Source organism: Kouleothrix sp. 19917 (assembly GCF_057073505.1).
Genome location: NZ_CP097099.1, coordinates 4,093,433 through 4,151,103 on the forward strand (window position 1 = coordinate 4,093,433; position 57,671 = coordinate 4,151,103).

Annotated in this window: 49 protein-coding genes and 1 riboswitch (2 of these 50 running past the window's edge); of the genes, 32 read left to right on the forward strand and 17 right to left on the reverse strand. The window is 64.5% G+C overall.

All coding sequences use genetic code 11. The annotated features are described in order from the left end of the window. On the reverse strand, positions 1–354 hold the start of the coding sequence (locus M1P90_RS16740) for an AAA family ATPase (RefSeq protein ID WP_483704227.1). 2,955 nt of this gene lie to the left of the window's left edge; the window shows 354 of its 3,309 coding nt (coding positions 1–354); the start codon lies at positions 352–354; its stop codon lies off the left edge, out of view. Between the two features lie 299 nt (positions 355–653). On the opposite strand from M1P90_RS16740, the gene M1P90_RS16745 reads away from it, so the two are divergent. The 5 genes from M1P90_RS16745 (at position 654) to M1P90_RS16765 (ending at position 6,734) form a co-directional block, all read left to right on the forward strand. Next, entirely contained in the window at positions 654–2,609 is a 1,956-nt protein-coding gene (locus M1P90_RS16745; protein ID WP_483704229.1) for an alpha-amylase family glycosyl hydrolase, read from the forward strand. Between the two features lie 21 nt (positions 2,610–2,630). After that, the gene (locus M1P90_RS16750) at positions 2,631–3,149 is read left to right on the forward strand and encodes a thiamine pyrophosphate-binding protein (protein ID WP_483704231.1); all 519 of its coding nucleotides are present in this window, start codon (positions 2,631–2,633) and stop codon (positions 3,147–3,149) included. Between the two features lie 304 nt (positions 3,150–3,453). Beyond that, positions 3,454–4,017, forward strand: coding sequence for a thiamine pyrophosphate-dependent enzyme (locus M1P90_RS16755; RefSeq protein WP_483704233.1), 564 nt, complete (start codon positions 3,454–3,456; stop codon positions 4,015–4,017). 211 nt (positions 4,018–4,228) lie between these two features. Next, the gene (locus M1P90_RS16760) at positions 4,229–5,008 is read left to right on the forward strand and encodes a cyclase family protein (RefSeq protein WP_483704235.1); all 780 of its coding nucleotides are present in this window, start codon (positions 4,229–4,231) and stop codon (positions 5,006–5,008) included. A 208-nt stretch (positions 5,009–5,216) separates the two neighbouring features. Next, a complete protein-coding gene (locus tag M1P90_RS16765; protein ID WP_483704237.1) occupies positions 5,217–6,734 on the forward strand; it encodes an acyl--CoA ligase in 1,518 nt (505 codons plus the stop codon). Between the two features lie 87 nt (positions 6,735–6,821). Here M1P90_RS16765 and M1P90_RS16770 read toward each other — a convergent pair whose 3' ends face one another. From M1P90_RS16770 to mce, 3 genes are all read right to left on the reverse strand, one after another. Beyond that, positions 6,822–8,036, reverse strand: coding sequence for a flagellar hook assembly protein FlgD (locus M1P90_RS16770; protein WP_483704239.1), 1,215 nt, complete (start codon positions 8,034–8,036; stop codon positions 6,822–6,824). A 207-nt stretch (positions 8,037–8,243) separates the two neighbouring features. Continuing rightward, positions 8,244–9,242 (reverse strand): lysylphosphatidylglycerol synthase transmembrane domain-containing protein, encoded by a 999-nt coding sequence (locus tag M1P90_RS16775; RefSeq protein WP_483704241.1) that lies wholly within the window; start codon positions 9,240–9,242, stop codon positions 8,244–8,246. 58 nt (positions 9,243–9,300) lie between these two features. Continuing rightward, a complete protein-coding gene (mce, locus tag M1P90_RS16780; RefSeq protein ID WP_483704243.1) occupies positions 9,301–9,705 on the reverse strand; it encodes a methylmalonyl-CoA epimerase in 405 nt (134 codons plus the stop codon). A 298-nt stretch (positions 9,706–10,003) separates the two neighbouring features. Between mce and M1P90_RS16785 the strand changes: the two genes are divergently transcribed. The 3 genes from M1P90_RS16785 (at position 10,004) to M1P90_RS16795 (ending at position 13,692) form a co-directional block, all read left to right on the forward strand. Then, positions 10,004–10,966, forward strand: coding sequence for a carbohydrate kinase family protein (locus M1P90_RS16785; RefSeq protein WP_483704245.1), 963 nt, complete (start codon positions 10,004–10,006; stop codon positions 10,964–10,966). A gap of 129 nt (positions 10,967–11,095) precedes the next feature. Next, on the forward strand, positions 11,096–11,950 hold the full coding sequence (locus tag M1P90_RS16790; protein ID WP_483704247.1) for a BtpA/SgcQ family protein: 855 nt from the start codon (positions 11,096–11,098) through the stop codon (positions 11,948–11,950). A 698-nt stretch (positions 11,951–12,648) separates the two neighbouring features. Further along, positions 12,649–13,692: a homoserine dehydrogenase gene (locus M1P90_RS16795; RefSeq protein WP_483704249.1), complete on the forward strand. Its 1,044-nt coding sequence runs from the start codon at positions 12,649–12,651 to the stop codon at positions 13,690–13,692. A gap of 187 nt (positions 13,693–13,879) precedes the next feature. Here the strand turns inward: M1P90_RS16795 and M1P90_RS16800 are convergent, their stop codons facing one another. Continuing rightward, on the reverse strand, positions 13,880–16,399 hold the full coding sequence (locus tag M1P90_RS16800; protein ID WP_483704251.1) for a glycosyltransferase family 39 protein: 2,520 nt from the start codon (positions 16,397–16,399) through the stop codon (positions 13,880–13,882). A gap of 179 nt (positions 16,400–16,578) precedes the next feature. On the opposite strand from M1P90_RS16800, the gene M1P90_RS16805 reads away from it, so the two are divergent. Further along, positions 16,579–17,694 carry a YihY/virulence factor BrkB family protein gene (locus M1P90_RS16805; RefSeq protein WP_483704253.1) on the forward strand — a complete coding sequence of 372 codons (1,116 nt, stop codon included), beginning with the start codon at positions 16,579–16,581 and terminating at the stop codon, positions 17,692–17,694. Positions 17,695–17,964: 270 nt separating this feature from the next. Here M1P90_RS16805 and M1P90_RS16810 read toward each other — a convergent pair whose 3' ends face one another. The 4 genes from M1P90_RS16810 to gltB form a co-directional block, all read right to left on the reverse strand. Then, entirely contained in the window at positions 17,965–18,342 is a 378-nt protein-coding gene (locus M1P90_RS16810) for a helix-turn-helix domain-containing protein (protein WP_483704255.1), read from the reverse strand. Positions 18,343–18,355: 13 nt separating this feature from the next. After that, on the reverse strand, positions 18,356–18,649 hold the full coding sequence (locus M1P90_RS16815; RefSeq protein ID WP_483704257.1) for a type II toxin-antitoxin system HigB family toxin: 294 nt from the start codon (positions 18,647–18,649) through the stop codon (positions 18,356–18,358). 114 nt (positions 18,650–18,763) lie between these two features. After that, on the reverse strand, positions 18,764–19,087 hold the full coding sequence (locus M1P90_RS16820) for a hypothetical protein (protein ID WP_483704259.1): 324 nt from the start codon (positions 19,085–19,087) through the stop codon (positions 18,764–18,766). Positions 19,088–19,268: 181 nt separating this feature from the next. Then, on the reverse strand, positions 19,269–23,900 hold the full coding sequence (gene gltB, locus M1P90_RS16825) for a glutamate synthase large subunit (RefSeq protein WP_483704261.1): 4,632 nt from the start codon (positions 23,898–23,900) through the stop codon (positions 19,269–19,271). A 608-nt stretch (positions 23,901–24,508) separates the two neighbouring features. On the opposite strand from gltB, the gene M1P90_RS16830 reads away from it, so the two are divergent. Next, the gene (locus M1P90_RS16830) at positions 24,509–24,961 is read left to right on the forward strand and encodes a VOC family protein (protein WP_483704263.1); all 453 of its coding nucleotides are present in this window, start codon (positions 24,509–24,511) and stop codon (positions 24,959–24,961) included. A gap of 231 nt (positions 24,962–25,192) precedes the next feature. Here the strand turns inward: M1P90_RS16830 and mgtE are convergent, their stop codons facing one another. The 4 genes from mgtE to M1P90_RS16850 form a co-directional block, all read right to left on the reverse strand. After that, entirely contained in the window at positions 25,193–26,563 is a 1,371-nt protein-coding gene (mgtE, locus tag M1P90_RS16835; RefSeq protein WP_483704265.1) for a magnesium transporter, read from the reverse strand. Beyond that, positions 26,560–27,348 carry an alpha/beta fold hydrolase gene (locus M1P90_RS16840; RefSeq protein WP_483704267.1) on the reverse strand — a complete coding sequence of 263 codons (789 nt, stop codon included), beginning with the start codon at positions 27,346–27,348 and terminating at the stop codon, positions 26,560–26,562. The genes mgtE and M1P90_RS16840 overlap by 4 nt, the downstream gene beginning before the upstream one ends. Positions 27,349–27,677: 329 nt before the next feature. Further along, positions 27,678–27,839: riboswitch (M-box (ykoK) riboswitch) on the reverse strand. Positions 27,840–28,023: 184 nt separating this feature from the next. Continuing rightward, a complete protein-coding gene (locus M1P90_RS16845) occupies positions 28,024–29,550 on the reverse strand; it encodes an ammonium transporter (protein WP_483704269.1) in 1,527 nt (508 codons plus the stop codon). A gap of 287 nt (positions 29,551–29,837) precedes the next feature. Continuing rightward, positions 29,838–31,043: a cation:proton antiporter gene (locus tag M1P90_RS16850; RefSeq protein WP_483704271.1), complete on the reverse strand. Its 1,206-nt coding sequence runs from the start codon at positions 31,041–31,043 to the stop codon at positions 29,838–29,840. A 375-nt stretch (positions 31,044–31,418) separates the two neighbouring features. On the opposite strand from M1P90_RS16850, the gene M1P90_RS16855 reads away from it, so the two are divergent. The 15 genes from M1P90_RS16855 (at position 31,419) to M1P90_RS16925 (ending at position 45,753) form a co-directional block, all read left to right on the forward strand. Then, positions 31,419–31,943: a hypothetical protein gene (locus M1P90_RS16855; RefSeq protein WP_483704273.1), complete on the forward strand. Its 525-nt coding sequence runs from the start codon at positions 31,419–31,421 to the stop codon at positions 31,941–31,943. A 573-nt stretch (positions 31,944–32,516) separates the two neighbouring features. Continuing rightward, positions 32,517–33,791: a 3-isopropylmalate dehydratase large subunit gene (locus tag M1P90_RS16860; RefSeq protein ID WP_483704275.1), complete on the forward strand. Its 1,275-nt coding sequence runs from the start codon at positions 32,517–32,519 to the stop codon at positions 33,789–33,791. A gap of 170 nt (positions 33,792–33,961) precedes the next feature. Then, positions 33,962–34,585: a LysE family translocator gene (locus tag M1P90_RS16865; RefSeq protein WP_483704277.1), complete on the forward strand. Its 624-nt coding sequence runs from the start codon at positions 33,962–33,964 to the stop codon at positions 34,583–34,585. A 175-nt stretch (positions 34,586–34,760) separates the two neighbouring features. After that, the gene (locus M1P90_RS16870; RefSeq protein WP_483704279.1) at positions 34,761–35,879 is read left to right on the forward strand and encodes a trans-sulfuration enzyme family protein; all 1,119 of its coding nucleotides are present in this window, start codon (positions 34,761–34,763) and stop codon (positions 35,877–35,879) included. A gap of 90 nt (positions 35,880–35,969) precedes the next feature. Continuing rightward, positions 35,970–36,467: a LeuD/DmdB family oxidoreductase small subunit gene (locus M1P90_RS16875; protein WP_483704281.1), complete on the forward strand. Its 498-nt coding sequence runs from the start codon at positions 35,970–35,972 to the stop codon at positions 36,465–36,467. A 269-nt stretch (positions 36,468–36,736) separates the two neighbouring features. Then, positions 36,737–37,510 (forward strand): metallophosphoesterase family protein, encoded by a 774-nt coding sequence (locus M1P90_RS16880; RefSeq protein ID WP_483704283.1) that lies wholly within the window; start codon positions 36,737–36,739, stop codon positions 37,508–37,510. Continuing rightward, complete coding sequence (locus M1P90_RS16885; RefSeq protein ID WP_483704285.1) at positions 37,510–38,670, forward strand: isocitrate/isopropylmalate dehydrogenase family protein; 1,161 nt, start codon at positions 37,510–37,512, stop codon at positions 38,668–38,670. Before M1P90_RS16880 ends, M1P90_RS16885 begins: the two co-directional genes overlap by 1 nt. A gap of 258 nt (positions 38,671–38,928) precedes the next feature. Then, a complete protein-coding gene (gene lysW, locus M1P90_RS16890; RefSeq protein ID WP_483704287.1) occupies positions 38,929–39,096 on the forward strand; it encodes a lysine biosynthesis protein LysW in 168 nt (55 codons plus the stop codon). A gap of 86 nt (positions 39,097–39,182) precedes the next feature. After that, complete coding sequence (gene lysX, locus M1P90_RS16895; RefSeq protein WP_483704289.1) at positions 39,183–40,034, forward strand: lysine biosynthesis protein LysX; 852 nt, start codon at positions 39,183–39,185, stop codon at positions 40,032–40,034. 90 nt (positions 40,035–40,124) lie between these two features. Then, positions 40,125–41,162: an N-acetyl-gamma-glutamyl-phosphate reductase gene (argC, locus tag M1P90_RS16900; RefSeq protein WP_483704291.1), complete on the forward strand. Its 1,038-nt coding sequence runs from the start codon at positions 40,125–40,127 to the stop codon at positions 41,160–41,162. Between the two features lie 305 nt (positions 41,163–41,467). Next, positions 41,468–41,938, forward strand: a complete 471-nt coding sequence (locus M1P90_RS16905; protein ID WP_483704293.1) for a GNAT family N-acetyltransferase — start codon at positions 41,468–41,470, stop codon at positions 41,936–41,938. Positions 41,939–41,957: 19 nt separating this feature from the next. After that, positions 41,958–43,517, forward strand: a complete 1,560-nt coding sequence (locus tag M1P90_RS16910; protein WP_483704295.1) for a beta/alpha barrel domain-containing protein — start codon at positions 41,958–41,960, stop codon at positions 43,515–43,517. A 49-nt stretch (positions 43,518–43,566) separates the two neighbouring features. After that, on the forward strand, positions 43,567–44,181 hold the full coding sequence (locus M1P90_RS16915; RefSeq protein WP_483704297.1) for a chromate transporter: 615 nt from the start codon (positions 43,567–43,569) through the stop codon (positions 44,179–44,181). Next, the gene (locus tag M1P90_RS16920) at positions 44,178–44,687 is read left to right on the forward strand and encodes a chromate transporter (RefSeq protein WP_483704299.1); all 510 of its coding nucleotides are present in this window, start codon (positions 44,178–44,180) and stop codon (positions 44,685–44,687) included. The genes M1P90_RS16915 and M1P90_RS16920 overlap by 4 nt, the downstream gene beginning before the upstream one ends. Before the next feature lie 262 nt (positions 44,688–44,949). Beyond that, complete coding sequence (locus tag M1P90_RS16925; RefSeq protein ID WP_483704301.1) at positions 44,950–45,753, forward strand: [LysW]-aminoadipate kinase; 804 nt, start codon at positions 44,950–44,952, stop codon at positions 45,751–45,753. Between the two features lie 839 nt (positions 45,754–46,592). On the opposite strand, the gene M1P90_RS16930 is transcribed toward M1P90_RS16925, so the two are convergent. From M1P90_RS16930 to M1P90_RS16940, 3 genes are all read right to left on the reverse strand, one after another. Next, positions 46,593–47,810 (reverse strand): MFS transporter, encoded by a 1,218-nt coding sequence (locus M1P90_RS16930; protein ID WP_483704303.1) that lies wholly within the window; start codon positions 47,808–47,810, stop codon positions 46,593–46,595. A 37-nt stretch (positions 47,811–47,847) separates the two neighbouring features. After that, positions 47,848–48,213 carry a GxxExxY protein gene (locus M1P90_RS16935; protein WP_483704305.1) on the reverse strand — a complete coding sequence of 122 codons (366 nt, stop codon included), beginning with the start codon at positions 48,211–48,213 and terminating at the stop codon, positions 47,848–47,850. Between the two features lie 99 nt (positions 48,214–48,312). After that, on the reverse strand, positions 48,313–48,813 hold the full coding sequence (locus M1P90_RS16940) for a HugZ family protein (RefSeq protein WP_483704307.1): 501 nt from the start codon (positions 48,811–48,813) through the stop codon (positions 48,313–48,315). A gap of 78 nt (positions 48,814–48,891) precedes the next feature. Here M1P90_RS16940 and M1P90_RS16945 point away from each other — a divergent pair, with 78 nt between their 5' ends. From M1P90_RS16945 to dnaJ, 7 genes are all read left to right on the forward strand, one after another. After that, the gene (locus M1P90_RS16945) at positions 48,892–49,578 is read left to right on the forward strand and encodes a histidine phosphatase family protein (protein WP_483704309.1); all 687 of its coding nucleotides are present in this window, start codon (positions 48,892–48,894) and stop codon (positions 49,576–49,578) included. A gap of 240 nt (positions 49,579–49,818) precedes the next feature. Further along, positions 49,819–50,994 carry an aspartate aminotransferase family protein gene (locus M1P90_RS16950; protein ID WP_483704311.1) on the forward strand — a complete coding sequence of 392 codons (1,176 nt, stop codon included), beginning with the start codon at positions 49,819–49,821 and terminating at the stop codon, positions 50,992–50,994. Positions 50,995–51,194: 200 nt separating this feature from the next. After that, a complete protein-coding gene (locus tag M1P90_RS16955) occupies positions 51,195–52,271 on the forward strand; it encodes a [LysW]-lysine hydrolase (protein ID WP_483704313.1) in 1,077 nt (358 codons plus the stop codon). Between the two features lie 184 nt (positions 52,272–52,455). Then, positions 52,456–53,523 carry a heat-inducible transcriptional repressor HrcA gene (hrcA, locus tag M1P90_RS16960; RefSeq protein ID WP_483704315.1) on the forward strand — a complete coding sequence of 356 codons (1,068 nt, stop codon included), beginning with the start codon at positions 52,456–52,458 and terminating at the stop codon, positions 53,521–53,523. A gap of 169 nt (positions 53,524–53,692) precedes the next feature. After that, a complete protein-coding gene (gene grpE / locus M1P90_RS16965) occupies positions 53,693–54,238 on the forward strand; it encodes a nucleotide exchange factor GrpE (protein ID WP_483704317.1) in 546 nt (181 codons plus the stop codon). 93 nt (positions 54,239–54,331) lie between these two features. After that, a complete protein-coding gene (gene dnaK, locus M1P90_RS16970) occupies positions 54,332–56,200 on the forward strand; it encodes a molecular chaperone DnaK (protein ID WP_483704319.1) in 1,869 nt (622 codons plus the stop codon). A gap of 89 nt (positions 56,201–56,289) precedes the next feature. Continuing rightward, positions 56,290–57,414 carry a molecular chaperone DnaJ gene (gene dnaJ, locus M1P90_RS16975; RefSeq protein WP_483704321.1) on the forward strand — a complete coding sequence of 375 codons (1,125 nt, stop codon included), beginning with the start codon at positions 56,290–56,292 and terminating at the stop codon, positions 57,412–57,414. 163 nt (positions 57,415–57,577) lie between these two features. On the opposite strand, the gene M1P90_RS16980 is transcribed toward dnaJ, so the two are convergent. Beyond that, a protein-coding gene (locus M1P90_RS16980; RefSeq protein WP_483704323.1) for a deoxynucleoside kinase crosses the window boundary here: on the reverse strand, positions 57,578–57,671 show its final stretch. It continues 572 nt past the right edge of the window; the window shows 94 of its 666 coding nt (coding positions 573–666); the start codon falls outside the window, past its right edge; the stop codon is at positions 57,578–57,580.

The following is a 57,671-nucleotide window of genomic DNA, read 5'->3' on the forward strand; positions in this document are numbered from 1 at the left end:
CACCACCAGATGAAAGCCTTCCAGACGCGGCGCAGTCACCACCAGGTAGCGGGCGTTGCGCGTCACCTGCGCGTCGGTGACGAGCACATTCACCGTGACGGGGATGGCGGCGTCGCTGCCCTTGGGCGGCACATCCAGCGCGATTGGCCGCAGCTCCTGCTGCTCCTGAAAGGCATATTTGCCCCACGCGCGCCGGCCCGCATCCTTGAGATGCTCGGCAAGCTGCTGGCGAATGTCGGCAAGCGCCTCGTCGCGGGTTTCGGCGTAGCTGGAAACGGTGGGGACAGCCGGCACCAGCACCGTCCAGGCGCCGTAGCTGTGCTGCTGTACAAACAGGCGGAAACGCATCTGCATAGCGAGAGTATAGTCACAAGCGAGAAGGGCGTCAAACCAGGCGGGCTGCGCGGGGCTGCCACGTTGCGCCCGGCCGCTCAAGCGGCGGGCTACAAAAGCAAAGCCTGCCTCCGCAGGCTGCACAAGGCCGCGCAGGCGGCCTTCGCTATTCAAGCCGAGGGCTTCAGCCCCACGGCAAACCAGACGCGCCCGCGTGCCTACCAATAAGAACGCAGCACACCGCCCGATTCGCTGCTGCGCCGCGCGCGAATCACGCTATAATGGCGTCCCACAAGCATACTCATAGGGGAGGTTGCCGGATGCCTGACGCAAACTGGCTGCGCCAGCAGGCTACATTGTCGCTCGGCCGGCTGTGGCCGCGCATCGAGGCGCATTTCGCCGGGCAGCGCGCCGCCCAGCCAGCCGAATGGGACGCCTTCGAGGTGCGCGTGCGCCGCGAGTGGCCGCGGCTGTTTGGGCTGCTATACGAGCTGTACGCCGCGAATTACGATTTCTTCTACCAGATCGAGCAGCTGCTGATCGACACTGCGCAAAGCTGGTTCGACCGGCCCGCCTGGCTCAAGCAGCTCGACGCGCGGCGCGAAGCCGACCCCGAGTGGTTCCAGTCGCAGCAAATGGTCGGCGGCGTGTGTTATGTCGACCTTTTCGCCGGCAATCTGAACGGTGTGCGCGAGCGGCTGTCCTACTTCAAAGAGCTGGGGCTGACCTACCTGCACCTGATGCCGCTGTTCGCCGCGCCAGAAAATGAGAGCGACGGCGGCTACGCCGTCAGCAGCTACCGCGACATCAACCCGGCGCTTGGCACCTTTGCCGAGCTGCGCGCGCTGGCCGAAGAATTTCAGGCCCACGGCATCAGCCTGGTGGTTGATTTTGTGTTCAACCACACCTCCGACGAGCATGGCTGGGCGCGCAAGGCGCAGGCCGGCGACCCCGAGTTCGAAAATTACTACTTCATTTTTCCCGACCGCACCATGCCCAACGCCTACGAGCGCACGCTGCGCGAAATCTTCCCGACCGTGCGGCGCGGCAGCTTCACGTGGCGCGAAGATATGCAGCGCTGGGTGTGGACGACCTTTAACAACTTCCAGTGGGATTTGAACTACGCCAACCCGGCGGTGTTCCGCGCAATGGCCGGCGAAATGCTGTTTATCGCGAACGCGGGCGTGGAGTTTTTGCGCCTCGACGCGGTCGCGTTCATCTGGAAGCGCATGGGCACCAGCTGCGAAAACCAGCCCGAGGCCCACACTGTCATTCAGGCCTACAACGCCCTGGCGCGCATTGCCGCGCCGGCCATGCTCTTTAAGTCGGAAGCAATCGTGCACCCCGACGACGTGATGCGCTACATCAGCCCGCAGGAATGCCAGATTTCGTACAACCCGCTGCTCATGGCGCTGATCTGGGAAGCGCTGGCGACCCGCGAGGTCAAGCTGCTGGCGCACTCGATGATCACGCGCTTCAGGCTGCCGCCCGGCTGCGCCTGGGTGAATTACCTGCGCTCGCACGACGACATCGGCTGGACCTTCGACGACGGCGACGCCTGGCACGTTGGCATCAATCCGTCCGATCACCGCCGCTTCCTGAATAATTTCTACATCGGGCGCTTTGAAGGCTCGTTTGCGCGTGGCGTGCCCTTTCAGGAAAACCCCGACACTGGCGACGCACGGGTTTCTGGCACCCTGGCTTCGCTGGCCGGGCTGGAGCAAGCCCTGCAACGCGGCGACGAGCGCCTGATCGATCTGGCCGTGCGCCGCATTCTGATGGTCCACAGCCTGATCCTGAGTATTGGCGGCATCCCGCTGCTCTACCTGGGCGATGAAGTGGCGACGCTGAACGACTACTCTTTCGCCAACGACCCCGCCAAGGCCAGCGACAGCCGCTGGGTGCACCGCCCGGTGGCCTCGCAGGAGCGCTATGCGCGCCGCAACGAGCGGATCGCGCGCGAAGACGATGTGTTTGCCGAGCTGTCGCGCCTGATCCAGCTGCGCAAGCAGCAGCCCGCAGTCTGGGATGGCGCAATGGAAGTGATCGACAGCGGCAACCGCCATGTGTTCAGCTTTGTGCGCAACCACGGCGGCCAGCGTCTGCTGGTGGTCGCGAACTTTTCCGAGCACATGCAGCAGATGGATGCCAACCAGCTGCGCGTGTACGGCCCCGGCTACCGCTTCACCGACCTTGTTTCGGGCGAAGAATTCAGCGCCGACGAGCCATTGCCACTCGGGCCCTACCAGTTCGCCTGGCTCACTGCAAGCGGCTAATTTGCGTGGAAGGAAAGGCCCATGCCCGTCTCGATGACCAACTCGCGCGTGATCTACGACGCGCTGCGCGCCTGCGACGTGCGGATTATGTCGGCGCTGCCCGAAACCTGGCTGGTGCATCTTATTCGCATGGCCGAAGACGACCCGGCGGTGCAACTGGTGCGGCTGGCGAAGGAAGAAGAAGGCATTGGCATCTCGGCTGGCGCGCACCTGGCTGGCGTGAAATCGGCGCTGCTGATGCAGAATCACGGCTTTCTGCAAAGCGTGAACGGCATTGTGTCGCTGGCGCAGCTTTACCGCATCCCGCTGCTCATGCTGATCAGCTATCGCGGCGAGTTTGGCGAGCGCGACCCCTGGCAGACCGAGGGCGGCGGCGCGACGGAGTCGGTCTTGCAGGCGCTGCGCATTCCCTACCAGCGGCTCGACGACCCTTCGCACGTGGCGCGGCGCATCCAGAAGGCGCAAACCCTGGCCGAGGCCGCGCTGCGCCCGGTGGCGCTGCTGCTCTGCCGCGACCTGATGTGGGAAGAAGTGAGTTAGCGGGTTTGCACGTTGCAGGTGGCATGTTCGCAGGTTGCGGGCGGGGCGTATTGCATACGCCTGTTTCAGGTTCGAAAGTTTGCAGATTGCAGGTTGGAATGTTCAACCTGATAACCTGCAACTTGTAAACATGCAACTCATCCAAAAACCTTTGCGTTCTTTGCGCTCTTTGCGGTTAAATATCGCGTCGTCACTCAGCCCGACAACCTGCAACTTGTAAACATGCAACTCATCCAAAAACCTTCGCGTTCTTTGCGCTCTTTGCGGTTGAAACATCTCGTCGTCCGAGAAGCAGGGAGGCCCAATGCTCAGAATCGATGCAATGCAGGCGATCTACGACCGGCTGGAGCGCTGCGTGGTGGTAACGATCATGGGCGCGGTGTCGGCTGAGCTGCAATCGCTGGGCCACCGCCCGAACTTCTTTTACCTGCAACACGCTATGGGTCTGGCCTCCTCGATGGGCCTGGGCATCGCACTCAGCCGCCCCGACTTGCAGGTGATTGTGCTCGACGGCGACGGCTCGGTGCTAATGAACCTGGGCGGCCTGACCACCCTGGCGCGCTACCGCCCGCCGAACCTGCTGCACATTGTGTTCGACAACGAAAGCCTCCTGTCGGTCGGCGGCTTCCCAACCGCCACATCCACTGGCAGCGACCTGGCCGGGATCGCGCAGGCGGCTGGCGTGCCGCGCACCGCTACCGTGCGCGAGCTGGACGAATTCACCGCCGCCGTGGATGCCGCGCTGGACGCCAACGAACTCACCACGCTGGTCGCCAAGGTCGAGGCGAAAGGCCCGCCCGTGTTCCTGACCGACCTGCCCATGCTGGAGAATCGCTTCCAGTTCGCGCGGCACTTGAAGACACTATAGGAAAGGGCTGAAATAGTGGGCCACAGAGAACACGAAGGACACCGAGTTTTGACTGTCCTGCTCAGTGGCCGTTCGGCTGAGCTCACGACGAAGCCTCTGTGCACTCTGTGGCTCAGCCGCTTGCTGTCGGCTATAAGGAGTTAGCCGTTTGGCAGGTTCAAGCATTCAAACATCACAACCTGCCAACCTGCAACACAGAAGGAGCTTAACGATGTCAACCGTCCTCACGCAGCTCGTCGAAGAGCTGAACGCCGGCACGCTCAAAGTCGTCGACCTGACGCAGCCGCTCGGCCCAAACACGCCGGTGATCGGCCTGCCGCCGATCTTCGCCTCGTCGCCGGGCGTGACGATCGAGCAGATTTCGCGCTACGACGCGCCGGGGCCGGGCTGGTACTGGAACACGCTCCATCTGGGCGAGCACACCGGCACACACTTCGACGCGCCCGTGCACTGGATCACCGGCAAAGAGCTGGCCGACAACCGCTGCGACACCATCCCGGCGCGGCGCTTTGTTGGCCCGGCCTGCGTGATCGACGTGAGCGCCGACGTGGCCGCCAACCCCGATTTCCTGCTGACGCCCGAGCGCATCGAAGCCTGGGAGGCCGAACACGGCCGCATCCCGGCGGGCGCGTGGGTGCTGCTGCGCACCGACTGGAGCCAGCGCAGCGACCCGGCCGATTTCCTGAACGTCGGCGCGGATGGCCCGCACAGCCCCGGCTTCCACAAGAGCGCGTCGGAGTTTCTGGCCCACCAGCGCGACGTGCTGGGCGTTGGCGTCGAGACGGTTGGCACCGACGCCGGGCAGGCCGGCACCTTCGACCCGCCCTTCCCCAACCACGCCACCATGCACGGCGCGGGCAAGTTCGGGCTGGCCAGCCTGTGCAACCTCGACCAGCTACCGCCCACGGGCGCAATCGTCGTCGCCGCGCCGCTCAAGATCGTCGATGGCAGCGGCAGCCCGCTGCGCGTGCTGGCAATCGCGCCTGCGTAGAGAATAGAAATCCACAGATTTCGCAGATAAAGCTACTTTAAATAACCACGAAAGCACGAAGGCACCAAGATTGCCTATTTTCTGAAACCTTGGTGTCTTGGTGTCTTGGTGGTAATCGTTCCCAGCACTCTTATTTGAAAAGTCCTGAACCCAATCTGCGTAATCTGTGTAATCTGTGGATATATTCGTCTTTGTTTGGAGTTCAGTTATGTCCCACCCTTCTGCGGAAAAAACACTGCTCGAGCTGCTCGCCGGCGCGGATGACCATATTGCCCTGCGCGCGCCCGGCCACCCCGACCTCTGCTACGCCCAACTGCGTGCGAATGTCACCGCGCTGGCCGCGCAGCTCAACAGCTTCGGGCTCGGGCGCGGCGACCGGATCGCGCTGGCGATGGGCAACGGCCCCGAGGTCATTCTGGCCTTTCTGGCCGCCGCAACATGCGGCACAGCCGCGCCGCTCAACCCCAAGTATAAGCAGGATGAGTTCGCCTTTTACTTCGACGACATTCACGCCCGGGCGCTGATCACCCTGCCTGGCAGCATGCCGCTGGCGCACGCCGCTGCCACGCCCGCCATGCAGATCATCAGCGCGCTGCCGCAGGACGATGGCACGCTGGCGTTTGTGTGCGAGCGCGGCGCTGGCGCGGCCCGCCCAACCGAGCGCGCCCAGCCCGACGACATCGCGATGATTCTGCACACCAGCGGCACCACCAGCCGGCCCAAGCGCGTGCCGCTGCGCCACCGCAACCTGGCCGCCTCGGCCGACAACATCATCGCCACCTACCAGCTCAACCCGGCTGACACGGCCCTGTGCGTGATGCCACTGTTCCACATCCACGGCATCGTTGCCTCGATGCTCAGCACACTCGCCTCGGGCGGCACGGTCATCTGCCCCGAGGGCTTTAGCGCGCTGGAGTTCTGGCGCTGGGTGGAAAGCTACCGCCCAAGCTGGTACTCGGCCGTGCCGACGATGCACCAGATGCTGCTGGCCCGCGCCGAGCGCAACCAGGAAATCATTCGCGCGCACCCGTTCCGCTTCATTCGCTCCAGCAGCGCGCCGCTGCCACCGGTGGTGCTGGAACGGCTGGAAGCGGTGTTTGGCGCGCCCGTGCTCGAAGCTTATGGCATGACCGAAGCCGCGCACCAGATGGCCTCAAACCCGCTGCCGCCGCGCGCGCACAAGGCTGGCACAGTGGGCTATGGCGTGGGCGTGGATGTGGCGGTTATGGACGAGAGCGGCGCGCTGCTGCCGGCTGGCGAGCGCGGCGAGGTGGTGATTCGCGGGCCGAATGTAATCGACGGCTACGAGAATAATCCCGACGCCAATGCCACCGCCTTCACCGATGGCTGGTTCCGCACCGGCGACCAGGGCGCGATTGATGCGGATGGCTACCTGGCGCTCACTGGCCGCCTGAAGGAGCTGATCAACCGGGGTGGGGAAAAAATCTCGCCGCTGGAGATCGACGACGTGCTGCTGCGCCACCCGGCCGTGGCCGAGGCGCTGGCCTTTGCGGTGCCGCACAAAACCCTGGGCGAAGACATTCATGCGGCTGTGGTGCTGAAAGCGCCCGCCACCGAAGCCGATCTGCGCGAGCACTGCGCGGCGCGACTGGCCGAGTTCAAGGTGCCGCGCCAGTTCCATATTCTTGAGGAAATCCCGCGCGGCGCGACCGGCAAGCCACAGCGGATCAACCTGGCGAAGCAGCTTGGGTTGGCAGGTTCGTAGTGCGCTTTCAACGCAGGGCGTTGTAGCCCGGAAAAAGCAATTGCCTTCTGCATCCTGCCAACTGCAAACTGCTACGCGCGCCAGCGATCAGAAACCAACCTTGACGATCGTGCGGCCGGTGCGATCCTGGAAGAAGCCCACGCCATCCTGAATCAGGCCGACATAGAAGCTCATTTTGGTTTCGGGCTGATCGACGCGGATACGCCCGGTGATTTCGGCTTCCTCGCCCGGCATCAGCACGTCTTCTTCGTTCGGCACTTTCCACTGGTCGGGCGGGCGCGGCGTGACTGCCCAGCGGTAGGGGTAGCGCTTGGCCGCGCCGCCGCTGTTGGCGTCCCAGTCCACCCCAATGCGCCAGAAGCCGCCCGGCTTCACCACATATTTCCCGCCATCCACCGAAGAAAAGACATCGTCAGTGCTGTATTCATAGCCCGAGGCCGGGCCATAGGTGCGGATCGGCACATCGCCGGTATTCTGCACGCGCATCGTCACCGTGATCGTATCGCCCTTCATAATCGCTTCGGGCGCGATGTTCGTGAAGGTAATTTTCACCTCGGGCTGGCCGCCACCGCCAATGGTGATTGGCGTTTGCCGCTCCACAAGGTTGCCGAACCGATCCTGGGCGCTGAGCGTCAGGGTGTACACGCCATCGGCCAGCAGCGCATTATCGACGGTTTTACCATTCCAGATATGGCGCTGCGGGATCGGGCCTTCTTTGTCGTCGGCAACAAACGGGTAGGTCGCACCATCCGGCCCGGTCAGCACAAGGTCAACCGTGGCCGAGACGGGCAGCTGGTAGGTGATCTCGGTGATGTCGTCGATGCCATCGGCGTTTGGCGAAATTGTGTCGGGGAAGACGACCAGATTCTCAATCAGTGGCGGCGGCGAGTCGGTGCCAGCGATGGTGATGGTGCCCTGCGCCTGCGCCTGCGCGCCGTCGGTGGCGACCGCCTGCACCGTGTAGGTGTACGCGCCGCTCGGCAGCGCCCGCCGCTTCAGCACCGGGTCGGTGGTGGGCGTGGTGCCATCAAACGACAGCGAATAGGGGTCGGGCGAGGCCGTGCGCAGCTCGTTTTCGCGCAGGGCATAGCGTGTGCCGGCAGCGTCTTGCAGAAACACCGACACCTTCGCGTCGCGGCCGATCGTGTAGCGAATCGTCGCGTGTTCGCCATTGCCGGTGGGCCGCAGCTCCACGCTGGCCGGGCCAACATCCGACAGCACAGTATTCGTGCCACAGGCCGCCAGCGCGCCGCTGAGCAGCAGCAGAATGACGAGCACAGAAACGAATCGCAAGGTTCTCACACAGCACCAGATAAAGCGGAATTCATTATGTCTATAGCAGTTTGCAGTTGGCAGAGACCAGCAAGCTAAACCATTTGTAGCCGAGAGCGAACGATTAAGCCACAGAGCGCACAGAGGCTTCGTCGTGAGCTCAGCCGAACGGCCACTGAGCAGGACAGTCAAAACTCGGTGTCCTCCGTGTTCTCTGTGGCTCCGTACTTCTGCGCGCTAGCGTGCCAGCGGCTCGCCCGCGCCGGCCTCAAGCGGCTGGCGTTCTTCGCCATAGCGCCGGCTGAACAGCCACAGCGCAACCGCGCCCAGCGCCACGCCAAACCAGAGCGTACAAAAGCGAATAATGATTGTGGCTGTGGTGGCCGGGCCAGCCGCGAGCGGGATCAGGCGCTCAAGCATGAGGGTGCTGGAGCCTTCCGACACACCCAGGCCGCCGGGCAGAAACGACACCAGCCCAAACAGCGTCGACGCCGCAAAAACAAACGTCGCCTGCTGGAGCAGCAGAAACGACGCCGGCACGCCCAGGCCGCGCAGCACATAGAACATGGCCACGCACTCGCCAAACCACGACACCACGCTGATTATGGTGGAGATCAATAGAATGCGCCACGACAGCAGCTCACGCATGCTTTCGTAGGCGGTGCGCAGGCGCGGGGCAATGCGCGTGCCCAGCGGCAAACGCTCGACCAGCGCGAGAATGCGTTCGACCAGCGCCCGCGACTGCGCGATCAGCAAGCCCGCCGCCGTCGCAACCAGCAGAATGTAGAACAGCGGGCGCGCGGGGGCGTAGAGCGTCAGGCCAAAGCCCATCAGCAGCAGCATCGCCAGCCCGTCGGTGATGCGCTCGGCCAGCACAATCGGCGCTGAGGCGCTGATCGGCGTGCCATTCAGCCGCTTGAGCAGGTAGGATTTCAGCACCTCGCCGACTTTGCCGGGCGTCACCGCCATCACCATGCCGCTGGTGAACAGCAGCGCGCTATCGGCCCGGCTGACGCCCTGGCCCATGCCCATGCGGCGCAGGTAGAAATCCCATTTCAGCCAGCGCAGCACGTAATTCGCCACCGTAAAGCCCAGAATAGCCGGCAGCGCCGCCCACCCAAAGGTGCTGAAGCTTTGCCCGACCTGCCGCATATCGCTGAGCAGGCCAAGCACCACCACCACCGCCAGGCCAAGCAGCGCCGAAAGAATGATTTTGCCGCGAAGTTGTGCTATCAAGGCTTACTGACCACCGACCGCCGGCCACGCGCGAACAACGAGTGTCGCCGGTCGCCCACTAATGCTGATGCTGCACCAATTCCACAAGCACACCCTGGCAGCTCTTTGGGTGCAGAAACGCGACCAGCGTATCGTGCAGGCCGGGGCGCGGCGTCTCGTCGATTAACTGCACGCCGCGCGCCTTCGCATCGGCCAGCGCCGCGACAATATCTTCGACCCGGTAGGCAACATGGTGCATGCCCGGCCCGCGCTCGCTCAGGTACTTCGCGAAGGACGCCTCGTCCGAAGTTGGCGCGATCAGCTCCAGCAGCATGCCGCCAACATGCGTCGCCGCCACGGCCATATGCCGCTCGGGCATGGCAATACGCTCCCACTCGCTGACGCCAAACGTCTGCGAGTAGAAGGCCACTGCATCGTCGATATTGCGCACGGCGAAGCCGATATGATCCACTGCCGTAAACATCGTAAACCTCCTGCTAATGCCATTGCTCTGGGCATGACTGTAGCAGTAACCAAGGCGGGCGCAGTGTACCATTCGCAACCAAAAGCGTCAATTACGCAAGCCGGCGTCGCTGTATCAGGGAGTGTGAAATAGGACGCGGACAAACGCCGACGAGTGCCGAAAAACGGTTCCATGCCTATCAATCCGCGTTCTCCGCGTGCGTCTGCGTCCAATACCCCCAAACGCGCGCCGCATTTGGCGGCCCCGCCAACATCCATTATCATGGCGCGGCGTTTGAGCGAAAGAGTGAGCAGAGCGTATGACCATCCTCGTTGTCGGTGACGCAAATGCCGACGTAAGCGCCGCGCTGGTGCGCTTCCCCGCCGAAGGCGACGACACCCAGATCACCGCGCTGGAATGGGGCAGCGGCGGCTCGGCCACGAATGTCGCCGCCGCGCTTGGGCGGCTGGGCGTGCCGGCCCGCCTGTTCGCCCGCGTCGGTGCCGACCCCGCCGCCGAGATCGCGCTACGTGTGGCGCGCGCCGCTGGCGTTGATTTGCGGGACGTGCAGGTTGACCCGAACATCGCCACCGGGCTGTGCTATGCGGCAGTGTCGCCAGGCGGCGAGCGCACGTTTTTCAGCTTTCGCGGGGCGAATGTCGCGCTTGCGCCCGCGCCCGCCACGCTGCTGGATGGTGCGCGCTGGCTGCACATTTCGGCCTATGCGCTGTTTGAAGGGTCGCAGCGCCGCAGCACGCTGGAACTGCTCGACGCGGCATTGGCGCGCAACCTGCCAATCTCGCTCGACCTGTGCCTGCCGGTGCTGCGCGCCTGGCACCACGAGATCGAGGCATTGCTGCCACGCCTGGCGATTCTGTTCGCCAACGAGCACGAGCTGGTCGCGCTTTGCCCCGCGCCAACGCAGGATGAAGCAGCGGCGCAGCTGCTCGGCACCGGTCTGCCATTGGCGGTGATCAAGCTCGGGCCGCGCGGCTGCCTGCTGGCCGCGCCCGACCTGAACCAGCAGTTCCCAACCTTCCCGGTGGCCGCGCTCGACACCAACGGCTGCGGCGATGCCTTTGTGGCCGGATTTCTGGCGGCGCACCTGGGCGGCGCAACACTTGAGCACAGTGTCGGGCTTGCCAACGCCATGGGCGCGCTCACCGCCACGCGCTACGGCGCGGCCGAGGCGCTGCCCACGCGCGCAGAGCTGGAATCATTTTTGCACGCGCAAGCCGACGGCGAGCCAATCGCCCGGCTGCTCGACCGACCCTCAACCTAATTCTTTAAATAACCACCAAGACACCAAGACACCAAGATTTTAGAATATTCTGGAGCTTTTCGTGTCTTCGTGGCAAACGTTCGCCACACTTTTTGAAAGATATTGACCCTAAACCAAGGAGCAAGCAATATGACTACGCCACTACCTGCCTGGAAAACGCGCCTCGACGCGCTCCAGATCAACGATCTCAAGCAAATTTTCCGCACCTCGAAGCCCGTAATTGGCATGGTGCACTGCTGGCCGCTGCCCGGCGCGCCGGGCTACACCGGCTACGGCATGCAAACGATCATCGACAATGCCCTGCGCGACGCGCACGCGCTGGCCGAGGGCGGCTGCGACGGCATTATTGTCGAAAATATGTGGGACATCCCCTTCCGCGCCGGGCCGAACATCCAGCCCGAAAGCATTGCCGCGCAGGCCGTGGTGGCCGCGGCGGTGAAGCGCGAAATCGCCCTGCCAATGGGCATCAACCTTGTGCATAATGGCGGGGTATCTTTGCTGGGCATTGCCATCGCCAGCGGCGCGGAGTTCATTCGCGTGTGCATGTTTACCGGCGCGGGCGTGTGGGATGCCGGCGAGTGGGACGAAGGCTGCGCCGCCGACCTGATGCGCCGCCGCAAGGAGCTGCACGCCGAGCACATCAAGCTCTTCGCGGATGTGGACAAGAAGCACTCGGTGCGCTTCCCCGGCATCGACCTTGCCACGCATATCGAGTGGACGCGCTTTTTCGGCGCCGACGCGCTAATCGTCTCAGGGCGCATGACCGGCGACGCGCCCGACCTGGGCAAGGTGCGCGAGGCCAAGGCCATGGCTGGCGACCGCCCGGTGCTGATCGGCAGCGGCGGCGACGAGCGCAATATTGGCGCATTTCTACAAGTGATTGACGGCGTGATTGTTGGCTCGAGCATCAAGATTGATGGCCGCTGCGAGAACCCGGTCGACCTGGAACGAGTGCGCCGTTTTGTAGGCGCGGCACGGAGCTAGCGAATAGTACTTTGGTGGGGCGTGGTACCGTTGAACAAGCCATTGAACAACACGCTTTCGTTTTATTCATCTTCGTGATACGTGATACGAAGGCAATTTTACCGCATCAGGAAGGCAAGCGACTTTGTGGCGATTTCCACAAGTTGAAAATTTTGTAAGCAGAACATAGTACTTTCGCACCCGAAGCCACTGGTACCTGTGGTGCGCTCAGACCCTTACCCATGGTGCATTGAGATGTGCGCGTGGCCGTGCTATGCTTATGCCATCGAAAGCCACACGCACTCAACCATACACGCTCTTCGAAAGCTGTCGGACCGGCTTGTAACGGCCAGGCATTCTTTCAGCATTGCACAACATTTCATCGTCGCTGAAGAACGTCCCAAACACATTCTTGCCCATCGCAGATACATCGCAGCACCACGCATTACTCGCATCGCAGCACACAACGCCGCAGCATCGCAGCCCACGTTCACTGAACATCGCAGCACACAACGCCGCACATCGCAGCACACTGGCCGGCAACGCAGCAATCAACCCAGCCCAACACAGCGCGGTACCTGACTGACAGCCAACCACACCCCGTCTTCGCAGGCCCTGGCATTATGCCAGGGCCGCTGTCGTTGGTGGGGCGCATTTCTCTGGTATGATACGCGCAGCGCGCCACAAGCGCAGGATTCGACAAGCTGCTGAGGAATTGTATGGCAGAAACGACCACGTATCGCCTGATCCTGGTGGGCTTTGGTTCGGCCGGGCAGGGGCTGGCCCAGATTTTGCGCGACCGCAGCGGCTGGCTGCTGCGCCGCTATGGCGTCGACGTGCAGATCGTCGCGGTGTGCACGCGCAATCGCGGCACGGTGTATAACCCCGAGGGACTCGACCCGGCCGCGCTGCTCGACGCCGTGGCGCAGGATGGTCACCTGCTCAACCTGCCCGGCCAGCGCGACTGGACGCCCGAAGACGCGATTGACCAGGCCGACGCCGATGTGCTGGTGGAGCTGAGCACCACCGATCTGACGACGGGTGAGCCGGCTACGGGCTTCATCCGCCTCGCGCTGGCCAACTCGCTCCATGTCATCACTGCCAACAAAGGCCCCATCGCCCTGCACCTGACCGACATCCGGCGGCTGGCGGCCGAGGCGCAGCTTTACCTGGGCTACGAAGGCACCGTGATGTCGGGCACGCCCGCGCTGCGCATGGGCTGGAGCAACCTGGCCGGCTGCGAGCTGAGCGAGATGCGCGGCATTGTGAATGGTACGACGAACTACATCCTGACCCAGATGGAGCAGGGCATGTCGTATGCCGACGCGCTGGCCGAGGCGCAGCGCCTGGGCTATGCCGAAGCCGACCCGACTGGCGATGTCGAGGGTTTCGACGCGGCGGCCAAGGCCGTGATCCTGGCGAATGTGCTGATGAACGCGCGCATCGATCTTGCGGATGTCGAGCGCATGGGCATTACCACGCTCACGCGCGACACGATTGAAGCGGCGCGCGCCTCGGGCGACCGCTGGAAGCTGATTGCGCGCGTGTGGCGCGACGGCGGGGCGGTGCGCGCCAGCGTGCAGCCCACGCGCCTGCCCGCCACGCACCCGCTGGCAGGAGTGAGTGGCGCGACCAACGCCATCACCTTCACCACCGACATGCTGGGCGACGTGACGCTGATCGGGCCGGGCGCGGGTGGGCTGGCAACCGGCTTTGCGGTGCTGTCTGACCTGCTGGAAATGCATATGCTGTGGGCGCGGTAATACGTATAGCGAAGAGCAGATTAGTTGAGCCACAGAGCGCACAGAGGGCACTGAGTTTGGTTTTACTGCTCGGTGTTCTCCGTGTTCTGTGTGGCTTAATTGCTTGACTCTCGGCTATAGGTGGTTGGACACCAGGCATTCTTTATGGATGCTTGGTGTCTTTGTGTCTTCGTGGCAAAATTTGCGCTTATGGGGCGGCAATCGCGCGCCGGGCGATCTGCGCGGCGGCATCGCCCAGGCCGTAGAGCACATACTCGGGGTTGCCGGTGAGCGGCGAGCGCGGGCCAAGCGCCAGCTGCTGCGCGCCGGGGCCAAGCGCCTGCGCGGCGCGCTCGGGCGGCGCTTTGGGGTTATCGCCATACGCGATCAGCAGCGTGCTCGGGCCAGGCGCGGGCGTGAGTGTCGCGCCGTCGAAGCCGCCGACCGGCAGTTCGGCCGTGAGATATTGCATCATTTCGTCGGTGCTGGGGCCGGTGGGCACGTACAGGCGCGTGGCCTGCGACTGCACTGCCGGGTCGCGCGCGAGGCGCTGCGCCAGGTCGCCAATGTGCGTTTCGGCGATGTAGAACTGCTCGTAGGTGGAAGGCAGCGCGGGCCAGATGACGAAGTAGCGCACGCCGTTCAGCGCGAGGATGCCCGCCAGCACAGCCGGCGCGGCCCAGCGCAGCGCCCAATCGAAACGCGTGACGCGCAGCCGTTCGAGCAGCGCAACGCCACCAATGCCCGCCAGCAGCATGCTCGGCGCGATTACCTCGACGGTGCGGACGGCGTGGGGCGCCTCGATGGCGAACATGCCCGGAATGAGCGCCACCGCAATCCACAGGAACAGCAAGCGCACCCGCCGGTCGCGCCACCACGCCAGCGCCAGCGCCACGCCCAGAGCAAACAAAAAGCCGGTTGGCGAGTCGAGCTGAGGCGCATCGGGCAGGTTGTGCCGCCCAATATGGTCGCCGCGCTCGAGCCAGATACCCAGGTGCAGCGCGAGGTTTTCTTCCAGCCGGCCCAGCGGCGCGCGAATCTCCAGCGAATCGGGGTTGAACACCGAGGTCTGCCCGACGCGGCGGCTGAAGCCATCGCGATTCTCAATTGCGTAGCGCGCCAGCGGCCAGCCCACCGCGCAGGCGATTAAGACTGCCAGCGTCGCGGCGGGCAGGGCAGCGCGCCAGCGCCCCCAGGCGCGGCCAAGCAACACCGGCAGGGCCAGCGCCACCAGCAGCGGCGTCAGGCGTGAGGGGTGGTAGGCGTAGACAGACAATCCAGTCGCCGCGCCAGCCAGCACCGCCCAGCCCAGCCGGGCCGCCGGGCGCGGCGCATGGAGCGCGCGCCAGACCGCGCCGAGCGCGAGCAGCGTGAACGGCGGGCCGAGTGTGGCGGCAAAAGCCAGGCGGCTGAGCGCAATGTGCCAGAGCGCGACGGCCAGCAGCGCCGCCGACAGGAGCGCCACGCGCCAGCCCCACAGCGGGCGTGCCATCCAGAACAGCGCCAGCGGTGTCAGCGCGCCGGCCAGCGCCGGCACCAGCCGCACCGTCCATTCGTGCGCGCCCCACAGGCCGATTGGCACGGCAGCGAGGTAGAACAGCAGCGCCGGAATGTCAGCGACGTTGGGGACGTACACCGGGCGGTAGGTCGGGTCGTGCAGGATGCGCAGGGCCAGCAAGCCGTGGCGGGCTTCGTCGCGCCAGAGGCCGGGCGGCAAGCTGCCGAGCGCGACTAGCCGCAACGCCAGCGCCACCAGCGTGATGCCCAGCAGCGCAGGAACGAGCCAGCGCGGCGCGGCCTCGGCTGCCTCAGCTTCGGGTGGGGGAGCGGGCGGCAGCGCGGCGGCGCATAGGATCATTGCGGCGACCAGCGCGGGCCAGCCCAGCAGATTCGACCAGCCTTGCTGGAAGGGCAGCAGCAGCACCGCCGCCGCGAGCAGCCCCAGCCCAGCGGCGGGCGCCCGCCCGTCGCCAGCGAAACGCGCGCGCAAGGCGCGGGTGATGGGCGGGGCCAGCAGCACCAGCCAGATCAGCGCCAGCACAACCCACAGGTTGGGCAGCCAGTAGCCCGCCGCCATCGGCAGGAACAGCAGCCACGCGCCCAGCGCCAGCGCGCCCAGGAGCGTCAGCGCCAGCGCCAGCCCGCGCGCGAGGCGGCGGCGCAGCGCCACAAACACGGCGTCGCACAGCAGCACCAGAAAGGCGAGTCGCCCCGGATCGGGCAGGCGATCTGCGAAGGAAAGCGGGTTGGGCGTGACGACCAGCGAGGTGAGTGCGAAGCCGAGCTTGCGCTTCTCGGGGTAGGGCGGGCTGGGCAGGGCCGCGAGCGCGACCAGGCGGCCTTCGGCGTCGTGGGGCGGGGCGGGCAGCAGCAGGGTGTACTCGCGCCACTCGCGGGCGAGCGGGAAGCTCAGCGACACACCGGGAAGCGTGAGCGGCACCAGCGGCTGATCGGCGGGGCGCGAGGCGCTGACGCGCATGCGCAGGAGCACGGGCGCGCGCTGCTCGAAGCCAAACAAGCGCAGGCGCGAATCGGGCTGCGCCCAGCGATACGTCTCGGTGGCGTTTTGCTCTTGCGCCCAGAACATACCCAGCGTGCGGCGCGCATCGGCGTCGGCGGCGCTCAGGCGCAACTCGGGCCGGGCCAGCGCCACAGCCCCACACACGATCAGCGCCACCAGCAGGCTCAGCAGTGCCAGATCGACCAGCCAGCGACGCCACTGCGGCACAGCAACTACCCTCACACACATCCCTTTAGCGTTTGAAGGGCGGGGCATCCTGGCACAGCGTGCGCCCGAACCGGCTCCTTTTTCCCTTCCCGAACCGGCGGCGATTATAGCACAGCGCCGCCGCCCCGGCACAGCACTTGCAAGCGATTCGGCAGATATATGAGGGAAAGAGGTATGGCATGAACCCAAAAGCTGTGTGGAGCTTGCTCCGCGAGACGTTTAGCGACTGGAGCGAGGACCGCGCGCCGCGCCTGGCCGCCGCGCTGGCCTACTATACGGTGTTTGCGCTGGCCCCGCTGCTGATTATTGTGATCGCAATTGCCGGGCTGTTTTTTGGCGAGGCGCAGGTGCGCGACAGCATTCTCAGCCAGGTGGGCGGCCTGATCGGGCAGAATGGCCGCGAGGCAATTGATGCAATGATCCAGGGCGCGCGCAAGCCGGCGGCGGGCATTATTGCCACGGTGCTTGGCGTGATCACGCTGATTGTGGCGGCTGGCGGGCTGTTTGGGCAGCTGCAAGACGCGCTGAACACGATCTGGGAGGTGCAGCCGAAGCCGGGGCGCGGTATCTGGGGTACGATTCAGGATCGCTTTCTTTCGTTTGCAATGGTGCTGGGCGTGGGCTTTCTGCTGCTTGTTTCGCTGGTTGTGAGCGCGGCGCTTTCGGCGCTTGGCACATTTGTGGCCGGCGAGGCCTACGCCGAGACGCTGCTGTGGCAAGGTGTGAATTTCGTGGTGTCGTTTGCCGTCACGACTCTGCTGTTTGCGATGATCTTCAAAATTCTGCCCGATGTGAAGATTGCCTGGCGCGATGTGACGATTGGCGCGCTGGCGACGGCGGCGCTATTCGCGCTGGGGCGTTTTGCAATCAGCCTGTACCTGGGCCGCGCCGCGCCCGAATCGACCTATGGCGCGGCGGGGTCGCTGGTGGCGCTGCTGCTGTGGGTGTACTACTCGGCGCAGATTTTGTTTATGGGCGCGGAGTTCACGCAGGTATATGCGAAGACCTATGGCTCGCGCATTCAGCCATCGGAGAATGCTGTGCCAGTGACCGAGGACGCGCGCGCCGAGCAGGGGATGCCGCGCAAGGAAGTGGTGGATGCGACGGCGGCGCTGGCCGATGGCAAGGCCGCGACACCGGCGGCTGCGGCGGCGCTGGCACAGGGCAAAGCCGACCCAGCAGCGCAGCCGGCCAGCCTGGCAGGCGAAAGCGTGCCGAAGATAGCGACGGCGGGCGCGGCGGTGGCGTTTGTGATTGGCTTGCTGGTGGGGCGGCGGTATAAGGCTTCGGGCTAGCGCGCCGGGAAGATTCACCACGGAGGCACGGGCTGTGTCACCGCAAAGAACGCAAAGAACGCAGAGGGCGCGAAGGACGAATGACGAAGGACGAACCGGGCGGTTTGCACCACGGAGGCGCAGAGGCACGGAGATGCTGAAGAGGGCGACGGCTGCTGTAAACCGCAAAGCGCGCAAAGGGCGCAGAGGGCGCGAAGTGGTGAAGGGCGAAACGGCGTAAGCTGCTTCGTCCTTTTCTGTTTGAAGACAGGTAGGAATTACTGGGGAATGTCAGGCCGCCGCTTTCGATAAACCATAAGGTTGAATCAAGACTTCAGCCGGAATGCCTAAACTGGCGTGAAGCCGCCGAATCATCTCCAGGCTGAGCGCACGCTTTCGGTTCAAGACTTCCGACACGCGCGCTCGACCACCAATATATGGTTCTAAATCGCGCCGTGTAAGACCCCGGCTTTCCAGGTGGTAGAGAATAGCCTCAATTGGATCAGGCGCTGCAATAGCTTCGTGCTCGGCCTCGTAAGCTTCCACCAATGTTGTAAGCACGTCCAGGCGGTCACCATCGGGAGTATCTGGCTGGGCATCAAAAAGCCGTTCAATTTCAGACAGAGCTGCGAGATGGTCTGCCTCGCTTTTAATTGGGCGAATATCCATTCGTACTCCTTGGTTATATGCTTGACGCATCGACGCGATCATATTCAGCGTGAGTACCAATAAAACGAACGTAGACAATCTGGTAAGGATAATTGATAAGAACGATCAGGCGGTAGTTATTGCCACGGATATTAAAAACGACCCGATTATTGGCAATGAAGCTCGCACTGGCATAGGCTTGAAGAATATCGTCGGGGGAATTCCAGGCAGCTAACTGCGTATCGTGGAACCAGGCTTTGAGCGCTTGTTCAGCATCAGGATGGCGCTCCCAAAAGAGCCGTAATGTTTTGCGGGCAATGATGCGCATGCCAAGAGTATACTACGATCCCATAATGGGATCAAGAGGCGCAACCTTATCGGGTGTGACAGATATTTCTGCAGGGCGGGCTGAAGCCGCTGGAAACAAGCCGCCACGCTCCATTCACCAGCTCACCCGACCGTGAACGGTCGGGCTGAAGCCACCAAGCCCTTGCAGGGCTGCTGCTCGCCAGCCTCGCAGAGGCTTTGTACGATCAGACCGGTCGTTTACGGCCGGGCGCAGCGCGAGGCCCAATTGCAATGCCGCACCATCGTTCATCCGTGCCACACTGTCGTTCATCCACGCCGCATTGTCTTTTATCCACGCCGCACTGTCTTCCAGACGTGCCGCAGCGTCGTTCATCCGTGCCGCACTGTCTTTCATCCGTGCCGCACTGTCTTTCATCCACGCCGCACTGTCTTTCAGATGTGCCGCACTGTCGTTCATACGTGCCGCAGCGCCTTTCAGCCGGAAATTATACGCACTACGCACCACGCACTATGAGACAGGCGCACGTGAAATATATCTCCTCCCGACTTCTGATTCCTCGCTCCTGGCTCCTCCAACGCAACACCCCACCAGCCGCGTGGCCAGTGGGGTGTTGTGTTACGGAGTAAGAAGCAAGCGACTAGCGCAGCGCCAGCACGCGCTCGCGCAGCGTGATCCAGGTCTTGGTCTGATCGACCTTGATGCCACGCGGAGCCACGCGCACGAACTGGCCGCGCACCGTTTCCCAGCGCGCCAGCAAGTCGGCGGCGCGCGGGCTGCCCGTCAGGTCGAGGTGGCGCTGCAGCAGGCCGCGAATGTTGATTTCGTCCTCGGCGTCGAGCCGCCCAAGCTCGACCATTTCGCCATTGCAGCGCGACGCGAAGTTAGCCTCCTCGTCGAGCACATAGGCGATGCCGCCCGTCATGCCCGCCGCGAAGTTGCGGCCCGTCGCGCCCAGCACCAGCACCACGCCACCGGTCATATACTCGCAGCCGTGGTCGCCCAGGCCCTCGACCACCGCGACCGCGCCCGAGTTGCGCACTGCGAAGCGCTCGCCGCCGCGCCCGGCCGCGAACAGCGCGCCGCCAGTAGCGCCATACAGCACAGTGTTGCCGATGATCGTGTTCTCGTGGGTGGCGAAGCGCGCCGCCGCCGAGGGCCGCACGATAATCGAGCCGCCGCCCATGCCCTTGCCAACATAGTCGTTGGCCTCGCCTTCGAGCAGGAACTGCACGCCCGGCGCCTGGAATGCGCCAAAGCTCTGGCCCGCGCTGCCGGTGAAGCGAACCGTCACGGTGCCATCGGGCAGGCCGGCCTCGCCGTAGCGCCCGCCAATCGCGCCCGACAGCGTCGCGCCGACGGTGCGGTCGCAGTTGCCAATCGGGAAGGCCAGCTCGACGCTTGCGCCGCTCTCAACAGCCGCACGCGCGCCGGCAAAAATCTCGGCGTTCAGGTCGCTGGTGGCGACATAGCCGTTCCATTCCTGCGTGTTGCGAATGTCCTCGCCGTCGTCGTCCAGCCGCTCCAGCAGCGCCGCCATATTCAGCAGGTCGCCTTCGCCGCCGCGCTTCACCTGCTCAAGCAGGTCGGTGCGGCCAACGATCTCGCTCAGGGTGCGTGCGCCAAGTGAGGCCAGAACCTCGCGCACTTCCTGCGCCAAGTGCAGGAAGAAGTGCATCACCTGCTCGGGCGTGCCCTTGAACTTGGCGCGCAGCTCGGGGCGCTGCGTGGCAATGCCGACCGGGCAGTTGTTCGAGTGGCAGGTGCGCGCCATCACGCAGCCCTCGGCCACCAGCGCGGCTGTGCCGAATGAGAACTCGTCGGCACCCAGCAGCGCGGCCATCACCACGTCGCGGCCGGTCTTCAAACCGCCGTCGGCGCGCAGGCGTACGCGGCCGCGCAGGCCGTTCAGCACCAGCGTCTGCTGGGCTTCGGCCAGGCCAAGCTCCCAGTTCACGCCAGCATTCTTGATGGACGAAAGTGGCGACGCGCCGGTGCCGCCCGAGTGCCCGCTGATCAGAATGACATCCGCGCCGCCCTTGGCCACGCCCGCCGCAATCGTGCCGACGCCGGCCTCGGCCACCAGCTTCACCGACACCGCCGCCGCTGGGTTGACCTGCTTGAGGTCGTAGATCAGCTGCGACAGGTCTTCGATGCTATAGATGTCGTGGTGCGGCGGCGGCGAAATGAGCTGCACGCCGGGAGTGGTGTGCCGCACGCGCGCAATTTCCTCGGTAACTTTGTGGCCAGGCAGCTGGCCGCCCTCGCCGGGCTTGGAGCCCTGCGCCATCTTGATTTGCAGCTCACGCGCCGAGGCCAGGTAGGCGGGCGTGACGCCAAAGCGCCCCGAAGCCACCTGCTTGATCGGGCTGTTGCCCTCGGTGCCATAGCGCTCCGGCGACTCGCCGCCTTCGCCCGAGTTGCTCAGGCCGCCCAGGCGGTTCATCGCAATTGCCAGCGTCTCGTGCGCTTCGCTGCTGGTCGAACCCAGCGACATCGCGGCGGTGGAGAAGCGCGTGACAATCGCCTCGACCGGCTCGACATCATCAACTGCGATGGGCGCGCTGGTGGCTGAATCGCGCAGCGCCAGCAGGTCGCGCAGTTCCGTGGGCGGGCGCTTGTGCACGAGGTCGCTGTAGCTCTTGTAGACGCCATAGTCGCCGCCGCCCGAGGCTTTCTGCAAGGCGTGGACGACAGCCGGCGCGAAGGAGTGGTACTCGCCATCCTTCTTGAACTTGTAGAAGCCGGGGTGCGGCAGCGAGGCGCGCGAGGCGACCAGCGGCAGGCGGCTGGCAAATGCCTCGTCGTGGTGGTTCAGCACGTCGGCGGCGAGCTTGCCGAAGCTCACGCCACCCAGGCGGGCGGGCGTGCCCTCGAAGCAGCGCGCCACCACCGCGTCGGCCAAACCAAAGGTCTCGAAGATCTGCGCGCCGCAGTAGCTATCGACCGTGGCGATGCCGATCTTCGACATGATCTTGAGCAGGCCTTTTTCCAGCGCGTGGATGTAGTTGTGCTCGGCTTCTTCCGACAGCTCGGCCGGCGTGCGGCGATCTTCTTCGGCGGTTTCCTGCGCCTTGCCCTTCACTTCGTCGCGCTCAATCGCCAGGTTGCGCACGGTCGCCAGCGCCAGGTAAGGGTTCACCGCCTCGGCGCCCATGCCCACCAGACAGGCCAGGTGGTGCACTTCGCGCGGCTCGCCGCTTTCCACAATCAGGCTCACGGCGGTGCGCAGGCCGCGGCGGATCAGGTGCTGGTGCACCGCGCCAAGCGCGAGCAGCGCTGGAATGGGCGCGCTGCGCTCATCGACGCCACGGTCGCTGATGATCAGCAGCACCTTGCTGGCGGCGACCGCATCCTCGGCCTGGCGACAAAGCCGGTCGAGCGCCGCGTTCATGCCCTGCGCGCCTTCGGCGGCGGGGAAGAGTGCCGGCAGCGTCGCGCTGGCAAAGGCCGGGTCGGCAAGGTTGCGGATCGTCGCAAGATGCTCGTCGGTCAGCACCGGGCTGGCGAGGCGCAGCAGGTGCGCGTGCTGCGGGCCGGCTTCGAGAAAGTTGCCGCGCCGCCCCAGCGCAAACGAGAGCGACATTACCAGTTCTTCGCGCAGCGGGTCGATTGGCGGGTTGGTCACTTCCGCGAAGCGCTGCTTGAAGTAGGCATAGAGCGGGCGGGCGCGCTCGGCCAGCACAGCGGCGGGCGTGTCGTCGCCCATCGAGCCAACCGGCTCCTGGCCGTCGCGCAGCATGGGCCGCAGCACAACCGCCAGTTCCTCGGCAGTGTAGCCAAAGGCGTGCTGCAATTCGCCCAGCAGCGCCGACTTCGACGCGCGCGAGGCGGATGTTTCCGGCTGATGGCCCTCAGCGATATGCGCCACGCCAGCCGGGGGCAGCACTTCCATCTGGCCGGCCAGCCACTGCGCATAGGGCTCGGCGGCGGCCAGGCGGCTCTTGATCGTGGCATTATCTTCGAACTGACCGGTGCGCAGGTCGGCGGCGATCATCTGGCCGGGGCCGACCTTGCCCTTCTTGATCACGCGGGCGTCGTCAACCACCACCGCGCCCACTTCGGAGCCAACCACCACCAGGCCATCGTCGGTGATCAGGTAGCGCGCCGGGCGCAGGCCGTTGCGGTCGAGCGCGAGGCCGACGGTCTGGCCGTCGCTGAAGCACAGCGCCGCCGGGCCGTCCCACGGCTCGGTCAGGCCCGAGTGGTACTGGTAGAACGCGCGCCAGCTCGAGTCCATATCCTGCACGCGCTCCCAGGCCTCGGGCACCAGCATCGTCAGCGCGTGGCGCACATCGCGCCCGCCCAGCACCAGCAGCTCCAGCACATTGTCGAGCATGCCCGAGTCCGAGCCGGTGGTATCGACAATCGGCCCCTGCTGCGCGACAAAGTTGCCCAGCGCCGCGCCGCCCTCAGCAATCGGCTCGGCCGCGCCATCGGGCTGGGCGTTCAGCCGCCACTCGGCCTCGCGCGCCTTCATCCAGGTGATGTTGCCGCGCAGCGTGTTGATCTCGCCGTTGTGCGACACCATGCGGAAGGGCTGGGCGCGCTCCCAGGTTGGGAAGGTGTTGGTGGAATAGCGCTGGTGGAAGACCGCAATCGCCGTGGTGTAGGCCGGGTCGGCCAGGTCGGTGTAAAAGTGCGGCAGCACTGGCGCGACCATCAGGCCCTTGTAGACAATCGTGCGCGCCGAGAGCGACGAAAGGTAGAAGCCTTCCAGCCCCTGCTGAATGGCGGCGGCTTCCATCTGCTTGCGGGCGAGGTACAGCGCGCGCTCGCGGGCGTCGCCGTCGAGTCCCGATTCGGCGCAGCCCACCAGGGCCTGCTCGATATCGGGCTGCGTGGCGCGGGCGCGCTCGCCCAGGGCCTCGCTATCGACTGGCACAGCGCGCCAGCCCAGCAGCCGGAGGTTGTAGCTCGCCAGCGCCGCCGCCACAAGCTCGCGCGCGGCATCGCGGGCGGCCGCATCGCGCGGCAGGAAGACCATGCCCACCGCAAGGTCGGCCACGTTGTACGAAATGCCCAGGCGCTGGAGCTCGCGGGCGAAAAACGCCTGCGGGATCTGCGTCAGCACGCCCGCGCCGTCGCCGCTCTTGCCGTCGGCGGCCACGCCGCCACGGTGGGCCATATTGCCCACGGCTGTCAGCGCCATCTGAATAATCTCGTGGCTCGGCGCGCCCGACAGGCGGGCCACAAAACCGATGCCACAGGCGTCGTGCTCGAACTGGGGGTGGTACAAACCGCGTTGCGACAATTTCTTGCTGGTGTGCATCTTTGTCATCCCTCTACTGCGTGAGTAGGTGCGAACGGCCGGGCCGCGAAGTGTGCGCCCGGCCAGGTTCCATCGATGGTATAAGACATACCTGCTGCGAGGTACCACACGAGGCGGAGCCACCGCGGGGGAAGAGGCGTTGCGGTGCCTTCGCCGGTGCTCCGTCGTGGAGCGTGTAAGAGTCAGGTTCGTGCGCTTGCGAGCGATGGGTACGAAGAAGATACAGCGCGACCGGCATTTTGGGGTGCCGGGTAAACAAAAACCCACAGCCAGATCTCGTACGACGAGATCGCTGCGGGCGTCATTGCAATCCGCTAAAACTTGGTTAATGGTTAAAAGGCACTATACAAGATAGGGGTACCTTTGTCAAGGGGCTTTGTGCAAGATTTCTCATTCTGATGCGGAAATTTGTACTTTTCATACAATCACGGAAATGGGCATGGAAGAAAAAGACGTGGTGCTTTCCCCAAAATCAGCTGAAATAGTCCAAATTTGTATAAATCCAACGAGGCGCTGATACCCACGTCCTGCTGTGCGCATGGGAAGCCGTGCTATACTCGTGGCTCGAACCGCCAGCAACCAGAAAAGCACCAGAAAAGAGGGAAGCCATGAGCGAGGAAACGCTGGGAACCACTACCGTCACGCAGGTCGCGATTATTGTGCGCGACATCGAGGCCAAGAGCGCCGCCTGGGCTGGCATGCTGGGCGTCCCCGTGCCCAATATCATCGTCACCGACGGCTACGATCTGGCGCGCACCGAGTACAACGGCGAGCCGTCGCACGCGCGCGCCAAGCTGGCATTCTTCAACCTCGGGCAGGTGTCGCTGGAGCTAATTGAGCCAATTGGCGAGCCAAGCACCTGGCGCGACCAGCTCGACGCGCATGGCGAGAGTTTGCACCACATCGCCTTTGGCGTCAAGGGCATGCAGGATCGCCTGGCATATCTGGCGGGCAAAGGCGCGCCGCTCATCCAGCGCGGCGAATACACCGGCGGGCGCTACGCCTATGTCGATAGCACCGAGCAATTTGGCGCAGTGATCGAGCTGCTGGAAAATGACTAATTTCTCTGGAAAATAAATTCCCTTACACTCAGCTTCCAGGAAGCTCAGGACAGTTTCAATCTGGTAGCCAGATGAGCTTCCTGGAAGCTTGCCCGTTGTATGAAATAACGTATTTTCCAGAATACTAATATGGTTCGCCCGAAAAAGCTACGCACTATATCCTAACCACATAGTGCGTAGTCCGTAGTTGCCTCAACAGATCGGCCGTGTGCCGTTTCTATCTGTAAAAACCTACAGCCCCAGCATCGCCTTCGCGATCATCAGGTAAATCGCCAGCCCAGTCGCATCGACCAGCGTGGTGATCAGCGGGGCCGACACCGTGGCCGGGTCGATGCCCACGCGCCGCGCAATCAGCGGCACGAGCGAGCCGATCACATTTGCCCACACGCAGATCGCCAGGATGGTGAGCGCCACCACGCCTGAGAGCGCGAACGTATTCCCCCACAGGAGCGTCCACGCCAGCGCCACGCAGCCCAACAGCGTGCCGAGCAGCAAGCCACTGAGCAGCTCGCGCAGCACCACGCGCCCGGTGTCGCGCGCGCGAATTTCGCCCAGCGCCAGCCCGCGAATCACGGTCGAAACCGTTTGCGCGCCCGTGTTGCCGCCCGTGCCAATCAGCAGGGGAATGAACACCGAGAGCATGACCATGCGCTCCAGCTCATTTTCAAAGAAGCTGAGCACGCTGCCGGTGAGCGTGCCGGCCAGAAACAAGAGCAGCAGCCAGACAATCCGCTTCCGCACTACCTGCGGGATGGGGATGGTGAAATACGGCTGATCCATGCCATCGTCGCTGACGCCGCCAAAGCGCAGCACGTCTTCGGTGCCTTCCGACACCAGCACGTCAATCACGTCGTCAACGGTGATGATGCCCAGCATTCGGCCACCTTCCGCCACCACTGGCACCGCCATAATGTCGTAGCGCGCCACCAGCCGCGCCGCCTCTTCCTGGTCGGTGGTGGGCGGGATGGTCACGACCTCGCGCACCATCAGGTCGGCGAGGCGGCGCTCGGAAGGCGCGGTGACAACCGTGTGCAGCGGCACAATGCCCAGCAGCTGCTGCTGCGGCCCGAGCACATACAGGTCGGTGAACGACTCGGTTTCGGGGTCGCTGTGGCGCAGGTGCGCAAGCGTTTCCTTGGCCGTCATCTCCGGCCGCACGCGCACGAATTTCTCGGTCATCAGGCGGCCGGCGCTTTGTGGCGGGTAGCTCAGCAGCGCGCGCACCTCGGCGGCGTCGCGTGGCTCCATGGCTGCGAGCAGGGCTTGCTGGCGCTCGGGCACGTCTTCGCTGAGAATTTCGGCCACGTCGTCCATCGGCAGACGATCGAGCAGATCGCCGGCTTCTTCGGCGGGCAGGTATTCCAGCAGCTCGCGCGTGGCGTCGCGGCTGGTTTCGCCCAGCACGTCGGCGGCCTGCGCGGGCGCAAGCGTGCGAAACACACGGACTTTGTCGTCGTCGTCGAGCCGATCGATCACCTCGGCGATATCGGCCGGGTGCCGGCCGGCCAGCAGCATGCGCAGCGCGTCGTCGTCGGCGGCGGCAAGCACATTCCGCACGCGCTGCTCAAGTGCTTCCACCCAGGTGATCGTGGCGTTGCTCATGCGCGCACCTCGTGGGCCGCCAGCCAGGGCTGCACAATGCCCAGCAGCTCGTCGGTGTGCGTGGCGACCAGCCAGTGGCCGGCGCGCGGCAGGGTGCGAAGCTCGGCATGCGGCAACAGGGCTTGCAGCTCGCGCGCGTGATGCGCCGGGGTGGTTGCATCGCGCCCGCCATTCACAATCAGTGCCGGGCAGCGCAGCTGCGGCAGCCAGGCGCGGCTATCGAAAGCCAGCAGCGCGCGCGCAACCGGCGCAACCCGCCCGCCACGGTTGGCGTCGAGCGTGGCATGCACGGCGCGGGGCGTGCTGCCCTCGGCAAAGGTGCTGGCGCGGCGCGGGCCAAGCAGGCGATACAGCTCGGGGCGCAGGCGGGCGTTAATCTGCTCGCGCAGCGTGGCCGCGCCACGGGCGTAGGCGCATACGAGCGCCAGCGCGCGCACGCGCGCCGGGTAGGCGCGGGCGAGTTGCTGCGCTACCGCACCGCCCGAGGCGTAGCCCAGCACAATGCAGGAATCGATATGGAGCAGATCGAGCAGAGTGTTCAGGTCGTCGGCCAGGCGCTCGATGCTGTCGGGGCCGGGCAGGCAGCTGCTCTGGCCGTGGCCGCGCAGGTCGGGAACAATGACCTGAAACGCGCGGGCCAGCGCTGGAATAATTGGCGCGAAAATTTCGCCAGTGGTGCCGAGACCGTGCAGCAACAGCACAGGGGTGCCGCTGCCGTGGACAGCGCAGTAGAGCGCGGAGGCGCGACGGCGTGCGGAGCGCACGCGCGGTGCCAAAGTGTTCATGATGTCCTCCCAGGATCGATGCGGCAAGCAGGGCCGCCGGAGTTTTAGCGGCGCGCCGTGGGCCGCGCCAGTGGAAGGGAGGACAAAAACGCCCCCACACCTCGCAGTGTGAGGGCAGCGCAGGGTTTGGCTAGTCGCTATGGGCTATGCCATAGCATCGCCAACCGCTGGCAGCAAGCGCATCACAAAACGAGGCCACCGGCGCAGCGCGACCAGACGCACCGCGCACAAGAATGACTGGCGTCCATACAACTCCATAAAAAGCCCCCTCGGGCAAGCCCAAGGGGTTATAAAGCACAACGACGCGCGTTCACACGAACGCCCGTTTTGGCTTCTCCCCAACTTGAGCTTTGGCACTGCACAGCGTAGCTTTCGCAGTCGTGTTAGAGCGAGCCTTAGCTCGGACCGCCCTGGTCTACCCCTGAGCGTCTTTCGACGGGCCGGGGCAACGACTTGTGTCTGTGCAGACGCCGCACCTAACGAGAGAGCACGTACGCCTTGCCGGAAGCCTTCCGACATGCCCGAGTATACACCCCCGGCAGAGGAGTGTCAAGCTTGTTGTGAAAATTGTAACCTTTGCGCACGGCATCGGGAAGCCATAAGCCGCCAACAAGAAACCGGGCGGATGGCACATGCCACCCGCCCGACCAGTGATGCTCAAGGATGTGTACGAAGCTAGCTGGCGGGGGCTGTCACGCCCACTGCCACAGGCTCTTCGACCTGCCCACCCGGCACAGCCACGCCATCGGTGAGGTAGCCAATCTCGCCCATCTCGGGCATATCCAGGCCGTTGATCTCGTCCTCGGCGCGGCTGCGCAGCAGGCCAGCGCGCTTCAGAACGGTGAAGAAGACGTATGACAGGCCGAAACCCCAGATCGCGATCGCGGCGGCTTCGAGCACCTGCGGCAGGATCTGTGCGAAGCTGCCACCCACAATGCCCGTCACTGGCGACTCGACACCATTCCAGGCGGCGGTATCGGGGTTGCCCACTGCGAAGATACCGACGGCCAGCACGCCCCACATACCATTGACGAAGTGCACCGGCACCGCGCCAACCGGGTCGTCGATCTTGGCCTTCTCAAGCCAGCCAGTCGCCAGCACCACCAGCACGCCAGCCACCAGGCCAATAATCACCGCGCCCCACGGGTCGACAAATGCGCACGGTGCGGTAATCGCTACCAGGCCGGCCAGGATGCCGTTCACCGACATGGAAGGCGACGGCTTCTTGGCGCCCGTCAGCCAGGTGTACGTCATGGTGCTGACACCACCCGCCGCGCCGGCCAGCAGCGTGTTGATGGCTGCAATAACCGTCAGGTTGATCGGCCACATCGAGGCGGCGGTTGTGACATTGCCGCTCGCATCGGCCACGGCCGGGGTGATCAAGCCCAGCGAGGAGCCCGGGTTGAAGCCGAACCAGCCAAAGTACAGGATGATCGTACCCAGAATACCCATCGGGATGTTATGGCCGGGGATGGTATTTGCGCTGCCATCCTTATTGAACTTGCCAATGCGCGGGCCAAGCACGATTGCAATCGCCAGGCCAACCGCGCCACCGGTCATGTGCACCACACCCGAGCCGGCGAAGTCGACCGCGCCGTTGCCAAGGCCCAGCGAACGGCCCAGGTTGGCCAGCCAGCCGCCGCCCCACACCCAGTTGCCGGCAATCGGGTAGATGATCATGCTGACCCAGAAGCTCATGATCACAAAGCCCAGGAACTTGATACGCTCAGCGCCCGAACCAGTCGGGATCGTCGCCGCCGTGTCCATGAAGACCATCTGGAAGAGGAAGAAGGCGAAGATGCCGGCCGCGCTCAGGCCAATGCCCTGCAGGAAAAAGCCGGTGGTACCGAGCACGCCGAACTGATCGCCCAGGCGAATGCCGCTGCTCAGGTTATCGCCCCAGGCGCCCAGCGTCAGCGGCGAGAAAGCCCACGGCCCGGCGATTGCGCCCGCGGTCGTCACCTCGGGGTAGGCCAGGTTCAGGGCGCCAAACTGGAAGGCGAAGCCGCAGATCCAGTAGCCAATCGCACCGAGACAGAACACCATCATGTTCATCAGCATGGTGTGTGCAACATTCTTGGCGCGCGTGAAGCCCGTTTCGACGAGCGCGAAACCTGCCTGCATGAAGAACACGAGGAAAGCAGCGAGGATAAGCCAGAGGATGTTTGCTGCCGTAGTCAGCAGCTGAATTTGGTCGTTCATGATAACGACAGTCCTTTCTTGAAATCTTTAACCTCGTCGTAGCTTGGCGCGTGTGCTGCGATAGTCGATCACAGCTGAATCACGCTTTCCGCCAGATACGCCGACCCTTTGGCACCATGGCCGCCCATCGAACGTGGATGGGTGCGGCGGTGGCCCGACCGCCGCAATTTAGTTTTTTTAGCTGCGGAACACCTCCTTTAGTCCAGTGAAAACGCTTGATCCTGAGTACAAGGGAAGGGTTTCAGCGCGCCGAGCGTATTCGGCCAGCGGCGCGCTGCGTGAGATTCTTAGTCGGCCGCGCCCTCAACCGCCAGCGTCGCCACTGGCTCTGAAGTAGGGTCGGCGGCGGCCTGCTTCCCAAATGCAAGCCGCAGCAGCGGCGGCGTGACCAGCGTGGTTGCCAGCGTCACCACCACCAGCACCGAGAACAAGTTGGCATCGACGAGGCCAGCCGCCAGGCCCGCGCCGGCAATCACCAGCGCAACCTCGCCGCGCGACACCATTCCGACGCCAATCTGGAAGGCCGAGCGATTGCCAAAGCCGCCCAGGCGCGCGCCCAGGCCGCCGCCCACAATCTTGGTGAGCACGGCAATGATGATAATAGCGACCGTGAAGAGCGGCGCGGCGATCAGGCCGGCGGCTTGCGCCTGCAGGCCGATGTTGATAAAGAAGATCGGGATGAAGAAGCCATAGCCCAGCGACGCGGTGCCGTCGTGCACGATATGGCCTTCGTCGGCGTGGCGCGCCACCACAACACCCAGCAGATATGCGCCGGTAATGGTTGCGACGCTGCCCAGCGCCTCTGCCGCCCAGGCATACACCAGCACCAGGCCCAGAAGCAGCGCCAGGCTGGCTTCGCGGTGGTGCAGGTGGCGCTCCCAGCGCACCAGCAGCGGCACCACTTTATCGCCAATCACCCAGGCAATCGGGAAGAACAGGATCATCTTGCCGAGCGTCCAGTAGATATTGCCCTCGCCGGAAAGGCTCATCACCAGCGCAAACACCAGCACGCCCAGCACGTCGTCGATGATCGCCGCGCCGAGGATGGTCGAGCCTTCGCGCGAGCGCAGCCGGCCGAGTTCGCGCAGCGTTTGCGCCGAAATGCTCACACTGGTGGCCGTCAGCACTGCGCCCAGGAAGAGCGCGTGGTGCCATTCCATCCCCACCGCCTCACCGATCAGCAGGCCAGCCGCCAGCGGCAGCACCACCCCGCCGATTGCCGTGAGCATGGACACCTTGCCAGCCTGGCGCAGCGCCACGGTGTCGGTTTCCAGGCCAGCCATAAACATCAGCAGAATAACGCCAATATCGGCCAGGAGCTGCAGCGTTTCGTTCGGGGCCAGCCAGCCCAGCAGCGACGGGCCGAGGATCAGGCCCAGCAGCAGCTCGCCAAATACCGCCGGCATTCCCACCCGGTAGCTGATCTGGGCGGCGATCTTGGCGCCCACCAGAATGCCTGCCAGCGGAAGGAGCATACTCAATGTTTCGTGCATCGCGCGCCTCGTTCATAACACAGTGACGCCGGCTTGATCGGCCCTCGATCAATCCGGCATCGCATCATCGCACTTATTTAAGCAGGGTTAAACTTGAGTAGCCATATGATAGACGCTTCGCGACGATACGCATACGGCTACATTGTATGAAACGCCCTAATAATATTATGGATGTTTTGTATAAAGAGATACAGCTCATTTCCCGCAGGTCGGTGTATAGTGGTGTTCGAACAGCTCAGGCAGCAGCTGCCTGGTGGCTCGGCCAGCTTGCATTCTGTACAAAGCGCATAAAGCGACGGGCGAAATAGCATATAATAGGCGCGTGTACATCGTTGTGCCCCGTCAGTTTCACACCGGCGAAAGGCAGGCGCAGCGATGATTGATGAACACACCCTCCGCCATCTTTACCTCGTCGAGAAACACTCGATCCAGGCGATCGCCGCGCAGGTTGGTCTTTCTATCCAAAGCGTGCGCGATCTGCTGGGGCGCTACCACATTCCGCGCCGGCTGGCCGGTTTCCAGCCCAGCAGCGCGGCCCACGCCGCCCCGGCGCTCGACGAGCCAACCCTGCGGCAGCTCTACCTCGCTGAAGAACGCTCGATTCGTGATATTGCCGGGCACTACAGTATTTCCACCCGCAGCGTCTACGACGCGCTGGTGCGCTTTCGCATTCCCCGGCGCAGCGGCGGCTACCGCAAGCCCGCAGCGCCCGCGCCCGCCGACGACAACCCTTTGGATGAAATAACCCTCCGCCGCCTGTACGAGCAGGAAGGCGCGACAATTGCGGCGATTGCGCAGGCAATGGCGTGCTCGCCTTCGCGGGTGCGCCACGCGCTGGTGCGTTTGGGCATCCCACGGCGGCGGCGCGGCCGGCGCGATAACACTTCGCACGGTGCTTGACTTTTAAAATGAGCGGTGCTATACTCGCGCCGTTCCGAACCCGATAACCCATTTTTAAAGACATGAACTACGCGTTTTCGAAGCAGGGTAAGCAGAGCAAAAAGCCGGCCGCACGGTCTGGTTAAGCTCGCTTGTCCCCCGAACGCGAACGACAAGCCCGCTTCACCAGACTGGTGAAGCGGGCGTTTTTGTGTACTTGTTCAGGAGGCTTCCGTATGAAACAGCTCGTGATCCAGCAGCTGCGCGCAATGCAGCGCCACGCTTCCGTTCGCCGGTCAATGACATGCTGGAGCAGTGAGAGGCGCGGAAATGAGCCACCTGAACGGTCACGCTAGCACGTGGCGCGCGTGCGCGCCTGCCCGCTCGTTCAGTGCTGAACGCCCTGCCATGAATGGCAACGCCGCACCGCTACGCGGCCGATTCTCTGTTTTCACTCCTGGTTCCAGCTCATACTGTGTTTCACGCCACGACGCGCACGCCTGCACAGGCGGGCTTTGCTATGCCCTGCGCGCGCCGACCGTACCGTTTTTGTGTTGCGCAGCGCACTGCGCCTAGCCGAGGAGCAAGCCCAACATGGCACAAACACTCGCGGAACAGATCCTGTCGAACGCCGCCGGCCGCCCGGTGCAGGCTGGCGAAAATGTGGTGGTGAATGTCGACCTGGCGATGATGCACGACAGCATTTCGCCCAGCATCATCAAGGTGCTGCACGGCGAGCTGGGTGCCGAGCGCGTGTGGGACCCCGAGCGGATTGCGGTGGTGGTCGATCATGTCGCGCCGGCCGCGACCATTCAGAACGCCGAGCACCAGGCCAACCTGCGGCGCTGGGTGCGCGAGCAGGGCATCAGCCACCTCTACGACGTTGGGCGTGGCATTTCGCACCCGGTGCTGGTGGAAGAAAACATGGCGCGGCCGGGCATGCTGATCATCGGCAGCGACTCGCACTCGACTGGCTATGGCAGCGTGGGCGCGTTTGGCACCGGCATGGGCACCACCGACATGGCGCTGGCGCTGGCCACCGGCCAAACATGGCTGCGCGTGCCCGAGACGGTGCGCGTCGTGGCGCGCGGGCGCTTCCAGCCCGGCGTCAGCGCGAAAGACCTGGGCCTGCGTGTGGCGCGCGAGATCGGCGCCGACGGCGCAACCTATCAGTCGGTTGAGTGGCACGGCGTGGAGTTCCTGCCCACCGGCGACCGCATGACCCTGGCGACACTTTCGATTGAGGTTGGCGCAAAGGCCGGCATCGTGCCGCCCGTGTTCGACCTGCCGGCCGACGCCGTGCTTGCGCCAATCGACCGGGCGGCGCTGGCGAACAGCGTGCCGGAATGGCTCCGCGTCGAGGAAGGCGCGCGCTACAGCCGCAGCGTAGAGATCGATCTCGACACGCTCGCGCCGCAGATCAGCGTGCCGCATTATGTCGACAATGTGGTGGATCTGCCCGAGGTTGGCCGCGTGGCGGTGGATGTGGTGTATTTGGGCACATGCACCAACGGCCACCATGCCGACATGGCCGCCGCCGCGCGCATCCTGCAGGGCAAGCGCGTGGCCAGGGGCGTGCGCCTGATTGTGGTGCCGGCCACCAGCGAGGCGCTGCGCCAGGCCACCGAAGATGGCACGCTGGCAACACTGCTCGCGGCTGGCGCGGCGCTGGGCACGCCTGGCTGTGGCGCGTGCATTGGCCGCCACATGGGCGTGCTTGCGCCGGGCGAGGTGTGTTTGTTCACTGGCAATCGCAACTTCCGCGGGCGCATGGGCTCGCCACAGGCGAATATCTACCTAGGCTCGCCCGAGGTGGCCGCCGCAACCGCGCTGACCGGCTATATCACGCACCCGGCGGAAATCAGTTAGTACTCTGGAAAGAAAGTTCTTTTATACAACGGGCAAGCTTCCAGGAAGCTAATCTGAGTATCAGCTTGAAGGAAAACTGGCTTCAGCTTCCTGGAAGCTGAGTACAAGGAAATTTATTTTCCAGAGTAGTTCGTAGGTTTGCAGGTTTTCGTACGCGTCGTCAGGAGCATATGATGGACACCACACTGCTGCTGAAGGGCTTGCTGATCGGCTTTTCCATTGCCGCGCCGGTGGGGCCGATCGGGGCGCTGTGCATCCGCCGCACACTGGCGAGCGGGCGGGCGGCCGGGCTGGTTTCGGGGCTGGGCGCGGCCACGGCCGACGCGATCTACGGCTGTATTGCCGGCTTCGGGCTGACCTTTATTTCAAGCCTGCTGATCAGCCAGCAGCTGTGGTTGAAGCTGATCGGCGGCGCGTTTCTGTGCTACCTGGGCGTGCGAACTTTGCTGGCGCGCCCGGCCGCGCAGGCGGCGAACGCCAGCGGCGCGGGCCTGCTTGGCGCATATGCGTCCACCTTCTTCCTGACACTGACCAACCCCACCACGATCCTGTCGTTTCTGGCGGTGTTTGCGGGCCTGGGGCTGGCGAGCGCGGTGGGCAGCTACGGCGCGGCCGGGCTGCTGGTGCTGGGCGTGTTCATTGGCTCGGCGCTGTGGTGGCTGCTGCTGAGCGGCGGGGTTGGGCTGCTGCGCGCGCGCGTCACGCCGGCGACGCTGGTGTGGGTCAATCGCGTATCGGGGATGGTCATTCTGGTGTTTGGCGTCGCTGCGCTGGCAAGCCTCTTTGTCGGTTAGCAGGTTACAAGTTGGCAGGTTAGCAGGTTACAAGTTGGCAGGTTACAAGTTGGCAGGTTGGCAGGTTAGCGGGTTAGCAGGTTGCAAGTTGGAAAGTTAGCAGGTTAGCAGGTCGCACGTCGAAGGTCTAACCTGAAACCTTTAAACCTGCCAACCTGTAACTATCGGGGGTGGTATGAATCTCGAAACACTTGCTATTCACGCCGGGCAGGCGCCCGACCCCGCCAGCGGCGCGGTGATGCCGCCAATCGTGCTTTCGACGACGTTTGAGCGCGCCGCCGACGGCAGCTTCCCCAGCGGCTATATCTACACGCGCTCGGGCAACCCCAACCGCACCGCGCTGGAAGAATGCCTGGCCGCGCTGGAAGGCGGCGCTGCCTGCGCGGCGTTCGGCTCGGGGCTGGCGGCGGCGATGGCGGTGTTTCAGGCGCTCGCGCCGGGCGACCACGTAATTATTCCCGACGACGCCTACCACGGCGTGTCGCGGCTGGTGCGCGAGATCATGACGCCGTGGGGCTTGCAGGCCAGCGTGGTGGATATGACCAATCTCGACGCGGTGCGCGCGGCGCTGCGGCCGAACACGCGGCTGGTGTGGCTGGAAACGCCTTCCAACCCGCTGCTGAAAATTTCCGACATTGCCGCGCTGGCCGCGATTGCGCACGAAGCCGGGGCGCGCTGCGCGGTCGATAACACCTGGGCCACGCCGGTGCTCCAGCAGCCGCTCGCGCTCGGCGCGGATCTGGTGATGCACTCCACCACCAAGTACCTCGGCGGGCACAGCGACGTACTGGGCGGCGCAATCGTGGCGCGCGAGTCCGACGCATTCTTCGAGCGGGTGCGCTTCATCCAGGGAAATGGCGGCGCGGTGCCGTCGCCGTTCGACTGCTGGCTGATTGTGCGCGGCATTCGCTCGCTGGCCTACCGCATGCGCGGGCACGCCGAAAACGCCGCCCGCGTGGCCGAATTCCTGAGCGCACAGCCCGAGATCGAGCGCGTGTACTACCCCGGCCTTGCGTCGCACCCCGGCCACGCGGTTGCGGCGCGCCAGATGCGCAGCGGCGGCGGCATGCTCTCGGTCGAGGTGCGCGGCGGCGAGCCGGCCGCGATGGCGCTGGCCGCACGCGTGCGCTTGTTCACCCGCGCCACCAGCCTGGGCGGCGTGGAAAGCCTGATCGAGCACCGCGCCTCGGTGGAAGGGCCGGAAAGCCGCACGCCGCCCGGCCTGCTGCGCATTTCGGTTGGCCTGGAACACCCCGACGACCTGATTGAAGACTTGCGGCAAGCCCTGAAGTAAGGGCGAAGCGTTCGCCTACACCTGATTGCGAATGATAGACACGTATGCGGCGAATGCTTCGCCGATACGCCTGAAGAAAGGTTGTAAGCAATGGCCCGCGTATGGATTTTTGGCCCGAACGTCAACACCGACCAGATCGTCCCTGGCCGCTACGCGCCGTATATGCTGAAGGACGACTCCGAGCTGCGCAAGTACCCCTTTGTCGAGGCGCGGCCCGAGTTCGCCTCGACCGTGCAGCCGGGCGATTTGCTGGTGGCCGGGCCGAATTTTGGCTGCGGCTCGTCGCGCGAGTATGCCCCGCTGGCGCTGCGTATGGCTGGCGTGGGCGCGATCATTGCGCCGCTGTTTGCGCGTATCTTCTATCGCAACGCGCTGAACCTCGGCATTCCCTGCTTCGAGGCCGACCTAACGGGTGTGCTGCATGACGGCCAGAACGTCGAGTTCGACCTGACGAGCGGGCAACTGGTCGCTGACGGTCAGACCATCCAGCTGCCGCCGCCGCCGGCCTTCTTGCAGGAAGTCTGGGCTGCTGGCGGGATTGTGCCGTTCTACAAGGCGCACGGCCGCTTTCCGGGGCAGGGAGCGTAGGCAGGGAGACTGGGAGACAAGGAGACGGGGAGACAAGAGCAGTAGCCAGTTGGCACTACGCAGTATGCAGCAGCCTTCAACGTGCGAACGTAGAACCTGAAACTTGTTAACCTGCAAACTTTCAACCCTTTGCGCCTTTTGCGCTCTTTGCGGTGAAAATCGCGTCGTCTTGCGCCCTTCGATACGCGCTCTGCGCTACTCAGGACGCTGTCCCGTGTCTCGCATTTCTTGTCTCGCGCCTTGTGTCTCGCGCTGAATGAGGTTCTGGCATGATCACACAGCTTGCCGCGATTGCCGACGTGCATGGCAACACATGGGCGCTTGACGCCGTGCTGGCCGACATTGCGCGGCGCGGCATTGGCACAATCGTCAACCTGGGCGACTGCGTGTACGGCTCGCTCGACCCGGCCGGCACGATGGCGCGGCTGATTCAGCCCAATATCACGACGCTGGCCGGCAATCAGGATCGCGACGTGTTCGCGCCTTCCGAGCGCGTGCGCGCCGCGCCCGACCACGCCTTTGTGACGGGCGCGCTGAGCGCGGAGCAGATCGCGTGGTTATCTAGCCGCCCGCCAACGCTTACGCTGGGCGAGGTGTTCTGCTGCCACGGCACGCCCGCTTCCGACGAAACCTACCTGCTGGAACGGGTGACGGCGCACGGCGTTTCGCTGGAAACCGGCGACGTGATTGCCGGGCGGCTGGCCGGCATGGCCGAGCCAGTGGTGCTGTGCGCGCACAGCCACGTGCCGCGGATCGTATGGCTGCCGAGCGGCACGCTGGTCGTGAATCCCGGCAGTGTCGGCATGCCCGCCTACGACGAAGACACGCCTTTCCCGCATGTGATGGAGGCTGGCAGCCCGCATGCGCGCTACGCCATTCTGACGCGCACGGCGGCTGGCTGGCAGCCCGAACTCGTCGCCGTGCCCTACGACTGGGATGCGGCGGCAGAAGTTGCGCGCCGCAACGGCCGCGCCGACCGCGCGCGCTGGATCGCGACTGGCCGCGCCGTAATTGGTGATAGTATTCCGCTAAAGGACGCCTGATGACGACATCGTCTGTTCAACCGCTCCAAGTGCTGGCCATCCCCGGCGACGGAATTGGCCGCGAGGTGGTGCCGGCCGCGCTCGACGTACTGCGCGCCACCGGCCTGCCGCTCCACATCAGCGAAGCCGAAGCCGGCTGGGATTGCTTCCAGCGCACCGGCGCGGCCCTGCCCGACGCGACGCTGCAAGCCGCCCGCGCCGCCGATGCCGTGCTGTTTGGCGCGGTTGGTTCGCCCAGCTTCCCGGTGCCGGGCTACCGCAGCCCGATTGTCGCCCTGCGGCGCGCGCTGGATCTGTACGCGAATATCCGCCCCGTGAGCGGGGGTGGGGAGATAGGGGATGGGGAAGGGAAAAATCCTTCTACTCCCCATCCTCCATCGCCCATCTCCCTGGTTGTCGTTCGCGAGAACACCGAGGGCATGTACGCCGGGCGCGAGCGCGTGGAAAACGGCGGCGACACCGCCATTGCCGAGCGCGTAATCACGCGGCGGGCCAGCGAGCGGATTGTGCGGGCGGCGTTTGAGCTGGCACGGGCGCGTTCGAATGTTCGCACGTTGCAGGTTGAAGGTTCGCAGGGAGCAAGCCAACCTGCAAACCTGGAACCTGCAACCCGCCAACCCAGGGTAACTATCGTCCACAAAGCCAACGTGCTGCGCGAAACGTGCGGGCTGTTCCGCAGCGCGGCACTCGCGGTCGCGGCCGAGTACCCCGACATCGCGCACGAAGAAATGCTGGTCGATAACTGCGCGCTCCAGCTTGTGCAGCGGCCCGCCCACTTCGACGTGATTGTGACAACCAACCTGTTTGGCGATATTCTGTCGGATGTGGCGAGCTACTGGGGCGGCGGGCTGGGGCTGGCCGTGTCGGCCAACCTGGGCGAAACGCGCGCCCTGTTCGAGCCGGTGCACGGCTCGGCGCCCGACATCGCGGGCAAGGGCGTGGCGAACCCGCTGGCAGCAATCGGCTGCGCGGCGCAGCTGCTGGAATGGCTGTCGGCCCGCCCTTCTGCCGCCAACCCGGCCGCGCTCAAAACCGCTGCCGGGCGCATCAGCGCCGCTGTGGCGCAGGTGCAGGCCAGTGGCCCGCACACGCCCGACATGGGCGGCAGCGCCACCACCGCCGACGTCACCCGCGCCGTGCTGGCTGCGCTGGCGTCGTAGGGCGCAGCAGCACAGCATCGTAAGGGCGCAGCACGCGCAGTAAGGTCGAAGCACGCGCCCCAGCCACTGTAAGGGCGCAGCACGCGCAGTAAGGGCGAAGCACGCGCCCCAGCCACTGTAAGGGCGAAGCACGCGCCCCAGCCACTGTAAGGGCGCAGCAGCAGCACCAGCCTTTCTCAAGCGGAGCAGTTTCAGGCTGCTGCGCCCCAACATCGTAACGGCGGAGCAGCGCGCTTCGCCCAATAGAGGAGCAAACCAATGAACGCCACATGCCCCGAATGCGACGCCGAGATCACCCTGGCCGCCGGCACCGTCGAAGGCGAGATCATCACCTGCCCCGACTGCGCGGCCGAGCTGGAAGTCGTGAGCGTCAACCCGCCCGAGCTGGCGCTGGCCCCCGAAGTCGGTGAAGACTGGGGCGAGTAGATCACGCGTAAGGGCGAAGCATTCGCCCGACAAACACCTGACATCAACACCGGCGAATGCTTCGCCCATTACACGGAGTGTACAGAATGAAAATCGGCGTGCTCTGCTCGCGCATCCGGGTCGAGGAAAAGCTGCTGCTGCAGGAGATGGACCGGCGCGGGCTCGACTATGTGCGGATCAACGACGACGAGGTGATCTTTCACCTGAACCAAGGCACCTACCCCTACGACGTGGTGCTGGAGCGCAGCATCCACCACTCGCGCGCGCTCTACGCGCTCAAGGCGCTGAACGACGCGGGCGTGCCGACGGTGAATACGGCGGCGGTGGCGGATGTGTGCGGCGACAAGTTCAAAACCACGCAGGCGCTGATCAAGCACGGCGTGCCAACGCCGCGCACGCTCATGGCCTTCACGCCCGAGTCGGCGCTGCGGGCGATTGAGGAAATGGGCTACCCGGTGGTGCTGAAGCCGGCGATTGGCTCGTGGGGCCGCCTGATCGCCAAAGTCAACGACCGCGAGGCCGCCGAGGCGCTGCTGGAGCATAAAGAGGTGCTTGGGTCGTACCACCATTCGATTTTCTACATCCAGGAGTATGTGCCCAAGGCCAGGGGCCGCGACATCCGCGCCTTTGTGATTGGCGACGAGTGCATCTGCGCAATTTACCGCAGCAGCGCGCACTGGATCACCAATACCGCGCGCGGCGGCCAGGCCACCAACTGCCCGGTTACGCCCGCGCTGGCGGATGTATGCGTGGGCGCGGCGCACGCGGTTGGCGGCGGCGTGGTGGCGATCGACGTGTTCGAGACCGAGGATGGCCACCTGACGATCAACGAAGTGAACTACACCATGGAGTTCCGCAACAGCATCGACACCACCGGCGTGAACATCCCCGCGCGCGTGATCGATTATGTTGAAGCCGTCGGGCGCGGGGAAAAGTAAACCACAGAGACACAGAGAGCGCAGAGATTTGGATTTTTCTCTCTCACTCCGTGAACTCTGTGCCTCTGTGGTGAAAAAATTTGAGGCTTTATGACCATTCGAGCATCCATCATCGGGGCTTCGGGCTATGTGGGCGGCGAGCTGGCGCGGCTGCTGCTGTTTCACCCCGAGGTCGAGCTGGCGCAGGTCACGTCCGAGCGGCTGGCCGGCAAGCCCTTCACCAGCACCCACCCGAACCTGCGCGGCCACACGGCCCTGCAGTACGTGCCAATGAGCAAGGTCGAGCCGTGCGACGTGCTGTTTCTGGCGCTGCCGCACGGCGAGGCGGCCAGCCGGATCGAGCAGTTTGCCGCGCTCGCGCCACGCATCGTCGATTGCTCGGCCGATTTCCGCCTGCGCGACCCGGCCGCCTACGAGCGCTGGTATGGCGCGCCGCACCCTGCGCCGTCCTGGCTGGAGAAGTTCACCTACGGCCTGCCCGAGCTGAACCGCGCCGCGATTCAGGCGGCCAGCTACGTCAGCGGCGTGGGCTGCAATGCCACCGCCACCAATCTGGCGCTCTTGCCGCTGGTGCGCGCCGGCCTGCTCGATTCCGCGCGCGATGTTGTGGTAGAAGTGAAGGTCGGGTCGAGCGAGGGCGGCGCATCGAGCGGCGACTCGTCGCACCACCCCGAGCGCAGCCACGCAGTGCGCTCGTTCGCGCCGGTGGGCCACCGCCACACCGCCGAGGTGCTGCAGGCCACCGGGCTGGAGCGCGTGCACCTGTCGATCACCAGCGTCGAGCTGGTGCGCGGCGCACTGGCGACCGCCCACATATTCCCAGCTAGCGCGGTAGCGGAAAAAGACCTGTGGCGCGCGTATCGCTCGGCCTACAACAGCGAGCCCTTTGTGCGAATCGTGCGCGAGCGGCAGGGCAACTACCGCCTGCCCGAGCCGAAAATCCTGGCCGGCAGCAACTTCGCCGAAGTGGGTTTTGCGCTGGACGAGGCGAGCGGGCGGGTGGTCAGCATCTGCGCGCTCGACAATCTGATGAAGGGCGCGGCCGGCACCGCCGTGCAGTGCATGAACCTGATGTGCGGCTTCGACGAGCGCGCCGGGCTGGGCTTCCCCGGCCTGCACCCGGTATGATCGCGAGTTAACACGTTGCATGTTAGAAGGTTGCAGGTTGGCGACTGGCAAAAGCTCGCGTCCTGAGTAGCGACGACCGACGAACGGAAGATTCACCACTGAGGCACAGAGGCACGGAGGTTTTGGGGCAAAGCGATGGCCGACGACTGACGACCGACGAAGGACCAGAAGACTGAACCGCAAAGGCGCAAAGAGCGCAGAGGTTTTGAGATCAAGCCTGCACACCTGCAACTTCAAACCTTCGTGTCTTCGTGTCTTCGTGGTTTGGTAACCTTCGTCGTCACAACCTGCAACTAGAGGGAACAATGACCGACATCACGCTGCGTGACGCCACCGAAGGCGACATTCCGGCGATTGTCGCGATCACACAGGCGGCGTTTGGCGAATACGAAGGGCTGCTCGACCCGCCGTCGAGCGTGCGCGACGAGACGCCCGAGAAGGTGCGCGCCAAGCTCCGCGAAGGCGTGACGGTGCTGGCGCTGCGCGATGACGTGCCGGTTGGCGCGGTCTACTTCAGCCCGCGCGGCGAGTACGCCTACATGGGCCGGCTGTCGGTGCTGCCGGCGCAGCGCGGCCAGGGCATTGGCGCGGCGCTGGTTGCGCATGTCGAGCAGCGCGCGCGGGCGCTGGGCCTCGGCCGCATCGAGCTGGGCGTGCGCGTGGCGCTGCCGCACCTGATCGCCATGTACACGCGCCTGGGCTACCAGATCGCCGAAGAGCGCAGCCACCCCGGCTACAGCGTGCCGACCTTTGTGATGATGGAAAAGCACCTATGACACGATCGAGGAGATGGCATTGAACGCTGGAAATAGCGCGGATCAACGAACCAGCGCCCCGCCCTTTCTGGCCGGCGAAAACCCGGCGCAGGAGCGCTACCACGAGGCCAGCGAGCTGTTCGCGCTGTTCGATTACCTGAAAGGGCTGGGCTTTGGCGTCTTTAGCATCCGCGAGTCGCTTCAGGCCGTGGGCGAGCGGATCGACGGCACGCTGCAAGGCTTCCACCTCAGCGCCGACGAAGCGCGCCAGTGCATTGCGTATATGGACTCGCTGGGCGTGGGCGTGGTCGAGCTGCCGGCCTACCCGGCCAACCGCTACGGCCAGGCGCTCAACCACACGCTTCTTGCCGAGGCGCGCGCGGCCGGGCTGGCGATTGAGTTTGCCGCCCACGCCCGCTGCGTCGAAGGCGACATTCGTGCCGCCTGGGAGGCCGGCTTCCGCCGCGTGCACCTGTACATCGGCACCAGCAAGATCAAGCAGGCCACGGCGCGCAAAACCATCGAGCAGATCGCCGCGACTGCCGCCCGGAGCATTGTGTTCGCGCGCGGCCTGGGCTTTAGCAGCGTGCGCATCAGCACCGAAGACGCCTTTCGCACTACGCTCGACGACTACGAAGCCTTCTACACGCACCTGGCCGGCGCGCTCGACGCGGCGGGCGTGCAGGTCGAGGGCATCGGCATCCCCGACACGGTCGGCCTTTCGACCCTGCGCGAGCTGGGCGACCGCATCGCAGTGCTGCGGCGCGTCGGGCTGCCGTTTCAGTTCCTCGAATGCCACATCCACAACGACATCGGCAACGCCGACCGCACCTATGTGGACACGCTCATGCTGTGTATGCGCCTGGGAATCACCATGCTGCCCGATTTCTCGATTTTGGGCATTGGCGAGCGCAACGGCACCATCGGCCTCAGCTCGCTGCTCGAATCGATCTACCGCCGCCTGATTGTGCTGTACCCGCGCAAAATGCCGCAGATCCGCCAGGCCATGCGCGAAAAGCTCGGCACCCTGCCCAGCGGCGAGCTGTTCGTCAACCGCTACCGCGACATGGATGCCTTTTTCTACCGTATCATGGCGCGCACCGGCTTTGTGTTCGACCGCAGCCCCTTCTCGGCCAACACCGAGTTCGACGGCTCGGGCGTGCACGCCGACACGACCATGCGCGCCTTTCTGCTGGCGCAGACCGAAGGGATGGATGGGCAGGACGCGATCGACCAGGGCAACAGTGCCTATGCCGGCGCGCTGCCGCCCTACGACATGCCGCTGCGCACGCCAGTGTTGGCCTGTTTTGGCTGTGGAAAGAGCAATGTGCGCTACTGGCGCGAGCGCTCGGGGCTGGCGCTGCGGCCCGAGCCAGAGCTGCGCGCGCATATGCATGGCCTCGACGACCTGGAAGATTTCGACGCCAGCCAGCCGCTCACCGAATCCGCGATTGACGAGCTGATCGCGCAACTGATTCGCTGCTACAGCATCAAGCAGAACGGCATTTCGCACCAGGACGCGATGGAGCTGGTGGGCATGTTTTATGCGCCGATTGATGAAACAGTGCCCGTGGCGGCGAGCGCAGCGTGGCCAGATTGAGAAGGAGTTACAATTCCTGGCGGGCACACTTGGAGAGAAGAGAGAAGGAATGGCGGAACATTCTGCGGCAGCCAGCCACCCGGCCTACACGCACTGGGGCTTTCTGCGCGCCTGGTTCAACATCGGAATTCAATCGTTTGGCGGCGGCGCGGCCACGCTCTACCTCATTCGCCGTACGGCGGTCGAGCGGCACGGCTGGCTGACCGACCAGGAATTTCTGCGCGACTGGGGCATCTGCCAGATCGCGCCGGGAGTCAACCTGATCGGTATGACGATCCTGATCGGCTGGCGCGTGGCGGGCGCGCTGGGCATTGCGCTGGCGCTCGCTGGTCTGCTCCTGCCGAGCGTGCCAATCACCGTCGCGCTCACCGCCGCCTACACAGGCGTGCGGCAGGTGCCGCTGGTGCAATCGGCCTTGCACGGCGTGGTGCCAGCCACTGTCGGGCTGGGCTTGCTGCTCAGCTACACGCTGGTGATGCCGCTGCTGCGCGCCAGCCTGAGCGAAAGCCGCGCCAGCCTGGCGCTGAGCGTGGCGCTGTTTCTGGGCAGCGGGCTGGGCGTGGCGCTGGGCGGCCTGTCGGTGCTGGCGGTGCTGTGGGGCGCGGGCCTGATCTGCGCGCTTGTGCAGTGGTGGTGGGCCGCCCGAACCGAGCGCGCGCTATGAATGTGCTTGTTTTTTTCTGGCTGCTGCTGAAAGCGTCGCTGTTTTCGACTACCGGCAGCGGGAACCTGCCCATTCTGCACCAGGATCTGCTGGCGCGTGGCTGGGCGACCGACCACCAGTTTGCCGAGGCGCTGGCGATTGGGCAGGTCAGCCCCGGCCCAACCGGTCTGTGGGTGATCAGCCTGGGCTACCTGATCGACGGGCTGCGCGGCGCGGTGCTGGCGCTAATCGCGGTGGTGGTGCCGCCGCTGGTGGTGCTGGCGATTGCGGGCTTCTACCAGCGTGCCGGCGACCACCCGGCCATGCGCGGCTTTGTGCGCGGCCTGAGCCTGGCAGTGGCAGGCATTTTTCTGGTGGTGCTGTATGGCATCATGCGCACGGCGGGCTTCGAGCCGCGCAGCTTTCTGCTGGCGGCGTGCGCGCTGGCGCTGGGCGCGACCCGCCGCGTGCCGGTGATTGGCGTGGTGCTGCTGGCCGCGCTGGCAGGCATTGCCTTGTATCAATGAATTTCTTTTCGCTATTCCACGAAGCAGGCACGCACCTGCAAGCGTCGTCTTGTTCGCCTGCGGCAGCAAGGAATAATCCATTATGTTTATATGCAATTTCGCGCTGTGCGCGAAATTGCATATAAAGCCATGGCTCTGGTAATTCGCACTTTGTGCGAATTACCAGAGATAAAAGATAAATACCTTGCTGCCGCAGGCAAAAACGGCACGTATCGAAAGCAGCACAGCGCAACTTCGCAAGCCAAATAAGGAGAACTTATCAATGATTGTTGTCAAGGTGGGCGGCGGCGCAGGCATGGACTACGACGCGCTGTGCGCCGATATTGCCGAGCTGTGGCGAGCCGGCCAGCGCCTGGTGCTGGTGCACGGCGGCTCGGACGAAACCAACAAGCTCGCCGAGCAGCTTGGCCACCCGCCGCGCTTTGTGACCTCGCCCTCGGGCTACACCAGCCGCTACACCGACCGCGCCACGCTGGAGATTTTCGTGATGGCGGTGGCGGGCAAGGTCAACAAGTTATTAGTCGAGCGTTTGCAGCGCCTGGGGATCAACGCCGTGGGCCTGGCCGGCCTGGATGGCCGCGTGCTGGAAGGCCAGCGCAAGGCCGCCATCCGAATCATCGAGGATGGCAAGCAGAAGATTTTGCGCGACGACTGGACTGGCACGATTGAGCGCACCAACGCCGGCCTGCTGCGCCTGCTGCTCGACGCGGGCTACCTGCCGGTGGTCGCGCCAATTGCGGCCAGCGCGCAGGGCGATGCTGTGAATGTCGATGGCGACCGCGCCGCCGCCGCCGTGGCCGAGGGCCTGAACGCGAGCACATTGCTGCTGCTCTCGAATGTGCCGGGCCTGCTGCGCAACTTCCCCGACGAAACGAGCCTGATTACGCGCATCCCGCGCGCCGCAATCGATGACTACGCGGGCGTGGCGCAGGGCCGCATGAAGAAAAAGGTGCTGGGCGCGGCCGAAGCGCTCCAGGGCGGGGTCGGCCGCGTCATTCTGGGCGACGCGCGCGTGGCTCAGCCGATCACGCGGGCGCTAGGCGGCGCGGGCACGGTGATTGAGTGACACGGTTAGCAGGTTGAACGTTTGCACGTTGCAGGTTGTTGCGGGCGACGAACGACGAACGAAAGAACAAACCGCAAAGAGCGCAAAGAGCGCGGAGGGTTGAAAGGTGCAGGTTTGCAGGTTGCACGTTCGCGCGCTGCATACTGCCGACTGCCGACTGCCAACTGGAAGAACAAACCGCAAAGAGCGCAAAGAGCGCGGAGGGTTGAAAGGTGCAGGTTTGCAGGTTGCACGTTCGCGCGCTGCATAGTGCCGACTGCCGACTGCCAACTGGAAGAACAAACCGCAAAGAGCGCGAAGGGCGCAAAGGGTTGAAAGTTGCAGGTTTGCAGGTTGCACGTTCGCGCGCTGCATACTGCCGACTGCCAGCTGGAAGAACAAACCGCAAAGAGCGCGAAGGGCGCAAAGGGTTGAAAGTTGCAGGTTTGCAGGTTGCACGTTCGCGCGCTGCATACTGCCGACTGCCGACTGCCAGCTGGAAGAACAAACCGCAAAGAGCGCGAAGGGCGCGGAGGGTTGAAAGTTGCAGGTTTGCAGGTTGCACGTTCGCGCGCTGCATACTGCCGACTGCCAGCTGGAAGAACAAACCGCAAAGAGCGCGAAGGGCGCGGAGGGTTGAAAGTTGCAGGTTTGCAGGTTGCACGTTGGTGGCAGAGGCGAGCACGAGGTTCGCCCCTCCATAGTAGTAGCCAGTTGCAAGCCTAATCCCAAAACCCCAAACCCTAGACCCTCAGGTGGTTCTGCGATTCTTGGTTGTGCTCACTCGCTGCCGATTGCAAACTCAAAACTCAGCACTCAACATTCAACATTTTTCCTTCGTCATTCGTCCTCGGTCCTATTCAGTCGAGGCCGCGAATCGCCGGGTGCGCGAGGCCAAGCAGCGCCAGCACAACGGTGCCAATGCCACCAACGATAAAGACCAGCGGCGCGCCGACGAGGTCGGTGGCCCAGCCGGCCAGGCCGTAGCCAATCGGCAGGAGCACAAACGAGCCGAGGTAGTCGATGCTCGACACGCGACCGAGGAGCGCGCTTGGCACCATTTCTTGCAGCGTGCTGGTCCAAATCAGGCCAAAGGCGGCCAGGCTCGCGCCAAAGATCAGCGCGCCGACGGCGATGCCCGGAATGCCGCCCGGCAGCACGTACAGCAGCACGGCAACGCCACTGGCGAGCAGCCCGCCATACGCGATCAGGCCACGCCGCCGCAGCCGCGCGATGCGCCCAAGCCAGATCGAGCCGAGCACCTGCCCGAGCGAGATCAGCGAGCCGGAAAGGCCCAGCAGCCCAACATTGGCGTTGAGCGTGTTCTTGATCAGGAAGGGCAGCGCCACGGCCAGCGGGCCGCCCGAGGTGACATTGCCCAGCGCGGCCAGCGTAATGGTGACCCACAGCCAGGGGTTCGCCAGCACGGCCTGCATGCCTTCGCGCAGGTCGCGCACAATGCTTCGGCGTTCGGTGGCTGGCGCGTCAGCACGCGGCGGAGCCAGTGGCGGAATGGGCAAAAGGCACAGCGCCGAAAGAAAGAACGAGGCCGAATCTAACGCAAATGCCAGCGGCGTTCCACCCAGCGCCACAATTGTCGCGCCGATGGCCGGGCCGACGGTGCCGGTGAGCTGGCGGCTCAGGCTGGTGAGCGCGTTGGCGCTGTTGAGCGACTCGCGCGGCGTAATTTCGGGGACGGTTGCCACGTAGGCGGGCTGGAAGAATGCGTCGACAAAGCCAAACAGAATGCTTGCGACATAGATATGCCAGACTTCGAGCACATTTGCAAAGGCCATGGCTGCCACCGCGCCCGACACAATGCCGCGCAGCGCGTCGGAGCCGAGCATCAGGCGGATGCGCGGCAGGCGGTCGACGGCGACGCCGCCCAGGAGCAGGAAGATCAGCATGGGGGTCATGGAGAAGATCAGCACGGTGCCCATCGCGGTGGCCGAGCCGGTTTTTTCGAGCACCCACCAGGCCAGCGCCACGCGGTACAGGCTGTCGCCCAGGCTTGAGATGGTTTGGCCGCTCCACAGCAGCGCAAACGAGCGGTGGCGCAACGAGGAAAACAGTTTCATGCGTAATAAGCCACAGAGGGCACAGAGTACACGGAGATTAGAGCGAAATGCGCTTGAGGCCATCGCACAGGCGTGGCAGCCCAAAGTTTATGAGCAAGCCACGCCGCATCCCGGTTGCTTTGAGATACGACAGCACTTGCGCGATGGCAGTTTCGGGCGATTTCGCCTGTGATTTCAACTCGACAACGACCTGGCCCTCTACTAACAGGTCGAGCCGCTGACCTTTGATGATATGACCTTTGTACAGAACGTCGATATTCACCTGGCGCTCGAATGCAATGCCGCGCAGCTGAAGCTCGACGCAGAGCGCTTCTTCATAGATGGATTCGAGCAAACCAGGGCCAAGCAAACGATGAACCTCAATCGCCGCACCGATAACGTGTTCCGTGAGCTGGTCGTTCAAGCGACACATCCTTTCGACATGCATGCAATAGCGCAATTGGCAAAAGAATTGTATCGGGCGATATTACCAATCTCTCGGTGCTCTCTGTGGCAGAAAATTCTACGGCTCCATTGTATCGGCTTTCACAGAGGCTTCGGACGCCTGGCGAAGCTGCGCAGGCGTGAGCGTGTAGGCGCGCGCGAAGCCACCGACATAGCGCGCCTCGCGTGGCGTGAAGCGAAACAGGAGGAAATCGGGAAAGCTGAACAGCATCTCGGCGGCGGGCAGGCGCGCCAGGTAGCACGCCCGCGCGGCCGCATACTCGCTGCCGGCGGGGTCGAGCGGCCGGGCCGCGCCGGCAAGGCTGATGCGCGCCAGGGTCTGCACATCGTCGCGCCCGTCGTCGGGCTCGGCAATCAGCAGCGCGGCCTCTGGCGCGGCCAGCAGGTCGGCGGTGTGCGCGGCCAGCCGGCTGAGGTGCAGCAGCATGCCGGCGAAACCGGGCTCGGGCGCGTAGGCGACCATCGACACGGCTGGCGCGCCGTTGTGGGTGGTAGCGAGCGCAGCCTGGCGCTGGCCGCGAATGAGCTGGGCCAGCAGGGGCAGTTCTTCAGCGAGCATTCCGTATCCTTTACCAGTGGGCCAAAGGGCAGCCGGGAAAGTACTTCGTTGAAATAGTAGGATGTTTGGGAAACAGCAATGACCGAATTCTGGTTGATTCGCCACGGCGAAAGCGAATCGAACGCCGGGCTGAGCACCGGGCTCACCGCCGCAATCGGCCTCACGCCGCGCGGCCACGCGCAGGCGCAGGCGCTCCCCGCCAGCGTCACGCGCGCGCCCGACTTGATCGCCGTGTCGGGCTACCGCCGCGCTCAGGAGACAGCCGCGCCGCTGCGCGAACGCTTCCCGGCCGCGCGAGTTGAAGAATGGGCCATTCACGAGTGCGCGGCCCTTTCGGACGCGAACCGCGAAGGCACCACGCCCGCGCAGCGCCGCCCGCTGGTGGCGGCCTACTGGGAGCGCTGCGACCCCGAGTACGTCGACGGCGAGGGCGCGGAGTCGTTTGTGCAGCTGATCGCCCGCGCCGACGCATTTCGCCAGCAGCTACGCGAAGTTCCTGCCGAATTCGCACTGTTTGTTGGGCACGGGCTATTTACGCGCACACTGCTCTGGTTGCACTTCGCCCGCCCAACCACGCTCGATGCCCAGCAGATGCGCGCGTATCGCGGCTTTATCTCGGGCTTCCAGATCCCCAACGCATCGGTGCTGAAAGTATACCGCAATTCTGCGCGCGAGCTGTTGTTTGGCGCGCCCAGCGTTGCCCACCTGCCGCCCGAGCTGCGCCCAGCCGTGGCCGCGCCCACGCCGCGCACGCAGGAGGATTGATTCACTTCTTGCATTTAGTATCGTTCAAGCGAGCCGGCTCGTGCGATTTTGGGTCTCAATGCCATACTTTTTTTGCCTGCGGCAGCAAGGTATTTTCGATCAAATTGTGTCATATTTTTCGCGCTATGCGCGAAAAATATGACACAAAGAAAAGAACGAGTACCGCTCTGCCGAAGGCAAATGACGCAAGCTAGGTAACTGGTGAATTACAGGCAGCCGCAGGCAACAGGAGGAATATCTATGACTATTCAGCTCGGCAACGCCGACATCATCGCCGCCGAAAGCGCGCACACCAGCGGAGTCTACCCCAAGCGCCCGCTGGCGATTGTGCGCGGCGAAGGCGCGCGGCTGTGGGACGCCGACGGGCGCGAGTATATCGATTGCGTGGGTGGGCAGGGCGCGGCCAACCTGGGCCACGCGAACCCGGCGGTGGTGGCCGCCATCCGCGAGCAGGCCGGCACGCTGATTAGCTGCCCCGAAATCTTTCACAACGACCGGCGCGCCGCCTACCTGAACGAATTAGTCGCCGCGCTGCCGGCCGGCCTGGATCGCGCATTTCTGTGCAACTCGGGTGCCGAGGCGATTGAGGGCGCGCTGAAGCTGGCGCGACTGCTGACCGGCCGCCTGGGCGTGGTCGCCACGGTGCGCGGCTTTCACGGCCGCACCATGGGCGCGCTTTCGGCCACCTGGGAGCCGAAGTACCGCGAGCCGTTTCTGCCCCTGATCGACGGCTTCGCGCACGTGCCCTACGACAAGCTGGCCGCGCTCGACGCTGCCGTGACCGACCAGACGGCTGCGGTGCTGATTGAGCTGGTGCAGGGCGAGGGTGGCGTGCGGCCAGCCAGCGCCGACTATGTGGCCGGCGTGGCGCAGATCTGTCGCGAGCGCGGCGCGCTGCTGATTGTGGACGAAGTGCAAACCGGCTTTGGCCGCGTTGGGGCGATGTGGGCCAGCCAGATCTACGGCATCACGCCCGACATCATGGCGCTGGCGAAGTCGATTGCGGGCGGCCTGCCGATGGGCGCGGTCGCCTTCCACGAGCGCTTTGGCCCGATGCCGCCCGCCAGCCACGGCAGCACCTTTGGCGGCGGGCCGCTGGTGTGCGCCGCCGCGCGCGCCGCCCTGCGCGAGCTGACCGAGCGCGACCTGCCCGGGCAAGCCGCCGCCAAGGGCGCATATGTGATCGAGCATCTGCGCGGGCTGAAACTGGCGCGCGTGCGCGAGGTGCGCGGCATGGGACTGCTGATTGGTTTGGAGCTAAAGGAGCGCGTGCAGCCCTTCCTGACGGCGCTGATGGAGCGCGGCGTGCTGGCGCTGCCCGCCGGCCCGAATGTGCTGCGCCTGCTCCCGCCGCTGGTGATCGAGTACGACGAGCTGGATCGCGTGGTGGCGGCGATAGGCGAGGTGCTGGCGTAGCCAGCGGGGAAATTTTGAGTGTTGAATGTTGAATGCTGAGTTCCGCTACATTGCAACACTCAAATGTGCAACCTCAAATCTCCGTGTCTCTGTGCCTCCGTGGTGAAACATTTCGTTCGTCATTCGTCTGTCGTCGTTCGTCGCCCAAGACAACCTGTAACCTGTAAACCTGCAAACCTGCAACACATAAAGAGGAAGGCATGACCCACCCCGATTTCAACCCGGTCGAATTTCTGGCGGGCGCGCTGCAAATCCCCAGCATCTCCGGCGAGGAGCGCGCCGTCGCCGAGTATTTTGTCGCGCAGATGCAGGCGCTTGGCTTTGCGGCGCACGTCGATGCGGCGGGCAACGCCGTGGGCGCGCTGGGCGAAGGCCCCGAGATTGTGCTGCTCGGTCACATCGACACCGTGCCGGGCGACATTCCCGTGCGCGTGGAAGACGGCAAGCTCTACGGGCGCGGCGCGGTCGATGCCAAGGGACCATTCGCCACGTTTGTGGCCGCCGCCGCCCGGCTGGCTGGCGCGCCGCTTCGCGCGCGGCTGGTGCTGGTTGGCGCGGTCGAGGAAGAAGCCGCCTCGTCGAAAGGCGCGCACTACATTGTGGACAGGCACGCGCCCACGGCCTGCATTATTGGCGAGCCAAGCGGCTGGGATCGGCTGACGCTCGGCTACAAGGGGCGGCTGCTGGCGGAAGGGCGCTGGGAGCAGCCAATGGCCCACACGGCCGGGCGCGAGATCGCCGTGGCCGAGCGGGCGGTCGCCTTCTGGAATGCGGTCGCGGCCTACTGCGCCGAGCATAACGCCGGCAAAACGCGCCTGTTCGACCAGCTGATTCCTTCGATTCGCACGATCCAGAACGGCAGCGATGGCCTGACCGACTGGGCCGAACTAACTGTCGGCTTGCGCTTGCCGCCCGGCATCGCGCCCGATGCGCTGGCCGCCACGCTGCGCGAGTTCGCCCAGGGCGGAGAGTTGTCCTTCCGTGGCGGCTGCGAAGCCTACCAGGGCGACAAAAACAACCCGCTGGTGCGCGCCATGCTGCGCGGGGTGCGCGCGTCCGGTGGCACGCCCGGCTTTCTGCTCAAAACCGGCACCGCCGACATGAACGTGGTTGGCCCGGCGTGGCGCTGCCCGATTCTGGCCTATGGGCCGGGCGACTCCACGCTCGACCACACGCCCGAGGAGCATGTCGAAGTGGACGAGTACCTGCGCGCCATCGACGCGCTGGAGACGGCGCTGCGCGCGCTGGCGATGGCAGAAACCTCTGCCCAAAGTTGAGCGCATATGACTCAGAGTTTATGCTGAATGACAAAAAAGGCATTGTAGTTCTCAAAATTTCGTGGTAAAATGGCGGGCGATCGGCGTGCAATTGGGCACGCCAATCATTTAGGCTCAGCTCTTAGCACTCGGGGTGCCTGAGTGCTAAACTGTGAAACGCTGAACAGCATCCAGGTTTGCTGCTATGGCCGCCGAAATGACAGAACGTCGCCAGCTCATTCTGAAGCTGGTGATTCAAGAGTTTATCGAAACATCCACGCCCGTCGCCTCGGAGCTGCTGGTGCGCAAATACGCGCTGACCTACTCGTCGGCAACCATCCGCAACGAGCTGGCTGCGCTGGAAGATCTGGGCTACCTGACGCACTGGCACACCTCGGCAGGGCGCGCCCCCACCGACGCGGGCTACCGCTACTACGTCGAAAACCTGATGGATCGGACGCCGCTCTCGGCCACCGAGCAGCGCACCATCCGCCATCAGTTCTACCAGGTGCGCTCCGAGCTCGACCAGTGGATTCAGCTTGCCGGCGCGGTGCTGGCGCGCACAGCCCAGAACGCTTCGGTGGTGACGGCACCGCGTGCCTATCAGGCGCGTTTCAAGCACCTTGAGCTGATCGCCATTCACGACACGACGGTGCTGCTGGTGCTGGTGCTGCACGACGGCACGATTCGCCAGCAAAGCTTCACGCTCGAAACCGCGCGCCCGCAGGAAGAACTGAGCCGCAGCGCGGGCAAGCTGAACGACCGCTGCCACGACGCGCCAATTGCGCGCATCGAAGAAACGCTGCAGGGCGAGCGCAGCGCCGAAGCACCCCAGCTCGACGATATGGAGCTGCTCGTGCTTGACCTGATCGTCAAAGCGATGGGCCAGCTCGAAGACCAGCTCAACAGCCAGTTCTACAGCAACGGCCTGATCGAAATGCTCAACCAGCCCGAGTTCGCGCAGGTGGCCCGTGTGCGCCAGGTGCTCGAAATGCTGCAAAGCGGCAAGGGCCTTGGCCCGCTCATCCCGCGCGTGCTCGCCAGCAATGGCGTGCAGGTGATCATTGGCGGCGAGCACAGCCGCGACGAAATGCGCGAATACAGCGTGGTGCTGTCGCGCTATGGCGTGGCCGACGAAGTGGTGGGCATTCTGGGCGTGATTGGCCCGACGCGCATGGCCTACCCGCGCACGATCTCGACGGTGCGCTATATCTCAACCGTTATGAGCGACATGCTGAACAATATGTATGGCGGCGAGAGCAACCGCGCCTAGCGCAATGTCAGGAAACACGATTTAATCCACAGATTACGCCGATTACGCAGATACGTCTCGCAAAAGCAAACAACAATCTGCGGCATCTGTGAAATCTGTGGATGAATTTGCGCTTGTGTGTCGGCGAGAACAGCCGAAGTTCAAAACACCCAACTGGAGGATATTGATCATGACCGATACATCGAAGAATGAGACAAACGCAACAGGAGCACCCGTGACCGACGAAGCCCCCAACACCGCCAGCGCCGATGCCGAAGCCCTGCAGGCCCGCGTCGCCCAGCTGGAAAAAGAAGCCGCCGAGTACAAAGATCAGTGGCTGCGCGCCGTGGCCGACTATAAGAACTTCAAGCGCCGCACCGACCAGGAGCGCGCCGACCTGATTCGCGGCGCCAGCGCGGGCCTGATCCTCAAGCTGCTGCCGGTGGTCGACGACCTTGAGCGCGCCATGAACAGCGTCACGCCCGAGGTCTACGCCTCGCAGTGGTACAGCGGCTTCAAGCTCATCCCGCAGAAGCTGCAAACCGTCCTCGACAGCGAGGGCGTCACGCCAATCGCCGCGGTCGGCGCGGATTTCGACCCGAACTTCCACGAAGCCGTGATCTACGAAGCCGCGGGCGAAGGGCAGGGCGGCAAGGTCGTGGCCGAGCTGCAGAAGGGCTACATGCAGCGCGAGCGCGTGCTGCGGCCGTCGATGGTCAAGGTCGGGCAGGAATAAGTTTCAGGTTGAATGTTTGCAGGTTCCAGGTTGCCGTGTCTATGCACCCTGAAACCTGCAACGTGTAACGTTTCAACCGTTTAGGAGTATGTAATGGGCAAAGTAATCGGCATCGACCTCGGAACGACGAACTCGGTGGTCGCGGTGATGGAAGGCGGCGAGCCAGTTGTGATCTCGAACGCCGAGGGCAACCGCCTGACGCCGTCGGTGGTGTCGGTCAATAAATCGGGTGAGCGGCTGGTTGGCCAGGTTGCCAAGCGCCAGGCCGTCACCAACCCCGAGAACACGATCTTCTCGGTGAAGCGTTTCATGGGCCGCAAGCTGAACGACCCGGTCGTCCAGCGCGACCGCGACCTGATTCCCTACAAGCTCGCCAGCGCGCCGAATGGCGACGTGCGCGTGCTGCTCAGCGGCAACGAGCACTCGCCGCAGGAAGTTTCGGCCATGGTGCTGCAGAAGCTCAAGGCCGACGCCGAAGCCTACCTGGGCGAAACCGTCACGCAGGCCGTGATCACCGTGCCGGCCTACTTCAACGACACCCAGCGCCAGGCCACCAAGGACGCGGGCAAGATCGCCGGGCTGGAAGTGCTGCGCATCATCAACGAGCCAACCGCCTCGGCGCTGGCCTACGGCCTCGACAAGCAGGGCAAAGACGAGACGATCGCCGTCTACGACCTGGGCGGCGGCACCTTCGACATTTCGATCCTTGAGCTGGGCGATGGCGTGTTCGAGGTCAAAGCTACCAATGGCGACACCCACCTCGGCGGCGACGACTTCGACCAGCGGATCATCGACTGGCTGGCGAGCGAGTTCAAGCGCGAAACCGGGATCGACCTGCGCAGCGACCGCACCGCGCTGCAGCGCCTGAAAGAGGCTGGTGAGAAAGCCAAGATGGAGCTTTCGACCGTGCTGCAGACCGAGGTCAACCTGCCGTTCATCACCGCCGACTCGAGCGGCCCGCGCCACCTGAACATCAACCTGACGCGCGCCAAGCTCGAACAGCTCACCGGCGACCTGATCGACCGGACGATTGCGCCGGTGAAGCAGGCCCTGGCCGACGCCGGACTGCGCCCGAACGACATCGACGAAGTCATTCTGGTGGGCGGGCAGACGCGCATGCCGGCGGTGCAGGAAGCCGTGCGCAAGTACTTCAACCGCGACCCGCACAAGGGCGTGAACCCCGACGAGGTTGTGGCGATTGGCGCGGCCATTCAGGCCGGCGTGCTGGCCGGCGACGTGAAGGACGTGCTGCTGCTTGATGTCACGCCGCTGACGCTGGGCATCGAGACGCTGGGCGGCGTGATGACGCCGCTGATTGAGCGCAACACGACCATTCCCACGCGCAAGAGCCAGGTCTTCTCAACCGCCAGCGACAGCCAGCACAGCGTCGAGGTGCATGTGCTGCAGGGCGAGCGCGCCGAGGCACGGCTGAACAAGTCGCTCAGCAAGTTCGTGCTCGACGGCATCCCGCCCGCGCCGCGCGGTGTGCCCCAGATCGAGGTTACCTTCGACATCGACGCCAACGGCATTCTGAACGTGCATGCCAAAGACAAGGCCACCGGCAAGGAGCAGCACATCACGATCACCGCGTCGTCGGGCCTGAGCGATGACGAGATCTCGCAGATGGTGCAGGACGCCGAGGCCCACGCCGAGGACGACAAGCGCCGCCGCGAGCTGATTGGCGCGCGCAACCAGGCGGACAGCCTGATCTACACGGCCGAGAAAACCCTGCGCGACGCGGGCGACAAGGTCGATGGCGCGCTGCGCACCGATGTCGAGGATAAAGTTCGCGCGCTGCGCAACAGGCTTGAGAATGACGACGTCACAGAGATGCAGAATCGCATCGCCGAGCTGAATGTTGCGCTGCAGCAGGTGGGCCAGGCGATGTACCAGAACAGCGACGACGGCAGCGCATCTCCGGATGATGAGGACGTGGTCGAGGGCGAATACAAAACCGATTAGTTTTGAGTTTTAAGTGCTGAGGTATGAGTTACCGACTTTGGTCGCTCATACCTCAAAACTCAAACTCAAAACTCAACACTGAGGAATATATGGCGGCAAAGCGTGACTACTACGAGGTCCTGGGTGTAGCGCGGGGAGCCTCGCAAGACGAGATCAAAAAGGCATTTCGCCGACTGGCCCGGCAGTATCACCCCGACATCAACCGCGAAGCCGGCGCCGACGCGATGTTCAAAGAGATCAACGAGGCCAACGAGGTGCTCTCGGATCCTGAGAAGCGCGCGATGTACGACCGTTTCGGGCACAGCGGCATGAGCGGCCAGCCGGGTTTCGACCCGTTCAGCGGCGGTGGGGCCGACGCCTTTGGCAGCATCTTCGAGGCATTTTTCGGCGGGGCGGCCGGCCAGCGCCAGGGCCAGCGCGGCCCGCAGCGCGGTGCCGATTTGCGCTACACCATGCCGATCAGCTTTGAAGAAGCGATTTTCGGCGTGGAAAAAGAGATCGAGTTTCGGCGGCTGGAAGGCTGCCCAACCTGCCACGGCAGCGGCGCCGAGCCCGGCACCGAGCCGGTGCGCTGCCCAAAGTGCGGCGGCCTGGGCGAGGTGCGCCAGCGCGCCCCGATCTTCAACATGGTGACGGTAATGACCTGCGACCAGTGTCGCGGCGAAGGCACGGTGATCGCCATCCCCTGCAAGGAGTGCCGTGGCGACGGGCGCATTCGCCAGCCGCGCTCGCTCAAGGTGAAGGTGCCGGCCGGCGTCGATGGCGCGTCGCAGATTCGCATCACTGGCGAGGGCGAGGCCGGCCCGCGCGGCGGCCCGCACGGCAACCTGTATGTGGCGCTCGATGTCCAGCCGCACGAGTTCTTCGTGCGCGAGGGCAACGACATCCTGCTGGAGCTGCCGCTGAATATCGCGCAGGCCGCGCTCGGCGCCGATCTGGATGTTCCTACGGTTGATGGCGAGGAGCGGCTGCGGGTGCCGCCCGGCACGCAGAACGGCGCGACCTTCCGCATTGCCAAGAAGGGCGTTCCCTTCCTGCGCGGCAATGGCCGCGGCGACCAGATCGTTGTGGCGCGGGTGGTGGTGCCAACGCGCCTGAACGAACAGCAGCGCCGCCTGTTCCAGGAGCTTGAGCGCACCATGGAGCCCGAGCAGATCGGCGGCCAGCAGGACGAAGGCTTCTTCGGGCGGCTGCGCAGCGCGCTGGGGCTGTAGCGCCTTTCCGCAAGCACAAGAAAGAGCGCGCCTGCACGGGTGCGCTCTTTCTTGTGCCAAACTCTGGCAAGAAGTACGCACTACGCACTATGGCTTTGTAGAGCGTAATGCGTAGTGCGTACCTCGTAATTGTTCGCCCAGATTTGTATTCGCCGCGCCCCGTTTACGGCATCATCCGCTCTTGCTTCATCCCACGCACGCCCGCCGCCTGGCTGATCATCTCGACAATCTCGCGGCGCGCCGCTACGTCGTGCGCA

Excerpts from the sequence above, each read along its gene's own strand:
- M1P90_RS16745 (WP_483704229.1), top strand. The coding sequence starts at position 654 with ATGCCTGACGCAAACTGGCTGCGCCAGCAGGCTACATTGTCGCTCGGC.
- M1P90_RS16750 (WP_483704231.1), top strand. The coding sequence starts at position 2,631 with ATGCCCGTCTCGATGACCAACTCGCGCGTGATCTACGACGCGCTGCGC.
- M1P90_RS16755 (WP_483704233.1), top strand. The coding sequence starts at position 3,454 with ATGCTCAGAATCGATGCAATGCAGGCGATCTACGACCGGCTGGAGCGC.
- M1P90_RS16760 (WP_483704235.1), top strand. The coding sequence starts at position 4,229 with ATGTCAACCGTCCTCACGCAGCTCGTCGAAGAGCTGAACGCCGGCACG.
- M1P90_RS16765 (WP_483704237.1), top strand. The coding sequence starts at position 5,217 with ATGTCCCACCCTTCTGCGGAAAAAACACTGCTCGAGCTGCTCGCCGGC.
- mce (WP_483704243.1), bottom strand. The coding sequence starts at position 9,705 with ATGTTTACGGCAGTGGATCATATCGGCTTCGCCGTGCGCAATATCGAC.
- M1P90_RS16785 (WP_483704245.1), top strand. The coding sequence starts at position 10,004 with ATGACCATCCTCGTTGTCGGTGACGCAAATGCCGACGTAAGCGCCGCG.
- M1P90_RS16790 (WP_483704247.1), top strand. The coding sequence starts at position 11,096 with ATGACTACGCCACTACCTGCCTGGAAAACGCGCCTCGACGCGCTCCAG.
- M1P90_RS16795 (WP_483704249.1), top strand. The coding sequence starts at position 12,649 with ATGGCAGAAACGACCACGTATCGCCTGATCCTGGTGGGCTTTGGTTCG.
- M1P90_RS16805 (WP_483704253.1), top strand. The coding sequence starts at position 16,579 with ATGAACCCAAAAGCTGTGTGGAGCTTGCTCCGCGAGACGTTTAGCGAC.
- M1P90_RS16810 (WP_483704255.1), bottom strand. The coding sequence starts at position 18,342 with ATGGATATTCGCCCAATTAAAAGCGAGGCAGACCATCTCGCAGCTCTG.
- M1P90_RS16815 (WP_483704257.1), bottom strand. The coding sequence starts at position 18,649 with ATGCGCATCATTGCCCGCAAAACATTACGGCTCTTTTGGGAGCGCCAT.
- M1P90_RS16820 (WP_483704259.1), bottom strand. The coding sequence starts at position 19,087 with ATGAACGACAGTGCGGCACATCTGAAAGACAGTGCGGCGTGGATGAAA.
- gltB (WP_483704261.1), bottom strand. The coding sequence starts at position 23,900 with ATGCACACCAGCAAGAAATTGTCGCAACGCGGTTTGTACCACCCCCAG.
- M1P90_RS16830 (WP_483704263.1), top strand. The coding sequence starts at position 24,509 with ATGAGCGAGGAAACGCTGGGAACCACTACCGTCACGCAGGTCGCGATT.
- mgtE (WP_483704265.1), bottom strand. The coding sequence starts at position 26,563 with ATGAGCAACGCCACGATCACCTGGGTGGAAGCACTTGAGCAGCGCGTG.
- M1P90_RS16840 (WP_483704267.1), bottom strand. The coding sequence starts at position 27,348 with ATGAACACTTTGGCACCGCGCGTGCGCTCCGCACGCCGTCGCGCCTCC.
- M1P90_RS16845 (WP_483704269.1), bottom strand. The coding sequence starts at position 29,550 with ATGAACGACCAAATTCAGCTGCTGACTACGGCAGCAAACATCCTCTGG.
- M1P90_RS16850 (WP_483704271.1), bottom strand. The coding sequence starts at position 31,043 with ATGCACGAAACATTGAGTATGCTCCTTCCGCTGGCAGGCATTCTGGTG.
- M1P90_RS16855 (WP_483704273.1), top strand. The coding sequence starts at position 31,419 with ATGATTGATGAACACACCCTCCGCCATCTTTACCTCGTCGAGAAACAC.
- M1P90_RS16860 (WP_483704275.1), top strand. The coding sequence starts at position 32,517 with ATGGCACAAACACTCGCGGAACAGATCCTGTCGAACGCCGCCGGCCGC.
- M1P90_RS16865 (WP_483704277.1), top strand. The coding sequence starts at position 33,962 with ATGATGGACACCACACTGCTGCTGAAGGGCTTGCTGATCGGCTTTTCC.
- M1P90_RS16870 (WP_483704279.1), top strand. The coding sequence starts at position 34,761 with ATGAATCTCGAAACACTTGCTATTCACGCCGGGCAGGCGCCCGACCCC.
- M1P90_RS16875 (WP_483704281.1), top strand. The coding sequence starts at position 35,970 with ATGGCCCGCGTATGGATTTTTGGCCCGAACGTCAACACCGACCAGATC.
- M1P90_RS16880 (WP_483704283.1), top strand. The coding sequence starts at position 36,737 with ATGATCACACAGCTTGCCGCGATTGCCGACGTGCATGGCAACACATGG.
- M1P90_RS16885 (WP_483704285.1), top strand. The coding sequence starts at position 37,510 with ATGACGACATCGTCTGTTCAACCGCTCCAAGTGCTGGCCATCCCCGGC.
- lysW (WP_483704287.1), top strand. The coding sequence starts at position 38,929 with ATGAACGCCACATGCCCCGAATGCGACGCCGAGATCACCCTGGCCGCC.
- lysX (WP_483704289.1), top strand. The coding sequence starts at position 39,183 with ATGAAAATCGGCGTGCTCTGCTCGCGCATCCGGGTCGAGGAAAAGCTG.
- argC (WP_483704291.1), top strand. The coding sequence starts at position 40,125 with ATGACCATTCGAGCATCCATCATCGGGGCTTCGGGCTATGTGGGCGGC.
- M1P90_RS16905 (WP_483704293.1), top strand. The coding sequence starts at position 41,468 with ATGACCGACATCACGCTGCGTGACGCCACCGAAGGCGACATTCCGGCG.
- M1P90_RS16915 (WP_483704297.1), top strand. The coding sequence starts at position 43,567 with ATGGCGGAACATTCTGCGGCAGCCAGCCACCCGGCCTACACGCACTGG.
- M1P90_RS16920 (WP_483704299.1), top strand. The coding sequence starts at position 44,178 with ATGAATGTGCTTGTTTTTTTCTGGCTGCTGCTGAAAGCGTCGCTGTTT.
- M1P90_RS16925 (WP_483704301.1), top strand. The coding sequence starts at position 44,950 with ATGATTGTTGTCAAGGTGGGCGGCGGCGCAGGCATGGACTACGACGCG.
- M1P90_RS16930 (WP_483704303.1), bottom strand. The coding sequence starts at position 47,810 with ATGAAACTGTTTTCCTCGTTGCGCCACCGCTCGTTTGCGCTGCTGTGG.
- M1P90_RS16940 (WP_483704307.1), bottom strand. The coding sequence starts at position 48,813 with ATGCTCGCTGAAGAACTGCCCCTGCTGGCCCAGCTCATTCGCGGCCAG.
- M1P90_RS16945 (WP_483704309.1), top strand. The coding sequence starts at position 48,892 with ATGACCGAATTCTGGTTGATTCGCCACGGCGAAAGCGAATCGAACGCC.
- M1P90_RS16950 (WP_483704311.1), top strand. The coding sequence starts at position 49,819 with ATGACTATTCAGCTCGGCAACGCCGACATCATCGCCGCCGAAAGCGCG.
- M1P90_RS16955 (WP_483704313.1), top strand. The coding sequence starts at position 51,195 with ATGACCCACCCCGATTTCAACCCGGTCGAATTTCTGGCGGGCGCGCTG.
- hrcA (WP_483704315.1), top strand. The coding sequence starts at position 52,456 with ATGGCCGCCGAAATGACAGAACGTCGCCAGCTCATTCTGAAGCTGGTG.
- grpE (WP_483704317.1), top strand. The coding sequence starts at position 53,693 with ATGACCGATACATCGAAGAATGAGACAAACGCAACAGGAGCACCCGTG.
- dnaK (WP_483704319.1), top strand. The coding sequence starts at position 54,332 with ATGGGCAAAGTAATCGGCATCGACCTCGGAACGACGAACTCGGTGGTC.
- dnaJ (WP_483704321.1), top strand. The coding sequence starts at position 56,290 with ATGGCGGCAAAGCGTGACTACTACGAGGTCCTGGGTGTAGCGCGGGGA.